Source organism: Bacillus sp. FJAT-49711 (assembly GCF_018343715.1).
Lineage (GTDB): Bacteria > Bacillota > Bacilli > Bacillales > Bacillaceae_C > Lederbergia.
The window spans coordinates 1-57,671 of sequence record NZ_JAGYPL010000004.1; the positions used below are offsets into that span (position 1 = coordinate 1).

The 57,671-nt window shown below is 35.0% G+C and carries 60 protein-coding genes and 1 rRNA gene (1 of these 61 running past the window's edge); 11 read left to right on the forward strand and 50 right to left on the reverse strand.

Annotated features, from left to right (window positions below):
* Positions 1-11: 11 nt before the first annotated feature.
* Both KHA96_RS17655 and KHA96_RS17660 read right to left on the reverse strand, forming a co-directional pair.
* Positions 12-1,560: ribosomal RNA gene (locus KHA96_RS17655) — 16S ribosomal RNA — on the reverse strand.
* Positions 1,561-1,816: 256 nt separating this feature from the next.
* Positions 1,817-2,683: a nucleotidyltransferase-like protein gene (locus KHA96_RS17660; RefSeq protein WP_213131073.1), complete on the reverse strand. Its 867-nt coding sequence runs from the start codon at positions 2,681-2,683 to the stop codon at positions 1,817-1,819.
* A gap of 137 nt (positions 2,684-2,820) precedes the next feature.
* Here KHA96_RS17660 and KHA96_RS17665 point away from each other — a divergent pair, with 137 nt between their 5' ends.
* Together KHA96_RS17665 and KHA96_RS17670 are read left to right on the forward strand one after the other, a co-directional pair.
* Positions 2,821-3,180: a YgzB family protein gene (locus KHA96_RS17665; protein ID WP_213130670.1), complete on the forward strand. Its 360-nt coding sequence runs from the start codon at positions 2,821-2,823 to the stop codon at positions 3,178-3,180.
* Between the two features lie 40 nt (positions 3,181-3,220).
* A complete protein-coding gene (locus tag KHA96_RS17670) occupies positions 3,221-3,844 on the forward strand; it encodes a YesL family protein (RefSeq protein ID WP_213130671.1) in 624 nt (207 codons plus the stop codon).
* A 67-nt stretch (positions 3,845-3,911) separates the two neighbouring features.
* Here KHA96_RS17670 and perR read toward each other — a convergent pair whose 3' ends face one another.
* The 4 genes from perR to KHA96_RS17690 form a co-directional block, all read right to left on the reverse strand.
* Positions 3,912-4,352, reverse strand: a complete 441-nt coding sequence (gene perR, locus KHA96_RS17675) for a peroxide-responsive transcriptional repressor PerR (protein WP_249315721.1) — start codon at positions 4,350-4,352, stop codon at positions 3,912-3,914.
* 91 nt (positions 4,353-4,443) lie between these two features.
* The gene (locus KHA96_RS17680; RefSeq protein WP_213130673.1) at positions 4,444-4,989 is read right to left on the reverse strand and encodes a cob(I)yrinic acid a,c-diamide adenosyltransferase; all 546 of its coding nucleotides are present in this window, start codon (positions 4,987-4,989) and stop codon (positions 4,444-4,446) included.
* Between the two features lie 333 nt (positions 4,990-5,322).
* Positions 5,323-5,796: a thioredoxin-dependent thiol peroxidase gene (bcp, locus tag KHA96_RS17685; RefSeq protein ID WP_213130674.1), complete on the reverse strand. Its 474-nt coding sequence runs from the start codon at positions 5,794-5,796 to the stop codon at positions 5,323-5,325.
* A gap of 53 nt (positions 5,797-5,849) precedes the next feature.
* On the reverse strand, positions 5,850-6,221 hold the full coding sequence (locus KHA96_RS17690; RefSeq protein ID WP_249315722.1) for a potassium channel family protein: 372 nt from the start codon (positions 6,219-6,221) through the stop codon (positions 5,850-5,852).
* 180 nt (positions 6,222-6,401) lie between these two features.
* Between KHA96_RS17690 and KHA96_RS17695 the strand changes: the two genes are divergently transcribed.
* On the forward strand, positions 6,402-7,682 hold the full coding sequence (locus KHA96_RS17695) for a glutamate-1-semialdehyde 2,1-aminomutase (RefSeq protein ID WP_213130675.1): 1,281 nt from the start codon (positions 6,402-6,404) through the stop codon (positions 7,680-7,682).
* Between the two features lie 175 nt (positions 7,683-7,857).
* Complete coding sequence (locus tag KHA96_RS17700; RefSeq protein ID WP_213130676.1) at positions 7,858-8,907, forward strand: FUSC family protein; 1,050 nt, start codon at positions 7,858-7,860, stop codon at positions 8,905-8,907.
* Positions 8,908-8,943: 36 nt separating this feature from the next.
* Here KHA96_RS17700 and KHA96_RS17705 read toward each other — a convergent pair whose 3' ends face one another.
* The 5 genes from KHA96_RS17705 to mutY all read right to left on the reverse strand — a co-directional run bounded on the left by KHA96_RS17705 (position 8,944) and on the right by mutY (position 14,154).
* Positions 8,944-10,692 carry an ABC transporter ATP-binding protein gene (locus KHA96_RS17705; protein ID WP_283248473.1) on the reverse strand — a complete coding sequence of 583 codons (1,749 nt, stop codon included), beginning with the start codon at positions 10,690-10,692 and terminating at the stop codon, positions 8,944-8,946.
* A gap of 246 nt (positions 10,693-10,938) precedes the next feature.
* A complete protein-coding gene (gene ntdP / locus KHA96_RS17710) occupies positions 10,939-11,469 on the reverse strand; it encodes a nucleoside tri-diphosphate phosphatase (protein WP_213130677.1) in 531 nt (176 codons plus the stop codon).
* Positions 11,470-11,851: 382 nt separating this feature from the next.
* Positions 11,852-12,040 (reverse strand): gamma-type small acid-soluble spore protein, encoded by a 189-nt coding sequence (locus KHA96_RS17715; RefSeq protein WP_213130678.1) that lies wholly within the window; start codon positions 12,038-12,040, stop codon positions 11,852-11,854.
* A 198-nt stretch (positions 12,041-12,238) separates the two neighbouring features.
* Positions 12,239-12,988, reverse strand: a complete 750-nt coding sequence (fabL, locus tag KHA96_RS17720) for an enoyl-[acyl-carrier-protein] reductase FabL (protein WP_213130679.1) — start codon at positions 12,986-12,988, stop codon at positions 12,239-12,241.
* Positions 12,989-13,050: 62 nt separating this feature from the next.
* Positions 13,051-14,154, reverse strand: a complete 1,104-nt coding sequence (gene mutY, locus KHA96_RS17725; RefSeq protein ID WP_213130680.1) for an A/G-specific adenine glycosylase — start codon at positions 14,152-14,154, stop codon at positions 13,051-13,053.
* 138 nt (positions 14,155-14,292) lie between these two features.
* Between mutY and KHA96_RS17730 the strand changes: the two genes are divergently transcribed.
* The 3 genes from KHA96_RS17730 (at position 14,293) to KHA96_RS17740 (ending at position 15,754) form a co-directional block, all read left to right on the forward strand.
* Positions 14,293-15,273 (forward strand): metal-dependent hydrolase, encoded by a 981-nt coding sequence (locus KHA96_RS17730; protein WP_213130681.1) that lies wholly within the window; start codon positions 14,293-14,295, stop codon positions 15,271-15,273.
* A 116-nt stretch (positions 15,274-15,389) separates the two neighbouring features.
* Positions 15,390-15,557: a small, acid-soluble spore protein K gene (locus KHA96_RS17735; RefSeq protein WP_213131076.1), complete on the forward strand. Its 168-nt coding sequence runs from the start codon at positions 15,390-15,392 to the stop codon at positions 15,555-15,557.
* Between the two features lie 35 nt (positions 15,558-15,592).
* On the forward strand, positions 15,593-15,754 hold the full coding sequence (locus KHA96_RS17740) for a YpzG family protein (RefSeq protein WP_213130682.1): 162 nt from the start codon (positions 15,593-15,595) through the stop codon (positions 15,752-15,754).
* A gap of 168 nt (positions 15,755-15,922) precedes the next feature.
* Here KHA96_RS17740 and KHA96_RS17745 read toward each other — a convergent pair whose 3' ends face one another.
* Both KHA96_RS17745 and recX read right to left on the reverse strand, forming a co-directional pair.
* On the reverse strand, positions 15,923-16,237 hold the full coding sequence (locus KHA96_RS17745; protein WP_213130683.1) for a YfhH family protein: 315 nt from the start codon (positions 16,235-16,237) through the stop codon (positions 15,923-15,925).
* Between the two features lie 451 nt (positions 16,238-16,688).
* Complete coding sequence (gene recX / locus KHA96_RS17750) at positions 16,689-17,480, reverse strand: recombination regulator RecX (RefSeq protein WP_213130684.1); 792 nt, start codon at positions 17,478-17,480, stop codon at positions 16,689-16,691.
* A 107-nt stretch (positions 17,481-17,587) separates the two neighbouring features.
* Here recX and KHA96_RS17755 point away from each other — a divergent pair, with 107 nt between their 5' ends.
* Together KHA96_RS17755 and KHA96_RS17760 are read left to right on the forward strand one after the other, a co-directional pair.
* Positions 17,588-17,707 carry a YfhE family protein gene (locus KHA96_RS17755; RefSeq protein ID WP_213130685.1) on the forward strand — a complete coding sequence of 40 codons (120 nt, stop codon included), beginning with the start codon at positions 17,588-17,590 and terminating at the stop codon, positions 17,705-17,707.
* Positions 17,708-17,745: 38 nt separating this feature from the next.
* Positions 17,746-17,925 (forward strand): YfhD family protein, encoded by a 180-nt coding sequence (locus tag KHA96_RS17760; protein WP_213130686.1) that lies wholly within the window; start codon positions 17,746-17,748, stop codon positions 17,923-17,925.
* Positions 17,926-17,978: 53 nt separating this feature from the next.
* Here the strand turns inward: KHA96_RS17760 and KHA96_RS17765 are convergent, their stop codons facing one another.
* From KHA96_RS17765 to KHA96_RS17785, 5 genes are all read right to left on the reverse strand, one after another.
* A complete protein-coding gene (locus tag KHA96_RS17765) occupies positions 17,979-18,788 on the reverse strand; it encodes an MBL fold metallo-hydrolase (protein ID WP_213130687.1) in 810 nt (269 codons plus the stop codon).
* 79 nt (positions 18,789-18,867) lie between these two features.
* The gene (locus tag KHA96_RS17770) at positions 18,868-19,485 is read right to left on the reverse strand and encodes an NUDIX hydrolase (RefSeq protein ID WP_213130688.1); all 618 of its coding nucleotides are present in this window, start codon (positions 19,483-19,485) and stop codon (positions 18,868-18,870) included.
* A gap of 119 nt (positions 19,486-19,604) precedes the next feature.
* On the reverse strand, positions 19,605-20,111 hold the full coding sequence (locus KHA96_RS17775) for a DoxX family membrane protein (RefSeq protein WP_249315724.1): 507 nt from the start codon (positions 20,109-20,111) through the stop codon (positions 19,605-19,607).
* A 115-nt stretch (positions 20,112-20,226) separates the two neighbouring features.
* Entirely contained in the window at positions 20,227-20,733 is a 507-nt protein-coding gene (locus tag KHA96_RS17780) for a DoxX family protein (protein ID WP_213130689.1), read from the reverse strand.
* A 214-nt stretch (positions 20,734-20,947) separates the two neighbouring features.
* Positions 20,948-21,829, reverse strand: coding sequence for a GNAT family N-acetyltransferase (locus KHA96_RS17785; protein WP_213130690.1), 882 nt, complete (start codon positions 21,827-21,829; stop codon positions 20,948-20,950).
* A gap of 99 nt (positions 21,830-21,928) precedes the next feature.
* On the opposite strand from KHA96_RS17785, the gene KHA96_RS17790 reads away from it, so the two are divergent.
* The gene (locus KHA96_RS17790; RefSeq protein ID WP_213130691.1) at positions 21,929-22,279 is read left to right on the forward strand and encodes a DoxX family protein; all 351 of its coding nucleotides are present in this window, start codon (positions 21,929-21,931) and stop codon (positions 22,277-22,279) included.
* Position 22,280: 1 nt separating this feature from the next.
* On the opposite strand, the gene KHA96_RS17795 is transcribed toward KHA96_RS17790, so the two are convergent.
* From KHA96_RS17795 to KHA96_RS17820, 6 genes are all read right to left on the reverse strand, one after another.
* Positions 22,281-22,679, reverse strand: coding sequence for a VanZ family protein (locus tag KHA96_RS17795; RefSeq protein WP_249315725.1), 399 nt, complete (start codon positions 22,677-22,679; stop codon positions 22,281-22,283).
* A 50-nt stretch (positions 22,680-22,729) separates the two neighbouring features.
* Positions 22,730-23,446 carry a metallophosphoesterase family protein gene (locus tag KHA96_RS17800; RefSeq protein WP_213130692.1) on the reverse strand — a complete coding sequence of 239 codons (717 nt, stop codon included), beginning with the start codon at positions 23,444-23,446 and terminating at the stop codon, positions 22,730-22,732.
* A 113-nt stretch (positions 23,447-23,559) separates the two neighbouring features.
* The gene (locus KHA96_RS17805) at positions 23,560-24,639 is read right to left on the reverse strand and encodes an acyltransferase family protein (protein WP_213130693.1); all 1,080 of its coding nucleotides are present in this window, start codon (positions 24,637-24,639) and stop codon (positions 23,560-23,562) included.
* A 633-nt stretch (positions 24,640-25,272) separates the two neighbouring features.
* A complete protein-coding gene (locus tag KHA96_RS17810; protein ID WP_213130694.1) occupies positions 25,273-26,241 on the reverse strand; it encodes an ATP-grasp domain-containing protein in 969 nt (322 codons plus the stop codon).
* Between the two features lie 24 nt (positions 26,242-26,265).
* Positions 26,266-27,561: a type III PLP-dependent enzyme domain-containing protein gene (locus tag KHA96_RS17815; RefSeq protein ID WP_249315726.1), complete on the reverse strand. Its 1,296-nt coding sequence runs from the start codon at positions 27,559-27,561 to the stop codon at positions 26,266-26,268.
* Between the two features lie 53 nt (positions 27,562-27,614).
* Positions 27,615-28,556, reverse strand: coding sequence for a beta-1,6-N-acetylglucosaminyltransferase (locus tag KHA96_RS17820; protein WP_213130696.1), 942 nt, complete (start codon positions 28,554-28,556; stop codon positions 27,615-27,617).
* A gap of 349 nt (positions 28,557-28,905) precedes the next feature.
* Here KHA96_RS17820 and KHA96_RS17825 point away from each other — a divergent pair, with 349 nt between their 5' ends.
* The gene (locus KHA96_RS17825; protein ID WP_213127372.1) at positions 28,906-30,045 is read left to right on the forward strand and encodes an IS110 family RNA-guided transposase; all 1,140 of its coding nucleotides are present in this window, start codon (positions 28,906-28,908) and stop codon (positions 30,043-30,045) included.
* A 223-nt stretch (positions 30,046-30,268) separates the two neighbouring features.
* On the opposite strand, the gene KHA96_RS17830 is transcribed toward KHA96_RS17825, so the two are convergent.
* The 26 genes from KHA96_RS17830 to KHA96_RS17955 all read right to left on the reverse strand — a co-directional run.
* Complete coding sequence (locus KHA96_RS17830) at positions 30,269-32,452, reverse strand: right-handed parallel beta-helix repeat-containing protein (protein ID WP_213130697.1); 2,184 nt, start codon at positions 32,450-32,452, stop codon at positions 30,269-30,271.
* 104 nt (positions 32,453-32,556) lie between these two features.
* On the reverse strand, positions 32,557-33,081 hold the full coding sequence (locus tag KHA96_RS17835) for a KdsC family phosphatase (RefSeq protein ID WP_213130698.1): 525 nt from the start codon (positions 33,079-33,081) through the stop codon (positions 32,557-32,559).
* Positions 33,082-33,084: 3 nt separating this feature from the next.
* Positions 33,085-34,065 (reverse strand): KpsF/GutQ family sugar-phosphate isomerase, encoded by a 981-nt coding sequence (locus KHA96_RS17840; RefSeq protein ID WP_349305796.1) that lies wholly within the window; start codon positions 34,063-34,065, stop codon positions 33,085-33,087.
* 4 nt (positions 34,066-34,069) lie between these two features.
* Positions 34,070-34,915: a 3-deoxy-8-phosphooctulonate synthase gene (gene kdsA / locus KHA96_RS17845; protein WP_481748253.1), complete on the reverse strand. Its 846-nt coding sequence runs from the start codon at positions 34,913-34,915 to the stop codon at positions 34,070-34,072.
* Between the two features lie 7 nt (positions 34,916-34,922).
* The gene (locus tag KHA96_RS17850; protein WP_213130699.1) at positions 34,923-35,588 is read right to left on the reverse strand and encodes an acylneuraminate cytidylyltransferase family protein; all 666 of its coding nucleotides are present in this window, start codon (positions 35,586-35,588) and stop codon (positions 34,923-34,925) included.
* Positions 35,589-35,791: 203 nt separating this feature from the next.
* Entirely contained in the window at positions 35,792-37,024 is a 1,233-nt protein-coding gene (locus tag KHA96_RS17855; protein ID WP_213130700.1) for a GNAT family N-acetyltransferase, read from the reverse strand.
* Positions 37,025-37,188: 164 nt separating this feature from the next.
* Complete coding sequence (locus tag KHA96_RS17860; RefSeq protein ID WP_349305809.1) at positions 37,189-38,016, reverse strand: 6-hydroxymethylpterin diphosphokinase MptE-like protein; 828 nt, start codon at positions 38,014-38,016, stop codon at positions 37,189-37,191.
* 103 nt (positions 38,017-38,119) lie between these two features.
* Positions 38,120-39,352: a GNAT family N-acetyltransferase gene (locus tag KHA96_RS17865; protein ID WP_213130702.1), complete on the reverse strand. Its 1,233-nt coding sequence runs from the start codon at positions 39,350-39,352 to the stop codon at positions 38,120-38,122.
* Positions 39,353-39,417: 65 nt separating this feature from the next.
* Positions 39,418-40,614 (reverse strand): GNAT family N-acetyltransferase, encoded by a 1,197-nt coding sequence (locus KHA96_RS17870; protein WP_213130703.1) that lies wholly within the window; start codon positions 40,612-40,614, stop codon positions 39,418-39,420.
* Between the two features lie 167 nt (positions 40,615-40,781).
* A complete protein-coding gene (locus KHA96_RS17875; protein ID WP_213130704.1) occupies positions 40,782-41,981 on the reverse strand; it encodes a phosphotransferase in 1,200 nt (399 codons plus the stop codon).
* 122 nt (positions 41,982-42,103) lie between these two features.
* Positions 42,104-43,045, reverse strand: coding sequence for a PIG-L deacetylase family protein (locus tag KHA96_RS17880; protein WP_213130705.1), 942 nt, complete (start codon positions 43,043-43,045; stop codon positions 42,104-42,106).
* Between the two features lie 163 nt (positions 43,046-43,208).
* Positions 43,209-44,987 carry an ABC transporter ATP-binding protein gene (locus tag KHA96_RS17885; protein ID WP_249315728.1) on the reverse strand — a complete coding sequence of 593 codons (1,779 nt, stop codon included), beginning with the start codon at positions 44,985-44,987 and terminating at the stop codon, positions 43,209-43,211.
* Positions 44,988-45,207: 220 nt separating this feature from the next.
* A complete protein-coding gene (locus KHA96_RS17890) occupies positions 45,208-46,398 on the reverse strand; it encodes a glycosyltransferase (RefSeq protein ID WP_249315730.1) in 1,191 nt (396 codons plus the stop codon).
* Positions 46,399-46,460: 62 nt separating this feature from the next.
* Positions 46,461-47,663 carry a glycosyltransferase gene (locus KHA96_RS17895; protein WP_213130706.1) on the reverse strand — a complete coding sequence of 401 codons (1,203 nt, stop codon included), beginning with the start codon at positions 47,661-47,663 and terminating at the stop codon, positions 46,461-46,463.
* A 17-nt stretch (positions 47,664-47,680) separates the two neighbouring features.
* Positions 47,681-48,871 carry a glycosyltransferase gene (locus tag KHA96_RS17900; protein ID WP_213130707.1) on the reverse strand — a complete coding sequence of 397 codons (1,191 nt, stop codon included), beginning with the start codon at positions 48,869-48,871 and terminating at the stop codon, positions 47,681-47,683.
* 1 nt (position 48,872) lies between these two features.
* The gene (locus tag KHA96_RS17905; RefSeq protein WP_213130708.1) at positions 48,873-49,904 is read right to left on the reverse strand and encodes a glycosyltransferase family 2 protein; all 1,032 of its coding nucleotides are present in this window, start codon (positions 49,902-49,904) and stop codon (positions 48,873-48,875) included.
* A 27-nt stretch (positions 49,905-49,931) separates the two neighbouring features.
* Positions 49,932-50,276, reverse strand: a complete 345-nt coding sequence (locus KHA96_RS17910) for an XRE family transcriptional regulator (protein ID WP_213130709.1) — start codon at positions 50,274-50,276, stop codon at positions 49,932-49,934.
* 11 nt (positions 50,277-50,287) lie between these two features.
* Entirely contained in the window at positions 50,288-51,472 is a 1,185-nt protein-coding gene (locus KHA96_RS17915) for an aminotransferase class I/II-fold pyridoxal phosphate-dependent enzyme (protein ID WP_213130710.1), read from the reverse strand.
* Positions 51,453-52,118, reverse strand: a complete 666-nt coding sequence (locus KHA96_RS17920) for an acetyltransferase (protein WP_213130711.1) — start codon at positions 52,116-52,118, stop codon at positions 51,453-51,455. Before KHA96_RS17920 ends, KHA96_RS17915 begins: the two co-directional genes overlap by 20 nt.
* Positions 52,115-52,729, reverse strand: a complete 615-nt coding sequence (locus KHA96_RS17925; protein ID WP_213130712.1) for a sugar transferase — start codon at positions 52,727-52,729, stop codon at positions 52,115-52,117. The genes KHA96_RS17920 and KHA96_RS17925 overlap by 4 nt, the downstream gene beginning before the upstream one ends.
* A gap of 20 nt (positions 52,730-52,749) precedes the next feature.
* A complete protein-coding gene (locus KHA96_RS17930; RefSeq protein ID WP_213130713.1) occupies positions 52,750-52,902 on the reverse strand; it encodes a YwzD family small protein in 153 nt (50 codons plus the stop codon).
* 33 nt (positions 52,903-52,935) lie between these two features.
* A complete protein-coding gene (galE, locus tag KHA96_RS17935; protein WP_213130714.1) occupies positions 52,936-53,970 on the reverse strand; it encodes a UDP-glucose 4-epimerase GalE in 1,035 nt (344 codons plus the stop codon).
* Between the two features lie 18 nt (positions 53,971-53,988).
* Complete coding sequence (locus tag KHA96_RS17940) at positions 53,989-55,188, reverse strand: glycosyltransferase (RefSeq protein WP_213130715.1); 1,200 nt, start codon at positions 55,186-55,188, stop codon at positions 53,989-53,991.
* 16 nt (positions 55,189-55,204) lie between these two features.
* On the reverse strand, positions 55,205-56,317 hold the full coding sequence (locus KHA96_RS17945; RefSeq protein WP_213130716.1) for a glycosyltransferase family 1 protein: 1,113 nt from the start codon (positions 56,315-56,317) through the stop codon (positions 55,205-55,207).
* A gap of 11 nt (positions 56,318-56,328) precedes the next feature.
* Complete coding sequence (locus KHA96_RS17950) at positions 56,329-57,402, reverse strand: EpsG family protein (protein ID WP_213131082.1); 1,074 nt, start codon at positions 57,400-57,402, stop codon at positions 56,329-56,331.
* A gap of 27 nt (positions 57,403-57,429) precedes the next feature.
* Positions 57,430-57,671: the 3' portion of a glycosyltransferase family 2 protein gene (locus KHA96_RS17955; protein ID WP_213130717.1), read on the reverse strand. 652 nt of this gene lie beyond the right edge of the window; only the last 242 of its 894 coding nucleotides appear in the window; the start codon falls outside the window, past its right edge — the gene reads right to left on this strand; its stop codon occupies positions 57,430-57,432.

Below are 57,671 nucleotides of genomic sequence, written 5' to 3' on the forward strand. Positions count from 1 at the left end.
AGATTCCTTAGAAAGGAGGTGATCCAGCCGCACCTTCCGATACGGCTACCTTGTTACGACTTCACCCCAATCATCTGTCCCACCTTCGGCGGCTGGCTCCCAGAGGGTTACCCCACCGACTTCGGGTGTTACAAACTCTCGTGGTGTGACGGGCGGTGTGTACAAGGCCCGGGAACGTATTCACCGCGGCATGCTGATCCGCGATTACTAGCGATTCCGGCTTCATGCAGGCGAGTTGCAGCCTGCAATCCGAACTGAGAATGGTTTTATGGGATTGGCTAAACCTCGCGGTCTTGCAGCCCTTTGTACCATCCATTGTAGCACGTGTGTAGCCCAGGTCATAAGGGGCATGATGATTTGACGTCATCCCCACCTTCCTCCGGTTTGTCACCGGCAGTCACCTTAGAGTGCCCAACTAAATGCTGGCAACTAAGATCAAGGGTTGCGCTCGTTGCGGGACTTAACCCAACATCTCACGACACGAGCTGACGACAACCATGCACCACCTGTCACCGCTGCCCCCGAAGGGGAAGGCCTATCTCTAGGCCGGTCAGCGGGATGTCAAGACCTGGTAAGGTTCTTCGCGTTGCTTCGAATTAAACCACATGCTCCACCGCTTGTGCGGGCCCCCGTCAATTCCTTTGAGTTTCAGCCTTGCGGCCGTACTCCCCAGGCGGAGTGCTTAATGCGTTTGCTGCAGCACTAAAGGGCGGAAACCCTCTAACACTTAGCACTCATCGTTTACGGCGTGGACTACCAGGGTATCTAATCCTGTTCGCTCCCCACGCTTTCGCGCCTCAGCGTCAGTTACAGACCAAAGAGCCGCCTTCGCCACTGGTGTTCCTCCACATCTCTACGCATTTCACCGCTACACGTGGAATTCCGCTCTTCTCTTCTGCACTCAAGTTTCCCAGTTTCCAATGACCGCTCACGGTTGAGCCGCGAGATTTCACATCAGACTTAAGAAACCGCCTGCGCGCGCTTTACGCCCAATAATTCCGGACAACGCTTGCCACCTACGTATTACCGCGGCTGCTGGCACGTAGTTAGCCGTGGCTTTCTGGTCAGGTACCGTCACGGTACCGTTAGTTACACGGTACTTGTTCTTCCCTGATAACAGAGTTTTACGATCCGAAAACCTTCTTCACTCACGCGGCGTTGCTCCGTCAGACTTTCGTCCATTGCGGAAGATTCCCTACTGCTGCCTCCCGTAGGAGTCTGGGCCGTGTCTCAGTCCCAGTGTGGCCGATCACCCTCTCAGGTCGGCTACGCATCGTTGCCTTGGTGAGCCGTTACCTCACCAACTAGCTAATGCGCCGCGGGCCCATCTGTAAGTGACAGCATAACCGTCTTTCAACCTTTCCCCATGCAGGGAAAGAAGTTATCCGGTATTAGCTCCGGTTTCCCGAAGTTATCCCAGTCTTACAGGCAGGTTGCCCACGTGTTACTCACCCGTCCGCCGCTAATCTTTAGGAGCAAGCTCCTAAAGATCCGCTCGACTTGCATGTATTAGGCACGCCGCCAGCGTTCGTCCTGAGCCAGGATCAAACTCTCATATAAGTAGTTGATTTAGCTCATTAGCTGGTCTTGCAAAAATTACTTTTGACGTTTTGTTTCGTTCAGTTTTCAAAGATCAAACTCGGTCGCTTTCTGACAGCGACCTTTTAATATTATCATCTTACAATTCGAAAGTCAATCATTATTTTTTCGCCGCATTTCGATAAGTTTCTTACGTCTCAGCAGCGACGTTTATTACTATAACAAGATTATTTAATCTCGTCAATAGAAAAATTGATAAAAATTAAAAAGAAAAAAACTATACTCTTATTCGATAACATCTATGAAATAATCCATGACCTTTTGTTTCTACTTCAACTACTTGGATAAAGTCCTTTTCAATTAAATACTCAAGAAGAAGGCCAAAGTCTACTCCATAATGAATGATTTCAGGATGTTTAGATATTTCATCTACGTTCCATAGATCTTGACTTCCCATTACTTCCAGCAAATGAGCAGCTCCATCTGATGTTCTTGAAAATAATAAAAATTCACTAGCAAGAAATAAAAGCTCTAATCTTTTTTCAATTGGCTCCTCGCTTTTGATCAACTCTTCGTACAATTTGAATATCTCCGGTTCAATTTGCTTTACTTGATTCCAAACTGTAAGTTCTGGGTGAAAGCCATTTTCAATAATTGAAAGCCTGCCTAAATGGTGTAAAGAATGGACGATGTGGTTGAAAGCATCTAAATATTGTCCTGTTTCAAAAAAAGCTTTCCCATCCATATATCTCCGTATTAATTTTGCAAATTCTAAACCAATTTTAATTTTTCTTCCATAGAAAGGAAATTCTTCAAGTTCAATTCTTAAATTTTCCATATAATCATTTCTATCGAATAAAATTTTCCCTTCATATAACCATTCAACAATTTTACGATTAGAACCAAGTAGCAGCCACTCATTAAGCTGTTGTTCGGTAACAATATGTAAAGCAGCCTTTTTATCTTCATATTGGTAATGTTTATTGTAGACTGGTTGATCTTGTTCCTTAACAATCATCAATAAAATGACATCAAAAGTATCGGTTAAGGTAGCCGCTTTATGCTTTTTTTCAATTTTTATGATACCTAAAGTGTTATCTTGGCTTGCTCTTTCCTGGTATATCGGTCTAAGGATGTCTTCCATTTTCAATACCTCCAAAACATTTTCCTTTTTCATTTCGACAGTGATTTAGTGATTTCCTGCATGTTCAATTAATCGCCTTAATATTACAAGATGTTTTTAGCCGATTATGATATAGTTTATTTTCAGGAGGGTTATAGATGGGTAAAAAATATTCAAGTAAAATTAATAAAATACGTACATTCGCATTGTCCCTAGTATTTATTGGATTTATCATTATGTATTTAGGGATATTCTTCAAAAATCACGTTGTTATTATGACTATTTTTATGCTTTTAGGACTTTTATCAATAATAGCAAGTACACTTGTTTACTTTTGGATAGGGATGCTATCCACTAAAGCTCTACAAGTCGTTTGTCCAAACTGTGGAAAACCTACAAAAATATTGGGGCGCGTTGATATGTGCATGCATTGCCGCGAACCTTTAACAGTTGATCCTAACCTCGAAGGAAAAGAATTTGATGAAAATTATAATAAAAAAAGAATCGAAAAAGATTAAGTAATTTCAGTTCAAATAATCTATATTATTGGTGAGATAAATGAACATATTAAATAGTAGACTATATAACATACTTGAAGTTTTATCTTTTTTCTTCTTATTAAATATTCTGTGGTTTACGATGTGCCTGCCAATCGTTACAATTTTTCCAGCTACAGCTGCAATGGTAGCAGTCATTAGGCAATGGGTAATGAAAAAAGATACTGCTATCTTAATTCCTTTTTTCCGTTTTTTCAAAGAAAATTTCAAGCAGAGTTTTATTATCGGGATCATTTTCTTTGTTTTTGCCGGTATTTTTTATGTTGATTTTATGCTAGTTAACACTTTCAATCCAAAGTTACATAGTTTTTTATTTGCTTCTTTGTTTTTACTAGGATTAATCGTCACATTCACATTGATTTATGTATTCCCAATGATGGTCCATTATCGACTTTCTTTATGGCATGTTATTAAAAATTCATTTTTCTTTTCAGTTAGGTATATTCTTTCAACTGTTCTATGTGTATTAATTTTATTAACTATGGTCTCGCTGCTATTTCTTATTCCTGTGTTCTTTTTGATTATTTTCAGTTTTACTGCGTATCTTATTTTTACTATTTGCTACAGCAGATTTCGGAAAGAAGAGGATTTGGCTGCAGGGCGAAATAAAGTAGAAACTGAATAAAGCTATACTCTATAAAAAAGCAAGCAACCTTATTTTGGTTGCTTGCTTTTACTAATGATTATGTTTTTTAATGACTTCCTTTATCACATTCAGGGCATATACCATAAATCTCCATACGATGATGGCCGACTTTAAAGCCAGTGACGTGAGAAGCAAGGTGTTCTACCTCATCTAGTCCAGGATAATGGAAATCAACTATTTTACCGCAATTTTCGCAAATAATATGATAATGATCTGAAGTAACAAAATCAAACCGGCTGGAAGCATCCCCATAAGTAAGTTCTTTTACTAATCCGGCTTCGCGAAATACACGCAGGTTATTGTAGACAGTAGCCACGCTCATGTTTGGAAATTTATCTTCAAGCGATTTATATATGTCATCTGCTGTTGGATGCGACATTGACTGAATCAAATATTCCAAAATCGCATGACGTTGAGGTGTAATCCGGACTCCCGTCTCTTTCAATGTATGGATCGCTTCTTTTAATTGAATGTCTGACACCGCCATGCACCTCTTTTCTAAAATAAAATTCATTATCTAATAGTAATTCTTATAAAGAGTGTACTAATAAATTGGTTTCTTTGTCAATGATTTCCCATTATTCATGGAGCTTTAATTCTACCATACCCAACTTATGATTAATAAATCGAGCAGCTACAAACAAGAAATCCGAAAGTCGATTCAAGTATGAAAGTACTAAAGGATTAACATTGTCAATTGAGACAGTAATTCTCTCGGCCCTTCGGGTAATCGTTCTTGCTACATGAAGAACGGCTCCTGCTGGATGTCCACCCGGAAGGATAAAATTGCTTAAAGGAGGTATATCTCCCTCTAATAGATCAATTGTTTTTTCCAATTCTTCAATATCCGTTGCCTGCAGCACCCATTTCACTTTTTTTCCAGCTGGTGTAGATAATTCAGCCCCAACATGAAAAAGAGTTGTTTGGACTTTATGTAAAAATGAATGCATTTCTTTTATATCATCATTTTTAATATCCGTTAAGTGACTTAAAGCTAGTCCTATCATGGAATTTGCCTCATCACATGTTCCATAAGCTTCCACCCGTATATCGTTTTTAGACACCCTCTCCCCATAAACTAATGAAGTTGTTCCCTTATCTCCTGTTTTAGTATATATCTTCAAAGCAGTCCCTCCATAACACTCAAGTTTATGTATATATATTATCATTAACAGAGATTTAATTCTCAATTATGATTCTTACGCAAAAAAAATTGGGCTGTTATGAACAGCCCACAATATTTTTTTCCTATTGAGGAGGTATGCCCTAATATACAATATGCAGGCAGTCACTTTTAGAATGGACAACAGCCAAGAACTGAAAGAAATAGGCATTATTTTTTTATGAAGCCAATTTTGTAAGCCAAGAGCCGAGCCGGCTTATAGGAAGTTTAGCTGTTCTAAATAAACTAGCAGCTTTTTTCCTAGTTTAAATATCAGTTGTGAAGTTAAAAGCCTTTATGACAGCTTCTCTTTCACAAACTGAAGCGCCTCCTCAACATGTCCATTCACTTTTACTTTTCTCCATTCCTTCACAAGAATGCCTTCTTTATTAATAATAAAGGTCGAGCGCTCAATTCCCATATATTCTTTACCAAACATTGATTTTAACTTCCATACTTCATATTTTTCAGCTGCTTCATGATTTTCATCAACAAGCAATAGAAATGGCAAATTATATTTGTCAATAAACTTCCCGTGCTTAGCCTGTGGATCTGGGCTAACCCCTAATATGACGACATCTAATTCAGCAAAGTCTTTATGGAAATCTCTAAAATCACAAGCCTGTGTCGTACATCCTGGCGTCATATCCTTTGGATAGAAATAAAGAACTACATGTTTTTTTTCATAAAAATCTGCAAGTGATATTTGTTTTCCGTTACTTGCAGGCAATGTAAATTCAGGAGCTTTTTTGTTTATATAATTTGTCATGATGATTGCCTCCCATCCATACTTATTATAACTAGCGTATCAGATAGCTGCATTTATTTCCGGCTTCGAGGCTCATATTCAATAAAAGAACGCACAACAAATGCAGCGGGGATTGTATATCCTAGAAGAGCCTCAACCATGACAAGCAAACGTCCTAAACCAACCGGAACAACGTCTCCATATCCAACAGAAAAAAGTGTAATGGCGCTTAAATACAATGAAGTGGCAAGACGCTCATTCCAACTTTTATATGGAATATTAGCTGAATCAATAATGATTGTCATTCCTTTCAGTTCAAGCAATAAAAAAAGGAGCCCGAAGCCAATCATAATAATCGCATACGTGCAGCCAAGGAAGACAAAGTTTTCAAAAGACACTTGTTTGAATTTAAATCGATCAGGCAAAAACAATATTCTTAGTGCCATAAGAATACAAATAATGACTGCAAAAAAGATGATGTACCAAATAAGAAATCACCTCTTTATTTCTTGTCCATTTATTTTACGTAAAGTAGATTGTACATAGACCTAGCTTGCCAATAATTGCACAGAATTCGTTGAACGACTACAATGAATAGAAGCTGATATTATAAGGAGAGACTAGTTTTGAAATTTTCACATTCTGAAGAAATGCATAAAGAAGCATTAGAGCATATTGTCGGAGGAGTTAATAGCCCCTCCAGGTCATATAAAGCCGTTGGCGGTGGTTCTCCAGTAGCGATGGAAAAGGCAAAAGGTGCTTATTTATACGATGTTGACGGAAATCGCTATATTGATTATTTGGCAGCTTATGGCCCAATTATTACCGGACATGCACACCCCCATATTACCGAAGCCATTAAGAAGGCAGCTGAAACAGGTGTATTATACGGTACTCCAACTCCGCATGAAATAAAATTTGCTAAAATGATTAAAGAAGCCATCCCTTCACTTGATAAGGTGCGTTTCGTCAATTCAGGGACGGAAGCCGTCATGACAACCATTCGTGTCGCAAGAGCATATACAGGGAGAGACAAAATATTAAAATTTGCCGGATGTTACCATGGGCATTCAGACTTAGTATTAGTCGCTGCTGGATCCGGTCCATCCCAGCTTGGCATGCCCGATTCTGCCGGTGTCCCTGAGAGCATTGCAAAGGAAGTCATTACGGTTCCTTTTAATGACATCGTCGCATTTGAAGATGCCATGAATAAATGGGGAAGTGAAATTGCAGCAGTTTTAGCTGAGCCGATCGTAGGTAATTTTGGAATTGTTGAACCACTTCCCGGTTATCTTGAAAAAGTAAAGGACATGACTCACGCAAAAGGAGCACTTCTCATATTTGACGAAGTCATTACAGCATTTCGTTTTATGTATGGTGGAGCTCAAAATTTACTTGGAATAACACCTGACTTAACAGTGCTTGGAAAAATTATTGGCGGCGGACTTCCAATAGGTGCGTACGGTGGCCGCAAAGAAATTATGGAAAAGGTAGCCCCTCTCGGCCCCGCATACCAAGCAGGAACAATGGCTGGTAATCCCGCATCTATGCTTTCAGGTATCGCTTGTCTTGAAGTTCTTCAGGAACCGGGAATTTATGAACGTCTTGATAAATTAGGGGCGATGTTGGAAGACGGGATAGTAGAAGCTGCAAAAAAATATAATGCTCCGATTACAATTAACCGCTTAAAAGGAGCATTAACTATATATTTTACGAAAGAAAAAGTGATAAACTACGAACAAGCCGAAGCGACAGACGGAACATTATTTGCATCGTTTTTCAAAAATATGCTGAATCAAGGCATTAACTTAGCACCTTCAAAATACGAAGCTTGGTTTATTACAACTGCTCATTCTGAAGAAGACATTGTTGAAACAATAAAAGCAGTTGAAAATGCTTTTAATTAGAAAAGCGCAGGCGCCTCGCTTATTCGACATACAGACCCACATGATGTGGGTCCGTCGATGTTCCTTCTTCGTCCTTCTACTTATCGTAGGAAAAAAGACAAGAAGTTTGCTAGTCGATAGGCGCCGGGCCCGACATTGATATATGAAATAGAAATAAAGAAAGGAATTTTAAACCATGAAGCTTGGTGCCCGCATGTTAAAAACGGGGATAGCCATAATATTGGCGCTTTATGTTGCAGAGCTTCTCCATATACCGTCGCCTGTATTTGCCGGTATTGCAGCAATTTTCGCTATACAACCGACTATATACCGCTCCTATTTAACCGTATTAGAACAAATACAAGGTAATATTATTGGAGCAATCCTTGCCATTATTTTTGTATTAACGTTTGGAAATCATTTTTTAATTATTGGCTTTGCGGCTATCCTTGCCATCATCATTATGGTGAAACTAAAATTGGAGAATGCGATTCGCCTTGCACTTGTAACTATAATTGCCGTTATGTCAGCTCCTACTGAAGACTTTCTTCAATTTTCTGCGATTCGTTCGTCTACCATTTTACTAGGCATCTTGTCTTCTTTTGCAGTCAATCTTGTTTTTCTACCGCCGAAATATGAAACGAAGCTTTTTCAAGGAATTTCGGATGTTTCAGAGGATATTATAAAATGGATGCGGCTTTCAACAAGATTCGCTTCTGAAGATCAACTGTTAAAAAAAGAGCTTGGTACACTAAAGGAACGTATTGGCGGCAATAATCAATTATATTCAATGTATAAAGAAGAGCGCAGATATTTTAAGAAAAGCGAGTATTCTAATGCTCGCAAGCTCGTTGTCTATAGACAGATGATCCAAGTTAATCAAAAAAGCTTTGATCTCTTGAAGCTTCAACACCGTTATAAAAATATTTTGTATGAACTCCCTAGCGCTTTACAAAATAGCACGCGTGAAAAACTAGATTATTTATTAAGTTATCATGAACAGCTGCTGCAAAAATTCATTGGGCGAGTCCCTCAAGAATTTGAGCTGTTCAATGAGAATATTTTTAATAGAGAACAGTTGATGAATGCATTTTTAAAAGAAATTAAAAATAATGAAGTGGAAGATGAATTTCAACCATTCCATTTAATGCATATTCTTTCTGCAATTGTTGAATATGAGGAACAGCTTGAGCATTTGGATAGAGTAATTCGGATATATCAAAAGAAACATCATAAAAAGCTCTGAGGCAGTTCAAATCCCTCAGAGCTTTCCTATTAATCTTTAATTATCTAATTGTTGAACTTGGAAAAGCTGATGATACTTTCCTTGCTTTTCCATTAATTCTTCATGTGTTCCAACTTCTGCAATTTCACCATGATCAATTAAGACAATCCTATCTGCATGGGTGATTGTTGAGAGTCGATGAGCGATAATTAATGTAGTTCTATCTTTGGCAAGTTTCTCTATTGCCCCTTGGATGAGGTGCTCACTTTCTAGGTCCAGTGCCGATGTAGCTTCGTCTAAGATGAGGATTGGCGGGTTTTTCAAAAAGACCCTTGCGATCGCTACCCGTTGTTTCTGTCCACCAGATAGCTTCACCCCGCGCTCACCTACTTTAGTGTCGTAGCCGTATGGCAAGTCCATAATGAAATCATGGGCATTTGCTGCATCTGCGGCTATACGTACCTCTTCATCCGTTCCATCAGGTTTTCCAAGTAGAATATTTGACTTAACAGAATCACTAAATAAAATATTATCTTGAAGAACCATGCCAATTTTATCGCGGAGACTACGAACTTTAAAATTTCGAATATCGATACCATCTAATAGTACTCGGCCAGCACTTACATCATAAAATCTAGGGATAAGACTAACAAGAGAAGATTTCCCTCCCCCGCTCATACCAACAAATGCGATCGTTTCCCCTGCTTTTACATCAAGGTTGATGTTTCGTAAAACCGGTTCATCTTTTTCGTCATAAGCAAAAGTTACATTTTCTAACTTAATGTTTCCTACTACATTTTTAAGTTCAACGGCGTCCGGAGCATCATCGATATCGTACTTCTCATCTATTAAATCAAATACACGGTCCATAGACGCAATCGATTGTGTAAGAGTTGTCGAAGAATTTACTAGACGTCTCAGTGGATTGTACAACCTTTCCACATACCCCATAAATGCAACTAATGTACCAATGGAAAGATTTCCGTGAATAACTTGGTAGCCTGCATACGTAATGACAATTAGAGGTGCAAGGTCCGTAATTGTATTGACGACAGAGAAAGCCTTCGCGGTCCAGCTCGTATGAGTCAATGCTTTATCAAGGAAATTTGCATTATTTTTATCGAATTGTTTTTGCTCATGATCTTCGATTGCAAAGCTTTTAATGATTGACATTCCTGCAACACGTTCATGTAGATAGCTTTGGACCTCTGCCAGAGCTTGTGAACGAGCGCGTGTAAGTTTTCGCAAGTTGCCGAAAAAATAGCGAACTGAAAACATATATAGCGGAAATACAGCTAATGATACGATCGTGAGTGGTACATCGAGCGTTATCATAATAGCAATCGCTATGATAACAGTCGCGACATCAAGCCATAAATTCATCAAACCAGTGATGACAAAATCCTTCGTTTGCTCTACATCATTAATTATTCTGGATATTACTTCACCAGCACGAGTATTTGAATAAAATCTAAAGCTTAATTTTTGTATATGTGTAAACATCTTATCGCGAATATCATATAAGATTTTACTTGCTGTCCATTGTGCAAAATATTGGCGGTAGTATTCAACTGGCGGTCTTACTACTACAAATAATAAAAGCATGGCACCCATTGTCATCAGTAACTTTGATGTTTTTTCATCCGCCGATAATTCTTTTGCGCCGATCACATCATCAATGACATATTTCATTAATATTGGGATTAAAAGAGGTATGGCAAATTTAATGATCCCGATTATCAACGTTCCTACAATTTTCCATTTATACGGCTTTACAAAATGCATGTATCTTTTGATGATGCCCAAATCAAAATTCCTCCTAACAGAAAAGCGCAAGGCGCCCGTTCAGCGACGTACAAACTTTTTAAGCTTCTGACGAGATAAAGGAAACACGGCGAGGAACAAGCCGATGTTGACTTATCGTAGGAAGAAGCTGAAAGTTTGCTAGTCGTTGGGCGCCTGAAGCTAGATAGACTTCTTTAAATTAAGATGTGTAAAATTTTATACTTTCTTTACTTTAAATAAAACCTGTTGACATGGATCAACAGGCCATTAGCTGCGATACATCAAATAGCGATCGTACCACGTATCAATAAAATCCGGTGAAAACGGACCTTTTCGTTGTCTAATCCACCGTACTAATTTATCTACATTCCGTTTTAAAATATGATCAATTACATCTGGATATCCCATTTGCATTCTATGGTATTCATATTCATCTTCATCAAGAAGAGTAAACGTCATATCGGGGTAAACTTTTACATCTAAATCATAATCTATATATTTTAAAGCTTCATGATCATACACATACGGAGAACCAAGGTTGCAATAGTAATAGATGCCATCTTCCCGAATCATCGCAATGATATTAAACCAGATATCTGTGTGGAAATAACAAATTGCAGGCTCCCTTGTAATCCACGTTCTGCCATCTGATTCCGTCACTAAAGTACGATCATTTGCACCGATAACGAGATGCTTTGTTGCTTTTAAAATTTTCGTTTCATCCCAAATCCGGTGTATATGTCCATTATGCTTATAACTATGGATTTGTATATTATCGCCTTCAATGGGAGTACCCATCTTTTCCCCTACTTTCTTTAGAAAAGCGCAAGCGCCTCAAGGATAAAGAAGGTTTATATCGCAACGTCTCTATTGCGGGCTCTGACAACGACTTACTTTACTTCGCCTGCACTATAACCTTATACGTCGCAACACTTTCCTGAACCTCATCCTGCGGGTCCTCCGACAAACAAATGTTTCGAGTCAAAAGAAGTCACTCTTATCCATTTATTGACGACGGTTCTAAGCGCTGGAGCTAGACACAAACGGTAAACCGAACACCTTTTTATGACTTTGTATTATTATAACGTTCTTTAGTCATTTTTAAAACAAATGAGTTTCGGCACATAAAAAAATAAGGATCTAACCTTCGCCATAAGAAAGTTAGATCCTTATTATTTCATTACTGTTGACCGTAGTTACCTGAGTTTTTAGCTTTATTAGCTTCTGCTTGTTGATTTTGTTTTTTTACTTGTTGAGCATCAGTTTCGCTTCCAAACTCAGTACCAAAATTACCCTGTCCAGTAGCTGATTGTGCATTTTGTTGTCTTACTTTTTGAACATTAGTTCCAGATTGTTGTGCTTTTTTCATTTTTCTCACCTCCACGTTTGTTAATGTAACCAGAGGGAGAGATTGTTATCCAAAAAAATAAATTAATTTTTTGGTTATTGACGAAATGAATATTCGATAAGTTTAATCGGGAATTAGCACAATATTCCCGATTAAACTTGAGCTTCACAAACTTTCATTGAGAATTAATTCTGGATGCGAATTCGAGAATCACCCATTTTAAACTAAAATGGAGCGTCCACCATCTACAATTATTGTCTGACCTCTAATCATGGAAGCATCCTCGGAAACGAGGAACATAATTGATTTTACTATGTCATCAATTTCAACCATTCGTCCAGCAGGCGTATGTTTTCTTGCATCTTCAAGCAATTCTTCACGATTCGGAAAATGCTTAAGCGCGTCTGTATCAATGGCACCACCAGAAACAGCATTCACAACAATATTTTTCGCAGATAATTCTACAGCCAAATAACGGGTTAGAGCTTCAACTGCTGCTTTGGATACACCAACCGTTGTATAATTTTCCAAGTAGCGGATAGAACCGAGAGAGCTTAAACTGACAATTTTCCCTCCGCCATTTCGTTCCATAAGCTTTGCTGCTTCTTGAGCACAAAATAACAATGCCTTGCTGTTAATGTTCATCGTCCAATCCCAATGCGATTCTTCGAGCTCCATTGCGGGTCTTAATACTCCGGAAGCCGCATTATTAATAAGGACATCAAGTCGCCCAAATTCATTCTCAATTTCCGCAAACATGTTCTTTATTTTATCAACATCCCCGACATTAGCACGGGCAAGAAATGCCTTTCTACCAAGCTTCTCAATTTCCTCAACCGTTTCAAGAGCAGCTTTTTTGCTTCGGGCATAATTGACTACAATATCGTATCCTGCCTTTGCCAATGCAATGGCGGCAGCTTTTCCTACTCCCCTGCTGCTTCCCGTTACAAGTGCCACTTTATTACTCATTAAAAATCCACCTTTCAAATTCAATATGTTTATTTTACCTTTATGATGAAGATTGAACAATTTTACAGATTATATTTTTCCTTATATGTTTTCCATATTGTTTGATAGGAAACCGGAAATGCATATTCCTCTAATTCTTCTTGAGTAACGAGAAGATAATTGCCAGCATCCACAATATCATCTGAAATGCTTCCAGCATAAACATTAATTGCCCAAGTTAAATGTGAGAAAACATGATCCACCTTAGTAAATATTCCCGTTTCAAGCTGAGCTTCCAATTTTAATTCATCTTTTATATATGCTGACAATGTTGTCCTCATCGGAGAAAAGTTCCCATCCTCCACAGTTGGAAATTCCCATAAATTCGCGAGCAATCCTTTACCAGGGCGCTTGCGAATTAAATATTTACCATTATTTGTTTTTAAAACAGCTGCAAGCAAATCTACATGTTTCGTTGATTTTTTTCGTGTTTTTACAGGTAGATCTTTTTCGACTCCCGCTGAAAAAGCTTGGCAATGTTCCCGGACTGGGCATAATAAACAAGAGGGAGAAGTTGGGGTGCATATTAGTGCTCCAAGCTCCATCATTGCTTGATTAAAATATGATGGATATTTACGATCAATTATTTCTCTGACTGCTTCTTCGAAAATTTTGCGTGTTGATGGTTTGGCTATATCATTATAAATAAGCAAAATTCTTGATAGGACCCGCATAACATTGCCGTCTACAGCAGGTTCCGGTACACCATATGCTATGCTCAATATCGCTCCAGCCGTATATGGGCCGACACCCTTTAATGTTGATATTTCTTTTAACGTATTAGGAACCTTTCCACCGTATTGAGTGACAACCTCTTTTACAGCTGTATGTAAATTTCGTACGCGTGAATAATATCCGAGTCCTTCCCAAATTTTTAGTACGGATTCATCGTCAGCATTAGCAAATGCCTCAATAGTAGGAAACTTTTTGAGAAATCGTTCATAATAAGGAATAACGGTGTCAACTCTCGTTTGCTGAAGCATGATTTCCGAAACCCAAACCTTGTAGGGATCGGAATCTTTTCTCCACGGGAGATCACGTTGTTCACGAATAAACCAATGTACTAAATCCTTTTGAAATTTATCTATTTCCAATTCTTTTAAATTGTGTTGTATTTGATCATTCATTTCATATCACCTTAATGTTAATCAATAAGAATTTTAGGGAATAACTAATATAATCCCGTTCAATTGCAAATTAAATTTTTATAAAATATGATGGTAAATATACTAATTACAGCCATCCCTTCCCGAGGAGGATTTAGATTGGATACAGCTACTCACGTCGTTATGGGAATCGCGATAGGCGGACTTGCCACGCTTGATCCAGTAGTGGCTGAAAGCACAGTCAATAGTCACAGTGTACTTGTTGCTGCTATTATTGGATCTCAAATACCTGATATCGATACTTTTTTAAAATTACGCAATAATGCGGTTTATTTACGAAATCATAGAGGGGTCACACACTCGATACCTGCTGTTTTACTTTGGCCGATAGTCGTGACCGCATTTGTCAGCCTATTTTTCCCAGAAGCCAATATGCTTCATTTATGGATATGGTCCTTCATTGCTGTTTTCCTGCATGTATTTGTAGACATATTTAATGCCTACGGAACGCAAGCACTGAGACCATTTTCCGCCAAATGGGTGGCGTTCGGCATAATTAATACATTTGATCCGATTATTTTCAGTATTCACGTCCTTGGCATTATCCTTTGGATATTTGGAGCACCTCCAGGATATACCTTTTTAAGCATGTATATCGTGATCATTCTTTATTATCTCCTGCGATTTATCATGCAAAGGACGGTTCGATCGGCATTATTAAAAACAATACCTGACGCAGAGGAAATCATTATTGCACCAACGATGAGCTTCAATCAATGGCGGCTCGCGATCACATCAAAAGACTGCTTTTATGTAGGTCGTGCGTTTAAACGCTCGATTACGATTTTTGATAAATTTAAACGAATACCAGTTCCCGATTCCCCTATCATTCAAGCTGCCAGTAAAGATAAAAATATTTCTGCATTTTTGTCCTTTTCCCCCGTCTATCGTTGGGAAATTGGAGAATTTGACCGCTATTACGAAGTCCGATATATCGATTTACGTTATCGAAGCAATGGGCATTACCCTTTCGTAGCGATCGTTCAGCTTGATCATAATTTAGACATCATTGCTTCATACACCGGTTGGATTTATAGTGAAGAAAAATTAAGGAAAAAATTAAATATCGTGATAGATTAACTCCATGTAAAGCTGCATGGAGTTTTTCATTTTCCCCTAAATAATTTCAGCATATAGAAACCATAATATAAAGGCGGGACAGTTTATCTCGCTTTGTAAAGGAGGCTTCCAATATGGTGCGTAACAAAGCTAAAGATTTCCCTTACAAAAACGATAACAAATTCGAGGGAGAACCACGTGCAAAACCGGAATTTGCTTCCAAACGTGCAAATGGCACAACGAATACAAATCCTCAAGGTAGAATGCGTGCTTCCGGTGCTCGAGAAGATGAAGACCCAAGCTAAATCCCATAATGGGACTACATTGAAGGGGGATAATCATGAATAACAATGAGAATTCTCACTTAAATAGACAACTAAGTCAATTTAATCGTGCCCATTATAATCCAAAAAGAATGTTCAACCAAGTTAATGGACAAACAGAACAATCTCAATCGCAAATTATCCTTGAGAATATGGTTGTCCAGTACCAAAAAAGATAACAGTCATACGTGGCCGGCGGGAGCATTTCTCTCGCTGGCCTTTTTTCTTTTGTGCCCCCATCTTAAATAATAGAAAGGTGAACGCATCTCTTTGGATCCTATATTTTAATAAGGTGAAGGGTATTATGTCGCCTTGCATCCTTTTTTAAACAAGAAGATGCTCACCCGCTATTTTAATAAGGAAATCGGAAGTGCCTCTTCCTTGCCTGTGCCATTTAATCGATAACCCCATGCAAAAACACCTTTTAAGTAATCAATTTTGAAGTATGTACCCGGAGCCCCTTCAACTGCGTATATTTCGCCAGGCTTAAAATTGGCTGGATCCAGTAAATACGCTTGAGCCATAACTGCTTTCCTTTCCATCACAGCAAACTCATTTACAATCCCTAATTGCTCAGCTTTCCGAGCCTTCTCTTTTAAATGGGCAATCTCTTGTTTAAGCTCTGATTCCGTCATTTGACTAAATCTTTTTTCTTTTTCCATTTCCGTAACCACCTTGTATCAATGTTGTAGGCTAGTGTTTAAGCAAATTTAAGTGTTTCACTGGATATATCGGGTACTTTCTCTTATAAGATGGGATTTCGAATCGCTCCATGGATACGACGACCAATTATTTAGTGGCTATAGGCACGTTTAAACTGTATTCATGACTTTTCTGATGACTTTTTCAGGAACAAGGGCACGATTAAGCTGTATTCGTGACCTTTCCGATGACTTTTTCAGGAACAAGGGCACGATTAAGCTGTATTCGTGACCTTTCTGATGACTTTTTCAGGAATAAGGGCACGATTAAGCTGTATTCGTGACCTTTCCGATGACTTTTTCCGGAACAAGGGCACGATTGGGCAGTATGCTTTTTTTCTTTTCCAATGCTTTTTCGTGACCAAATGCCCAATGGAAATGTAAAAATAATTCTCATAATTACATTAGAGTCCTATTCATTGTCATTCAAGTAACGTTCTATTAACTCTATCGCAAAACCCTTACGATATAATGCCTGTTTCATTTTTTGCTTATATTCGAAGCCGGTGAACTTTTTGTATCGCCGATGGGCTTTTTCCCCTTGTATTTGTAAGGCGTTCCACTCATCATCATCGTCTTTTTCATAATCAATTTCATCTATAGCAATAGAAATAATGTTAAATGGGAAACCTTTTGTCAGTAAAAATTGTTCAATCTTTTGTTTAAGAAATGTTTCCGAAAGATTGTTATTTTGTCTAGCAATTTTATCTCCTAACTGGATGGCATGCTCAATTTGTTTCTCACTACTATATTCATCCATTGACTGTTCAATAAAAGAATCTTTTATTCCTTTTTGTCTTAATTCCTGCCTAATGTTTAATGGACCTTTTTTTCCCCCATTTACTTGAGTTCGTACATAGGCAGCAGCAAATTCCAAATCGTCCACATAATTCCGATCGACTAATGTCAGTAATACGGCTTGAATGACGGGATCTTCCCATTCTTTTTTCTTTAGATGCTGACGGATTTCCTCTTCTGATCTCATCCTATATGATAAAAAGTTAATTGCAGCATTCAATGCTTTCCGGATTTCATCTTCATATTGAATTTGAGTTATGTCAAACTCAGATAATTCCTTCCCCTTTGCTAAATGGTAGCGAATCAGGACTTCCTCGTCGACTCCAAATGCAAACTTTTCATCTAAATAAATATTATATCGATCCGGACTATTTTTTTGCGTAGTAATTTTCGTGATGATCGGCATTTTACATCATCCTCTTATAAACACTTATTAATGTCATTTTATCATAATATCTTCTCTGTATGTTTAAGCAGTGAATGGGCAAAACATTAAGGGAGGAGGTGAGTGGCATGAGTAAACGAAAAGAACTGAATACGAAAAGTACATTATCGACAACGCAGGAAGTACTCTATAGTAGAGAGTTTAAGCGAGCGGATAAAGCTGGCGGATACACTAATGAGCGAAAATAAAACAAATCATACATAACCATTATAGGAGGATAAATTACATGGGACGTGACGACAGACGCAGTGCTCGAGATAAAAATAAGCAAAAATTGCCACAAGTTCCACAAAACATGAAGTCTGATGGACTCGACGTGGAATTTTCAGAAGAGCTTGCTGACCACAATGATAAGGTTGCTCAGGAAAGGTCAAAAGCTGCGGATAAGAGAGCAAAACGTAAATAAAAACAACATCGGGAGGGACAGTTTGTTCTGTCTCTCTCCCGATAAAAAACTTATCACACATTTACAATCATCCCGTCATACCCCACATCAATCCCAAATGGCCTTAAAAGACTTATTAGTTCGGCGTGTGATAGCTTTGTATTATGTGAAAAATGCGTGGCAATCACTTTTGATGTGTCATCTATAATCCCCTTCGCACTAAAAATGTCCTTAATTTCTTTCACTGCATCAATATCCAGATGGTTTCTTCTCCCGGGAATTAATCCGTGTGTACAATCCAATAATACAAAGTCCAATTTCTTATCTTCAAGCCATGCCCAAGTCTGCGCTGGGAACCAACCTGTATCATGACCATATAACATGCTCTTATTTCCTTTTTCAATATAAAAAATAAAGCATGTCTCATCTTTATCATGGTCAGCAAGCAATGGTGTCACTTGAAAATTTCCTATTGCAAAAGTGATAAATGGTGCAATTCGACTAAATCTAAAAGCTTCTTTTGAAAATTGGATCACTTCTTTACATTTATAAATGACAACATCATTTCCATAAATATTTAAAGGATAATCAATTTCGTGGGCAAAAACTGGTGATCTCATTGTTAAATCGTAGGGGTCAAAATGATCGTGGTGTGAATGAGTAAAAAGAAGATGTTGAATACTTCCCAAGTCTAAATTGTTTGTAAGGACATGATGAAAAGTATCAGGCGGAAAATCAATCTTTAGTTCATCGTCAATAATGGCAGAGGTCCTGCTACGAATATCCTTTCCTCCCAATTTCCTTGCTCTCATACATGCATCACATTTACAAAAGATTGCAGGGTATCCTTCTGCCGCAGCCGTACCTAAAAGTTGAACCTTCATTTACTCATCTCCTTAAAATTAATAGCAGATAGTTTGTTTCGATTGTAAAAGCCCATAAGCCGGCTTTTATAAAGGCATATTAATCTAAAATAACTTGTTTATGAGGATCTCTTAGAAATTCAAACAACATGTTAATCTGTGATTCTGTATTTCTATTTAATGACAGTGGCGGTAAATCATTCTCTGAAAAAAATTGGACATCATTCGTTTCCATACCAATACTTGCTTCTCCACCTATGATTTCACATTGGATAAATATTTTATAATAATGATATGGTTGTGGCGGATGGGGATGATGATTAGAATCTAACAGAGCAAGTAGCCTTACAACACGGACATCAAAACCGGATTCTTCCTTTATCTCTTTTACGATATTTTCAGTTGGAGAGAAACCGATGTCACAAAAACCGCCTGGCAGTGCCCATTTATCATCATAATTTTCTCTTACCATAAGAATTTTTTCATCTTTAAAAACCGCTCCGCGAATATCAACTTTTGGAGTTTGATAACCTGTTTCATTCGTAAATAATTCTTTGATTTTATCCATTTCTAAATCGGTATGTACGGACATAATTTCGGCACTAATATTACGCAATTCTTCAAAACGTTCGATGTCATATATATCTTTTGAAAATTCTAATCCTGCTTGGGCTAATGCTTGTATTCTTTTAGCCCAGTCGAGCCATTGATTATTCATTAATAACATCCTTTACAGCCAAGTTTATTCATTATATGCATTCATCATAACACAACTAGTAATTCTCCTCGCATAAAAAAACAGGAGAGCTATTTAGCGCCCTCCTGATTTTATTTTACTTAATGTGCAGCTGCCCCGCGAATTTTTTTAAAGAAGTTTGTATTTTTAAACTTAGTATAAGTTTCTTTTGTAAGGAAGTGGTCAATTCCATAAAATTTTGTTCCTTTTATGACGAAGAGAAGAATGACTGCTAATGCTAGTAATATTGGGTTAGTGCTGATCGTACCGGCAAGTAGGAAGTTCAAGTTCATGAATGCTCCTGCGACTAATGCTGGTAATGTTAGTGCTCCAACGATAAGTCCTAAACCAACTAGAATTTCTCCCATAGGAATCAAGACGTTAATAATTTTTACGTTTGGCAATGCTGCATTTTGTAAAAAATCTGCGTACCAACCTTGAACTGCTGGAAATTCTCCACCTGCTTTTGCAATAGCTCCTTGTAAGAATCCACCTGCATCAAACGCTCCTAGCTTATGCCATCCTGCTTCCAACCATTGTACTCCTAACCAAATTCTTAACGCTGCCCAAACGATTGCGACAAAACGATTTTCATACCATCTTTTCATTGTTCTCACTCCTAAAGATTTTGTAAAAGACTTGTGAAATTTTTCACACATTTTATTAAAAAAATTAAGTTTTTGATTAGGAAAGATTTATTATATCCTTCCATTTCTATCCTTCTTAGTGTGCTGCTGCACCTCGAATTTTTTTGAAGAAGTTATTGTCTTTAAATTTATTAATATTTTCTTTTGTTAATAAGTGATCAATTCCATAATATCTTGTGCCTTTGATGACGAAGAGAAGGATAACAGCTAGTGCCAATAATATTGGGTTAGTGCTGATCGTACCTGCGAGTAGGAAGTTCAAGTTCATGAATGCTCCGGCAATTAGTGCTGGCAATGTTAATGCTCCAACGATAAGTCCTAAACCAACTAGAATTTCTCCCCAAGGGATAAGAACGTTGAAAATTTTAACGTTTGGAAGTGCTACATTTTGTAAAAAGTCTGCGTACCAACCTTGAACTGCTGGAAATTCTCCACCTGCTTTTGCAATGGCTCCTTGTAAGAATCCACCTGCATCAAATGCACCTAACTTATGCCATCCTGCTTCTATCCATTGTACCCCTAGCCAAATTCTTAATGCTGCCCAAACGATTGCAACAAAACGATTTTCATACCACTTTTTCATCTTTCTCACTCCTTGAAATTTTTTAGAATTAATGTGAAACCATTCACATACTTTTATAAAAAAATTTAGTTCTTTAATCAGCTGATTGATTATATGTTTTCTTCTTGTGAAGTTTTTCACATTTTCTTTACACTCTTAATATACAACGCATTTTTCATTTACACAATCCCTTTTCTTGCATTGTCACTAAATTGCCATAAAGGGGAAATTAGCTTTATTTCCACTCTATATATCCCATTCTCTGACGGTTAAAAACTACATATCCCATTTTTCCATACCATTCTTCTAGCCATGTATAACCAATATATGAATGAGTATATCCTTGATTTTTTAATTCCTCATTGACTGCATAAACTAATGAAGCGCCTATTCCATGCTGCCTATATTTTTTCATCACTCCCAGGCAGCCCACTCCCCCAACTTTCCCCTTAATCATGTCCCTCCATCTAATGTCTTCTTCAGTTAATACCATTGCACATCCTACAATCATCTGATTAAAACGCGCAACAATAATGTGATTAAAAGCTGAGTCGTCTATCATGTTTGTGTAATATTCGGTCCACCCAGATAACTCGTCTTCACTTTTAAGTAAACTAATAAAGTCATTGCTTTCATGAGGCATAAGTTTTCCTATAATAATGGGAGGTTTTGGTTCAGACTTCTGCCAACCATTCAAGCTCATCGCCATATCAATACTTGTCCACGACCATTGAAAGCCTCTTTTCTCAAGAAATTGATCACCGCATCCTGATGGAACCCCTTGCCACCAATATCCTGAACCATGTCCAGCTACCCACTTATGGCCTACATTTTTAAAGGCCTTGTCAAAAAGCATTCCCCCAATTCCATTATTGCGATATTTCTTCACCGTATGAAATAACCATAATGCACTTGATTCCCCTTCTTCATTAACAAGAACCCCACAACATTCGCCATCTTTATAGGCAATATAAAGCCATAAATGTTCTGCTGCATCTTTTGAAAAAAGTAAAATGCTTTTTTCATCCATTTTCCAATCAGAAATATGATTCGCCCAATATTCAATTAAAATCTTTTCATTCCCAAGAAAAGGATATCGTTTTATACTTACATTCATTTTTTTCATCCTTAAAAATATTTATTTTCAGTCAGGTTTGTCCTAACTCTTGCATACAGTCTTAATGTGGAGATATATAACCTTCAGGAGGGGTAAAAAATGCTAACATCTCACAAATTAATTCGATATGCAGTAGCCTATGTTTTTATCATATCTGGTTTAATGAAACTCGTAAATGAAGATCTTGGAAGTACATTTATTAATTTAGGACTGCCATTTCCACTTTACATAATGTATGCGGTCGCCATTATTGAAATTGTTTGCGGCATCCTTATTTTAGCGAATAAAATGGTTCATCATGCTGTCATTCCTTTGATTGGAATCATGATTGCCGCACTTTTATTAACAAAAGTTCCTTCTTTAAATATGGGATTCATGCCATTTGCTTTTAATGCTAGATTAGATATTGTAATGTTGGTTTTGCTGTGGGTGTTGTATAAATGGAAGTAGGTTAACTTGGTATGTTCTTTAATATAGAAGCGAGTTTTGAGTCTTTCTTTTTAAAGTAAGACACGTGGATGATTAGCAGATCTATGATCGAAAAGGATCTGAATGGAACAAAATGTTGATGGATTTCATCGGCCAGCCCATATAAAACAGCTACGCTAAAACAAATAGCTTCTATTAATGAATTAAGACTTCGAAAAGTAAGGACAGCTAAAATAAGAAATAAATACAAAATGCCGAATTCAATTAAATGGGCGAGTTCAAAACAAATTCCGATAATTAAAATGATATGATAACTAATATAGCTCGAAAGAATATGTACGGATTCAGGATCAAACGAACTTGATTGGATCCAAATAAATATTATGTATAAAACGGGAAGAATTCTTAAAATTATCTTCATTAGGGGCACCTTCACATCAAAAAAGAGAAGGCGAAACTACCTTCTCTTTTTTATATTTTGGCATTTTGTAAAATATTGATCATTGCTTTAGCATTTGGATAGTTATAATCCTCGTACTGTCGTAATACCTTATCTGTATCAAACGGCACCCTTACTATAGAGGCTTGAAATCCATTATCTTTAATTTCTATTAACCCATAAGATGATTTTTTTACACCATCAAAAGGAAGTCCAACGCTTCCAATATTTATTACACATTTACCGTTAATGTAGCGGATGAAAGGTTTATGAATATGAGCATAAATATAAAGATCAGCTTCGTTAACTATCAATTTATTGGTTATCACATCATCATTTTCAAATGGCGGCACAACCTCAAACAAACTATTGGGAGTTGCGTGAAAAGCATGGATTTTCATACCTTCTGCTTCTATTGTTAGATCTGTTGGCAGCTGTTCCAGATAGGCAACAGCTTCTCCATCCATCTGTGAATAAATCCAATCTCTCTCCCTATTCATCATTTCTAAAGCTTGGCCCGGGACCTCTCCTTCCTGGACTCCACGCACAACCCATTCATCCGCATTTCCTTTGATAACATCACAATTTAATGATTGAACTAACTCTAGTGACCGCTTCGGCTCCGGACCACGATAGCAAATATCTCCGAGAACATAAATTTTGTCTACGTTTTTTGATTTGATATCCTGAAGAACGGCATCTAGTGCAATGGCGTTGCCGTGGATATCTGAGAGGAAGGCTAGTTTCAATTTATACACCTCACTAATTTATTTCTTTATAAAGGGTACAGTAATTTGGAGAAATCTTCAATTTTCCTGTTTTAATATTATTGATTTTATCCGAAATACATACCTCGTCAATTTTACCCTTCAATTCTTTTAGTTAGATTTATATTAACAGTGGAAATTTTATCAATCATGGCACTGATGGGATTGAAAAGTATTTTTATCACATATGATGATGCTAGGCATAGAACTATTAGCCAAGCAAAGATAAATATCGGATACCTTGGGGCGAACGTTAATTGGGGGAATATTGTCATATAAAAAAACATATGTGTTAACCATATGTTTGTTGAGTGATCCCCGAAATAGTTTAAAACTTTTTGAACACTTTTTCTTTTAGTCATTACATTAAATAAGCAGATAAATATAATTGCGGTTATAGGAGCAATTACCATGGACTCATATATTGAATGTATAATTATCAGAATTAATATCGCTAAAATAGATATAGTATTTTTATGAGATAATTTATTTATTTTTTGATGAATTTTAGAATAGATTTTTTCTTTTTCGAATATGGCCCCAACTATAAAAGGTAAAAGTGAAGTTCCAACCAATACCGTCGCATTAATACATAAAGCAAAAAATGGATAGTCACTGAAATCAAATACTTGTTTTATTCTTTGAACATAGGTTACCAAGTAAATAATACCCGTCACTAATATAATAAAAAGTGAATTGTATTTCATGATAATCTTAAAAATCCAAGGGGATAATACAACTAAAATAATATAAGTTTGTAAAAACCACCAAGCTCCATTATATGAGTTGGATAAAACAAAAAAGTTAAGAAAAAAATCTTCAATGCTACCAGGATACTTATCTACCTTTCCTGCAAAATATCCAATAGTAACGAATATTAACAATATTATCCAAAAATTAACAAGAAGCTTCAAAATCCTTAATACATTCTTTTTAACATTAACACTATACGTCTTTGTAAAAGTGATGTATAAGCCGTATCCACTAGCGAAGCAATACATCGGAACACAAGCATCTCCGAATAATGCTAAATAGTATAACAAAGGTACTTCTCCAATATAAATAAATGTTTCATATAATCCATTGATTTCTTTTCTACAAAATAAATGAAGGAGCAACATAAATAATATTGCTACTCCCTTGGTCATATTCATGTCTGATTTAGTAAATTCCAAATGAAATACTCCTTTTTATTGAAGGGTATAATTTCGTAATCAATACCGGCCGTTACTGCAATTTGATGATCAAAGGTTCTAATGAAATTGATGAGCTTTACATAATGATCTGCCATGGCTATAAACTTTAGCACTCCAAGAGTAGTATCTCTCGATTCTTCATTTACAAAATCAACTAAAAATTATATTAATTGATAACGTTTTTTACACGCAAGATAGCTGCTTATGAGTCTCTCTTATTAAAAGTTCTTCATTGTAACAAGGAATAATACCAAATAGTCTTTTTGAACAATATTATTCCCCCCTCTGATTGCCAGCTAGTGACGGCATTTTTTCCACGTTAAATAAGCATCAATTGAATAAAAGAGATGCTTAGTAAAAAACAATATGCTTTTCTAAAAAAAGGATCTTTCAAGAGCAAATTCCCCAAGTTAGCGCGCTATCCCGTTTTCACAATTAAATCATAAAGTTTCTATACTATACCCACTATATCCGGAATCCCAGACTAAATTTATCTAGAAATCATCTAAAAGCTGATGAAAACAAGTAAAATACCTAAAAAAATTGAAATTATTTACCTTACCAACGGAAGGTACTAAACTTATAGCAAACTATATCACAGATTCGGTACACTTATAGAATAATAAAATGATCATACCTTACCATTGTTTTGCCTTCTTCATAGTCACCCAAATACTTGTCATAAGATGCATTAGGAATCCCATTCAAATTGTTAATCATGCTTTTTATAAAGTTTTGTCCCATCTCATATGCATATGGATATCCTCCTCCGAATCTAGGATTGATTTCGGAAAGCATATAGCCATCTTTCGTCTGGAAATAGTCGATATCAATCGGTCCACTTGGCTTTAATGCTTCTATTAGTTTATAAGTTGTATCGATTAATATAGGATCTTTTATAGCAATCGATTTATCAGTTTCGCCAGCTCTCATATTAATCTTGCGCTTACTAAAAAGATTTGATGGTTCCTTTGTTAGTATGTCAATATAACATTCTACGCAATATTCGCTCCCATCAATAAAAGGCTGCACAATGAGGTCATCAGTCATCTCCCATAATTCTAGAAGGCCGGTATAGTTTGTCACTTTTTGAACACCAACACTTCCACTACCATACCTAGGCTTTACAATTAGCGGGAATGTCAACTTACCTTCATTTAGGTCTTGTCTAACTACATCTAAATCAATGTATGTTGGCACTGACGGTATATCGTTTTCCTGTAAAAATATATGTGTTAAATATTTGTCGTAACATATGTCGATAGCATTTTTATCGGAAACAAAGATGTGAATACCATCTTTTTCAAACTCCTCCTTAAAACTGGATAATAACGTTAATTCAGGATCTATTAAAGACAAAACACCATTGATTTTATATGCATGGCATAGATTTTTAAGGATAGAAATATATTCTGGATGATCAATGCGTGGAACGATTTCAAATCTATCAGCGTGGTAAAGCGCTGGTGCAGTTGGATCACAGTCTACGGCAATCACCTTACCGTCAACTTTATTAAGTTCTTTTTTAAAATAATTTATTAATTGTACACGTCGACCAACACTACAAATTAAAATGTTCATCCGTTACTCCCCTTTATTTAATACTTAAAAACAATAAAGTTCTTCATTAAAGAATTGTTTAATTGTTTCCTTTTTTCTTACTGCAAATATTTCATTATTATCCTTTGCAATAATAGCCGGTTTTTCTTTAATAAAAGATGGATTAAAAACAATCGTATATGCTCCAACATTTTCAAATATAATATAGTCATTGATTTGAGGTAGGACCTCGTTATAATCACATGCTAAATAATCTTTCTCTAAGCATGTATAACCAACTATATTAAAATTCACCTTAATTTCATCAACATCCTTATTTTTTCTTACAATTCTCATTGGAAGATTTTTTTTATGCATCGTAGGTTTTATGTTATGGACACTTCCATCGACTAACACGAAGTCTGTTCCTTTAATATTTTTTCTTTCAATCACTTTTGCTACAAATTCAATCGTATTAGCAACCATTGAAATTCCAGGTTCTAATATTAAATAGGGTTTATTTTCATAATGCCCGAATTCACGATTCATGATTGTACACACTGCATCTGCATAATCGTCAAAAGTTGGGGCGTGATCTATAAGAGATTTAGGCACCTCACCAAATATTCCTCCACCAATGTCAATATATTCTAAATGAGTTAATCCACTTTCTTTAGCTATATTACATAGTCCTTGAGTAATTTTCCTAAACGATTCCACGCTTCTCCTACTTGTAGAAAAATGTCCGTGTAATCCGACAACCCTTACATTATTAAGGCCTTTCAGCTTGCCTAATACGTGCTTCAAATTTCCGTTCTCTACACATATTCCAAATCTACTAATCTCATGTCCTTCCACTAGTGGACTTACACCGTTTTGCGAAATATCAAAATTTACTCTTAATCCGATTTTGATTTGCTTGTTTGGATTGTTAAAGGAATAATCTTGAATAAAATCTATTTCATACATAGAGTCAATATTAATTTTACTTTCATTATCTAAAGCGTAATAGATATCCTCCCGAGTCTTTAAAGGTCCATTAAATATTATTCTTGTTGGATCAACACCAATCTTTATCGCTAAATCATATTCTAACCTTGAAACAACTTCAGCATATGCGCCTAGTTTCGATAATTCCTTACAAAGATAGGGCAAATAATTCGTTTTATAAGAATAACCAATAATAAAATTGGCATACCTACTTTTAAATGATTTTTCCATTTTTTTATAGTTATCTCTCAATTTATTAACATTCAAAACATAAAAAGAGGATCCGTACTCATTCTCTAGATGGCTAAAAGTTTCATGATCAAATATTGTGTTATCTATTTTTCCAAATTTGCTTTTAGCTAAAGTTTTCAACGTGCCCATACCTCCACTATTTTTGTAGTTAAAATGATATGTTACGAACATATTTAGACTAAAGTTCTTACGTCTTGATCTATCTCAGATAATGTACTGCTACCAAACTTTGCCTTGTTTGCGAAATAATCAACAATTGAATGGTCAATGTCTTCATCGAATTTCCTAGCAAAATAATGACCCGATTCCTCGATTGCTTTAATATCTTCATTCGTTAAATACTGTGGAGAACTTCTCTCACTAAATTTTTCTCCCCATTTCAAAAACGTAAAATTCGCATTAACTACCCTAGTTTTATAATGCGAATTCATAATTAATGTGTGAAAAAACCATTCATCCGGACACAGTGTATGCTCAAAAAATTTATAGTACCATTCATTCCTATCGATAAAGTCTATAATATAACTTGCTACCTCAAGTGGAATACTAAACCATTGTGAACCATTATAAAGTGAGTAATCATCCGGCCATTTGTTTTTGTTAGGAAATATATTCATTCCCTTACGATATAAACTTTGTATGATTCTCCTGTAAATCCTATAAGGGTGAGCAGTAGTATATCGTTTACGCGTCATTTTGGGCCAATTAATCTCCATTAGGCCGAGATTATCCTTATTCACATCCCTTAAAGTCATAAAAACTTTCCCTTTATGATCCAGCAAAAAATCTTTAAAACGATCTCTCACTAATAAATCTTGACCACTTCTTAAGCAGACAAAATCATATTTCTCTTTCGATGCTAATACCTCTCTTAACAACAAAATAGTTGTGTTGACCTGACTTATATCGCCCCACTCACAGTTAATACTATTTTCTAAAATCCTTATATTTGGATTTCCCAAAATTTCCCCACTTAAATTGGGTTTATTCCTTTTGTCGATATGAATAAATACATCCGCATGTCCCTCTGAAATAAGCTGATTAATAAACTTGTTTACTTGATCAGGATTTTTGTGAATTTGTAAAATAAATGCGGTACGTGGAGTAGAAGTCATCCCTATTTCTCCTTTAAATAAAATCTACTTCATTCAAATTTCAAATCTTAAATTCTTAAAAATGAACAACACGAGAAAATAATTACTTTCATAAAAAACTATCATGATCTTTCGCTCTCAACCCAGGAATGAAAATGGGTTTCTCGCTCCATAATGTTGATACCGCAAACAGTGAGTATATAACGTGGTCTTTAATGGTGGCTTGACCCTGTATAAAAAACTGTTGGAATGAATTTGGTGTACAACCCATTGTTAGCTCTCTCTTGTTGAGAGATGACTACGAACAGAAAAATGTTTAATTTCAAATTCATTCCACTGTTTGTGGAATACATTTAGAAGGTGGAGTGAAATGGAAACATTGTACAAACGATGTGCAGGTCTGGATGTCCATTCGGAAACAATTGTGGCCTGCGTGATTCTTGGTGAATCAGAGAACGATACAGTTAAGTTGATTGAAACATTTCCTACTTTGACGAAAGATCTGTTTCGTCTACTTAAATGGCTAGAAGAAAAAGAAGTGACCCATATCGCAATGGAAAGTACCGGAGTGTACTGGAAACCTGTCTATAATATCCTAGAGGACTTCTTTGACATTACTTTGGCAAATGCTCAGCGCATTAAAAATGTTCCTGGCAGAAAAACGGATGTTTCGGATGCAGAGTGGATTGCCAAATTATTGAGGCATGGTTTGATTGAGAAAAGTTTCGTCCCTCCGGAAGACATTCGCAATTTGCGAGATTTAACCCGTTTGAGAAAGAAATGGATTGGACATATGACTTCTGAAAAGAATCGGATCCAAAAAGTATTGGAGACTTCAAACATCAAATTAGGGACAGTCATTTCCGATGTTTTCGGAGTTTCTGGCAGAAAATTGTTGGAACAACTAATGTCCAATGGCTATATAGATCAAGAAGATGTCGAACAAAAGATACATGGGAGTATGGCGCATAAAAAACAATTAATTACAGATTCCCTGTTTGGCACATTGAATGATCACCAACTGTTTCTTATCAAACAGTCATGGATGCACATTGTCTATCTGGAAGAATTAATTTCCGATATTGAAAAAAGGATCGATGGGATACTGATAAACTATAAAGAAGAAGTAGAACTTCTTATCACAATGCCGGGGATTAAGAAAGATACTGCAGCCGTGATCATCGCAGAAATTGGAGTTGATATGACACAATTTCCAACTTCCAAGCACCTTGCGTCATGGGCAGGATTGTCACCTGGAAATCACGAAAGCGCTGGAAAACGAAAGAGTACGCGAACCGTGAAAGGAAACCCGCATATTAAGTCGGCATTGTGTGAAGCCGCTTGGGCGGTATCTAGAAGTCGAAGTAAAATGTTATCAGTGAAATATTGGTCTTTATCTGCAAGAAGAGGAAAGAAAAAAGCACTCGTTGCCATTGGACATCGAATGCTTACCATTGTCTATCATATGCTTCAGAACAAAGAACCCTACCACGAGCCTACTGCAACTTAGCATTATAGACAATAAATAGAAAAGTTATACGAGAAACCGTAAATTATGGTAGCTCTACTTTCCTATTGTAAATTTCAGTTGTTAGTTAGTTTTGACAATTGATATAAATCTTAAACAAGAATTTATTTTCACAGAAAAAAGCCTTACACAAAGCTCACTTCTCAAGAACAAACGATATCTTTTTTTCCTAAATTAGTGCCTAAATACAAACCATTCTATTCCTCTAATTTTGAATAACAGTATTATCAATATTTATATCTTTTTGCTTCATTTCTAATATAGCTTTATACATTGTATTATTCTCAATTCGATAAGCTGGCGCATCAGTTCCAGCATTCAACGTATCTATTCCCGGTATAGGAGTTTTAGTGCGAATCTCATTCCCTTTGATCGTCGCCCCAAACACATTTGTAGGTTCCGGATCTCCATATGGTCCAATTTTAATTAAGGGAACACTGTTTGTATTAGCTTTGGCTAAAACCGTGCTATCTAATAGTTTAAAATTTTCTGCGCCTAGAATAGAAATAGCAGCCCCGTATCCGATGTTTTCCATTACTTCTAGCATTGAATTTTTAATTGTAACATCAGGATTGCCATACGTACTTTCAACGATTAGCAAGTTTTCTTTACTTTTTATTTCACAATCCTCTAGGATGTATTTACCAGTACGATTAATAATAAGTTCCCCTGTTGTAAAGGAACATTGATTATAGGTACCCGCTGGAAGAACAGTATCCTTGTGATCATTATCCTTGACCGATAATCGCTCATAAATATTTTTACTGTTTCCAGGTCCTACAATTAGTTCTTGGTCTTTCGTTTCAGCTTTTATATCCACATCTTGAATATGTACTAGCTTATCAGCAATATACAAGATCCAAGGATGAAGTCCGTTATGCTCAAGTGATACATTTGATATGTTCTGACCTTCTTCGTTTCCTACATTTAGGCTCGTATCAACAAGTGTAGAGTTGCTAAAAGTAATATTCTTCCCGAGTAATGTAACCCCACTGTGCTTAAATTGGTTATCGGAGGCCAATGCAGCTTCTGAATGTAATGTTAGATCTGAACCCTTAAAGATATTATCTTTCACGATAACTTCGCCGATAAATCCTTCATCAGCATGTACTCCAACACCGTCTTTTACATTTTGATCAAAGTGGTTACCTTCAACTAGTGCATTCTCACCGTATGCAAGGACAACTTGGATAAAATTATCAGTGAATTTATTATCTTTGATAATCGTGTTCTTTCCTGGATAAAATCCTGGTTCAACATCAATGCCACTTTGAGGGGCAGTACCATTCGTGTGATGAATATGATTGTTAACAATTTGCACACCATCTGAGCCGACTAAACTAATTCCTTGTCTTCTGTTATATCCGATATCGGAATTCATAATCGTTACATTTTTGGAAATGGCAACGGTCATTCGCTCCACTTGGACTTCTTTAGATGAGGATGCTTCAAATACCGCTCGAAAATAATCAGAATCGTCTGGGATAACAGATTCTCCCGTAAAGAACTCTATTTGTTTATCCATCTTAATGAAACTACCATCTTTTCGATAGTAATACACATCCACCTTACTGCCAGATACTAGTCCGTCAGGGAGCCAAAAGTGGATATTATTGTATGTCTTATATACTGGGTCATCAAAATTAGTGACCGCATGGTTATTCGTTCGTATCTTTCCTTTTGCTGCTATGGGATTTCCCTCTTCATCAATATCTCCAACCTCTAAATCTGCTTCCTTAATAGAAGTGCCTGTTACGGTACTCCCCCCTACAAAGATTCCGTCACCTGTGAACTTTTCTATCTTAACATTGTCAATCACCACATTTTCTGCACCAATTAATGCAATACCATGCCCCCATTCATGGGTTCCTCCTGGCTCTTGATCTTGTTTAGAATAATCGTGATGTTCACGGTCTCCTAGAAAATTTCCACCTTGAATAGTTACATTTCTTACATTTTCCCCGAGATAAAGAACCGAATAAATTTCAAAATCATTTGCTTCTTTTTTCAGAATAGTCTTTTCATCTAAGAGCAAATCCATATCACTTACCATATTTATTCTGGCGGCTGGATCATCTTGTTTTGTTCCCTTAGCAATGAGATATGTTCCCTCAGGAATTATAAAGGTTTTATACTTATTTGCTTTCGCCCATTCCAAAGCTGAGTTGATGCCTTTAGTCGTTTCTATGGGATGGGTTCCATCGTTGTATATTTCCCATCTACTTAACTCAAGTTCATAGAATGGGGTTTTCATTTCGGTTTCTAATTTGGCAAGCGGCTTGGCTACTGGTTTGTCAACTGGATTGACAGGAGTGTCACTATCGGTTAAAAAAATCGCACATGTCATTAATGTCAATACAGCTATAGATGAAACCATCCACTTTTTCACAATATCAATCCTCATCATAATATATAAAAATACAAATGAAATTCACCATAGATAAAATAAATGATTTCGGAACCCTCAGTAATTATATTGAATGAATAGGCTTTTTATTGAATCATACTACTTGTTTCATTTAGGTAGTTTCCAATTAAAATATCTAAATCTATCTGTCTAGATAAAACTAGCTCAATTGCTTCCCTGACAGCCCCTTCACCACCATTAAATTTGCTAACAAAGTTCACCGATTTTTTTACATTTTCAACAGCATCTTTTGGTGCAGCAGAAAGTCCAACTAATTTAATAACTGGTAAATCATTGATATCATCACCCATATAGAAAACTTCTTTAAAACTAATATTGAGTGATCTGATAATTTCAAATATAACTTCTACCTTATTTGTAATTCCTTCATATAAAAAGTCAATATTCAATTCTTTTGCACGAATCGTAACCGATTCAGATTTTCTTCCAGTAATGATTGCAAGCTTGATGCCATGGAATCGTGCTAAACTCATTCCCATTCCATCTTTAACGTGAAAGCTTTTGTATTCAACACCATTAGAACCAATATGCAATTTTCCGTCTGTTAATACGCCATCAACATCTAATACGATTAATTTTATTTGTTTCATCGGTTAAAATCCCAATCTTGTAATATCATGAAGATGAATCATCGCAATTGGTTCATATTCTTCATTAACGACCGGCAACACATTGAATTTTAAGCTTTCCATCATGTTTAATGCTTCGACAGCTAAAGCCCCTTCGGTAATTGTAGTCGGATTTTTGTTATATAACTCTTCTACCGAAAGATTAATAAATCTATCGATTTTTCCTATCGCTCTACGAATATCACCATCTGTTATAATTCCGACTAATCTTCCCTCATCATTGATTACGCTTGCTGCACCTAAGCCAGATTGAGTCATAGAGAAAATCGCATCCTTCACTGTGCTCGTATGAGTTAATGTCGGATTCTTTTTTGTAATTCCAATGATCGTATTTACAGTAAACAATAATTTCTTACCGAGCGATCCCCCTGGGTGATAAACAGCAAAATCTTCCGATGAAAAATTCCGTGCCTTTAATAAGGCAATTGCAATCGCATCACCGAGCGTAAGCATTAAAGTTGTACTTGTTGTTGGTGCTAAACCTAAAGGACAAGCTTCCTTTACATTTCCAATACATAGTAAATAATCTGCTTTATCCGCCAATGTCGACTGCTCATTTCCAACAAAGGCAATTAACTTCGCACCAATCCTTTTAATAGAGGGGATAATTTGAATAACCTCTTCCGTTTCCCCGCTATTCGATAAAGCTAATATCATGTCATCTTTCGTTACCATTCCTAAATCCCCATGCAGCCCTTCGGTGGGGTGAAAAAAGAAGGAAGGTGTTCCGGTACTTGCAAATGTTGCTGTAATTTTCCGGGCAATAATTCCTGATTTTCCAACCCCCGTCACGACCACTCGGCCTTTACAAGAAAGGATCATTTCAATGATGTTTGCGACGTCCAAATTAACCCTATCAATCAAATTCATAATCGCACTTGCTTCTTCCTTTAAAACTTTTTTTACAGTCGCTACATGATCGTTGACGATTAATACCTCTTCCACCGTGCTACCTCCTTGTTTTAACAAGTTGATCAATCCCTACAATCGGTTGAAGAAATGATTCAAGTTCATCAAGTTTAATCATATTTGGTCCATCTGATAATGCTTGATCAGGTTCTGGATGAACTTCTAAAAATAAAGCATCTATACCAACGGCAGCAGCAGCTCTAGCAAGATACGGCACAAACTCTTTTTTCCCGCCTGTACTCTGTCCTAACCCACCAGGAACTTGAACACTATGTGTTGCATCGAAAACAACTGGAACATTAAATTCCCTCATCGTCGGTAAAGAGCGCATATCAACGACTAAATTATTGTATCCAAATGTCGTTCCTCTTTCTGTTAATAAAATTTGATCATTGCCCGATTCTTTTATTTTTACAACGGCATTTTTCATATCCCAAGGAGCTAAAAACTGCCCCTTTTTGATGTTAATGATTTTATTTGTTTTTGCAGCTTGGACTAAAATATCCGTTTGTCTACATAAAAAAGCTGGAATTTGAATAATATCAACAATTCCAGCAACCATTTCCGCTTGATTCGCCTCATGAATATCAGTCGTAACAGGAATATGAAGATCTTCCTTTACCTTTTCCAATATTTTTATTCCCTTTTTAATTCCTGGACCTCTTTCCGAATAAATCGAGGAACGGTTTGCCTTATCAAATGATCCCTTAAATACAAACGGAATATTATGTCTATCTGTAATCTCTTTAATACGTTCAGCAACCTCCATTACTAACTTTTCACTTTCAAGCATACATGGGCCGGCAATTAAAACGAATGGACAGTTTCCTCCGAAAACAATCCCCTCTCGTAATGTAACTTCTTTCCCCATCACGTTCATCTCCATTAAGTGGTTAAATTTTTATAGGCTGCTCTATCGTTTTCATTATTTCTACCGCAAACTCATAATCATCCTTTGTATCAATATCAATTGCTTCAATGTCACTTAATTCTTGAAAATATGGATTAAATCCAACTCTTCTTCGATGTGTAAGAAAATGTTCCTTTTGAAAAATATAAAATCCGCTCGTTTCTACGTATACAGGTTCAATGTCTTGCGTTCTTGGAACATCATTACATTCATAATTCAATGTTTTACCTTTATACCATGCAAAGGTTTGTTTTTTTTGAACACTTAAAGCAGAATCATATGCCCCACTTAAAACATTCACTAGGGCATTTTCAATTGAGGTTTGCCGAATAAATGGTGATGTCGTATGCGCCAATAAGTAGACGTCACTATCAACGATATGAATAAAAGATTCGTATATTTCATTACCTTTGACAAGATTTCCATCAAGATATGAATCACGGCGAATAAACTTCACACCTTTTGGTAGATAATTCATCACCCGCTCTTCGCTGCAATAAACAATCACTTCATCAATCATTTCAACATTCAGCAAACGATCAAACACATACCAGCTTAATGGATATTCCCCTAAAGGAAGAATATTTTTGTGTGGCAATCTTTCGCTGTTTAATTTAATTGGGATAAAAGCAGTTACTTTCCGTTTCATTGTGCACCTCATTTACTTTTTAGTAGGCGTGCTCGTTCATTTTAAAGAACAGATATATAAAAAAATAAGCTTTCTATAAAGCTATGGATTTTCGATGATTTTTCTCAAGCACTTCATCAAATTACCCGGTTCGAATACTTCAAGCACACCTTCGCGGATTATACACGATTTTACCCGTAATTCAAATTCCCTTTTTTAAAAAATTAATGCTGGATGCGTTTTTTATCATACTGTATGCGATCACTTCCACTGACTTTTTGCCATAACTTATCTGCAACACCTAGCAGGAAAGCACAACCCCAAATCATTAGTTTCACGGGAAACCTTATAGAAGGGAAAGTTTGTAAAAACTGTTTTGAGTTATATGTGTTATTAATCAATCTGTACATCGATGATTTTATGGAACTGTTAAAAATTAAGTAATCAATATTAAAGATATTAACGGGCCCCCATTTTTGTTTGTATTCCTCGCTCCCCCCCAAAAGATCCACTACCTCATACCCGTTAGCACAGGATTCTTCTATCATTTTATATGTAATAATATTTCCTACTGAATTTTTTCTAAACTTAGGATTCGTTGATAAAATATATGCTATCCTTGTACTTTGATCGATAATTCCAATTTCAACAGCGGCAATTTCTTCATTATGACTTAAGTAGGTAAGCTGTAAAATACCTCTGCTGAATAATCGACTAACTTTCTTAAGCATCAATTCTCTTTCTTCTAGGGACTCGAATTTACTTGGGGTATCTGTCGACTTCCATCTTTCACGGTGAAAATAGAAAAGTTTATTCATGATCGGTTCAATATCTTGTTCATTTATCACGCTATGATAATATAGATCCCCTTCTTTTTTTAGCCTTCGTTCAGATTTAAGTAATCCCTTTAAATACTTCTTACTGCATCTACTTTTTACTACTTCAAAATCCTTATCTAAAACCACTTTAGGAGAAATCAAGGCTTTTTTTCTTTCTATTCGTTTACTTTTCCGTTCCTTTATAAGGTCAAGTAAAGCAGTATCAAAACTAGAACCTTCTGGTAGATCCGACCACAGTATACAATCCCAATTTTTTTTGTCTTTATATATTTTATTCATCGCTATTTTTATTACCTGTTCAGGTGAATGGTTTTTTGACAAAATTGGTATTAAGTAATTTATATCACCAACACCAATAGGTCTTAACATGCGAAAACGTGTTTTTGCAAAGCTGCTTTCAGAAAGATACAACGGTATAATTCCGATTGTTTCATTTTTCTCCCTTATTTCTACAATGTAAGGGGTAACTTTCTCACTTTTCTTTTTATGTTCCCACCAATCACTCATCCACTCAACATCCTGAAATATTGTGGCTCCACGAAATCTATCCGGCAGATCATCCCATTTGGGCACTAATCTAAAAAGCGATTCTATTCGTTTATGAATAATAACATCCATCTCACAGCACTCCAAATCTTTAAGTGAGTTACTTCCCAACTTGCTCCATTATAACTAAAACTTATTTGCATTGCGTTATTTTTCCCAAGAGATTTTCCTGGCACTTACTTTTAGAAGACAATCTGTTCATTTTAAAGAACAGATATATATAAATAATAAGCTTTCTATAAAGCTATTGATTTTCGTTCAGTTTTCTCAAGCACCTCATCCAAATCAACCCGTTCGAATACTTCAAGCATACCTCCTCGGGTTGCGTTATAAATTTTAATATTGTGCTTATCTGCGTATTTTTTTGCTACTTTGTATGAGGTTGTCATCATATCTTGCGCAAGCGCAAAAGTAGGGTCAACATAATCATAATCCTTGAAATGGTGCTTCATATTCCCTCCATAATGACAATCAGCGCCAAGTAAATATATTTCTTTAAACCCCATATAGATAGCAATTTGTAATAGTGAATAAGTAATTGTAAGCCCACTATATACAGTCGCAAAAATATCTTTGCTAAATTTTGTAGTATAATCCGTGTTGTTCGGCCTAAGGTGATGTAACATGTTTAAGGGAAATATATAATGATTTTTTAAAATTTCAAAGTTATGTCCACGTAAGACATTATCACTAATAAACTTACACTCTACATCTAATTCATCAATATACTTTTTCATTAACCCATACACACCTTCATCCTGAATCCCATAATACGTTGGCCGCCAGTCAGTCTCGTTAAAGGCAAGGCAGATTGAGTTCATACTAATGGTGGTTTCACCGTTTAATTTATTTAAATCTTCAATTTTCAAACTTGGTCCCGTTGCGACGATAAAACACCGCTCACCATTATGCCTACCTTTAATGGTTTTCAGTTTCTCATATGGACTTTTCCGATAAATACCGGATGTTCTTAACATTCTTTTCGTGTTAAAGCTACACCGGCTCTTTGCATAAGGTAAAAAATCAAATTGGAATTTCCTAACCGCTTTAATTATAGAGTACATATGTTTGTTACTTTTCAATATAGCCTTTAACCTCAAATCCCTCACCCTTCACTTAAGCCTAAATTACATTTTAACTACAATCCAAATTCTCTTTTTTCTTTATTTAATACTGCATGCGGTTTTTTTCATACTGTATCCTTTCACTTCCACTTACCTTTTGCCATAACTTGTCTATAACACCTAGCAGGAAAACACTACCCCAAATCATTAGTTTTACAGGAAACCTTAAAAAAGGGAAAGTTTGTAAAAACTGTTTTGAGTTATATGTGTTATTAATCAATCTGTACATCGCTGATTTTATGGAACTGTTAAAAATTAAGTAGTCAATATTAACGACATTAACGGGCCCCCATTTTTGTTTGTATTCCTGGTTCCCTCCCAAAAAGTCCATTATTTCATATCCCTCTGCACAAGCCTCCTCCATCAATTTATATACGATAATATGCCCCACCGGATATTTCTTAAACTTTGGATTTGTCGTCCCAATATATAAAATTCTTGTTTTTTGATCTATAAATCCAAGTTCAACCGCGGCAATCTCCTCATTATGACTCAAGTAGGAAAGGTGTAAAATATCTCTGTTGAATAATCGTCTAACTTTCTTAAGCATCAAATCTCTTTCTTCTGGGACTTCGAATTTACTTGGGGTATCTGTCAACTTCCATCTTTCACAATGAAAATCGAAAAGCTTATTCATGATCGGTTCAATATCTTGTTCATTTATCACGCGATGATAATGTAAATCCCCCTCTCTTTTTAGCTTTCTTTCATAGTAATGTATTCCCTTAAGAAATTTCTTACTGCATCTACTTTTTACTACTTCATAATCCTTATCTAAAACCACTTGTGGCGAAATCAAGGCTTTTTTTCTTTCTATTCGTTTACTTTCCCGTTCCTTGATAAGGTCAAGTAAAGCAGTATCAAAACTAGAACCTTCAGGCAGATCCGACCACAGTATAAAATCCCAATTTTTTTTGTCTTTATATATTTTATTCATCGCTATTTTTATTACTTGCTCAGGTGAATGGTTTTTTGACAAAATTGGTAGCAGATAATTTATAACTCCAACTCCAATAGGTCTTAACATGCGAAACCGTGTTTTTGCGAAGCTAATTTCAGAAAGATACAACGGTATAATTCCGATCGTTTCATTTTTCTTCCTTATTTCTACAATGTAAGGGGTAATTTCCTCACTATTCTTTTTTTGTTCCCACCAATCACTCATCCACTCGACATCCTGAAATATTGTGGCTTCACGAAATCTATCCGGCAGATCCTCCCACTTGGGTACTAATCTATCAAGTGATTCTATTCGTTTATGAATAATAACATCCATCTCACAGCACTCCAAATCTTTAAATGAGTTACCTCTGCAACTTCTCAATTATAACTACATTTGTGCTAACCTAATTTTTGTCTAAGTTTTCTCTTTAACCCTAAAGCAAAAATGCCGCTCCTTATTATACTTTTCATTAATAATTGAATAGCAAGAGGCTTTTTTGAAAATCGTTTTGAATAATAGGTATTATAAATACTATAAATTAACCTAAAGAACACAGATCTTACTGAATAACTGAAGAACAAGTATTTAATATTAAATTTATTTGTCGTCCCCCAATTATATTTATACGGTTCATCCCCCCTTAGAAAATCTACAATATTATATTTCTTTTCAATAGAATCTAGAATTAAGTAATACATAATAAGATGTCCTACTTTATACTTTTTATAATCTGGATCCATTGCATGGATATAATAATAGATATTCGTACCATCTTTCATCCCAAAAAAAACTACCAAAATATTATCGTTATGGGTCAAGTAAACCAAGTACAGTAAGTTACTTTTAAAAAGACCTTTTGCCGCCTGCATAGCAAACTCTCTTTCTTTTTTATCTTCAAACTTGCTAGGCGTGCTTGTATCCTTCCATCTCTTACAATGTAACTCAAAAAAACTACTCATAACTGGTTCAATCTCAGTTTCCTTGTAAACTTTATGAAACTTAAGTTCACCCTCCCTTTTTAATTTTCTATCGTATCTCAGGAGACCTTTCAAAAAACTGCCGTTAAATTTTTCCACCACCATTTCAGTGTTCTTGTTGAGTACCAAGTGTGGGCAAATATTATCTTTTTTTCTTTCCATCAAATTCGATCTCTCTTGCAATTCATTCTTCAGTGCGAGATCAAATGTCGACCCCTCCGGAATATCCCTCCACTCAAAGTAATCCCAATTATCTTTATCTGCATATATTTTTTCCATCGCTTTTTTTACTATATCAGTTGATGAGTACCTCTTAGATAAGATTGGTACCAAGTAATCCGATTGATCGATACCGATTGGTCTTAATACTCGAAAATTAAATCCACAAAATTCATTATCAGAGAGATATAAAGGAATAATTCCAATCGTTTTATTTTCCTTTTTCACTTCTACAATATATGGAGTAATCTTCCATTCTTCTTGTTTATAATCCCACCAACTTTTGAGCCAACTAATGTCTTGGAAAACCGTTATTTCAAGAAAATCCTCTTTTAACTCTGTCCATTGTGGTAAGATTTCTTCAAGAGTATCAATATGCTTGTGTATAATTGCTTCCAAAGTTTTCACCTCTTCTAGTTTGTTAGATTCATTCTCAGATATACTTTTTCACTAAGGAGGTCAAAATAACCTAAAATAATTCTTTATAAAGAACAAATTGAGTATAAAAACCTAGCTGATAGGGCTTCAATTTATTATGTACATAATAATAAAAGATTTCTATTTTACTATATTATATAAGATGAAGCATTTTCTTTATTGTTCACTTCATATAATTTAAAAAAATCTATCCATGTTATTAAAAAATTCAAATCTCTTTTCCCCCTTTTAGGGTATTCTTGCAATCTAAGTAGAACAAACTCTAAGTAAAAAAGATATCTATAAAGATCTAAATGATTTTTTATACCTAACACCGACTTTGAATTGAATTGATCATTCTCTATTAAACGAAATTGAAAATTTTCAAAAGCCATATCTATTTCTTTTATAGTATTTATCCTTTTATCCTCATTTTGTCTAGAAACTTTATGAAACATTATATAAAAAAAATCAAAATATAAACTTCGCATATCGAGTGTATTCCAATCAATGACACCTAACCCTTTATTATTTTTAAGTATGTTCTGTTCCCATAAATCCCCGTGAGAAAAAAACAATTGTATTTCTTTTTTTGACGAAAAAATTGTTAGCTCCTCATTAATAAACGATAAAAATCCCAGTATAATTTTATTTTCGTTATTATCAAGGTTTTGATTTAAATATTTTTTGATAAAAAAGTCTATATTTCCAACTAGTTTTTGTTGATAATTTCTTAATATAATATCTTGAGGGGGTGTGCTTAATACTATATTCTCCAGTATTGGAAAGATTTCAATATTAAATTCATCCGCATTATCAAGCTCAATAAATAATGTCTTTAAATTTAAATAACGCTCCTTTATGAATCGTTTATTTATATCCCAACTAATTATATTTGGCGCTAAATTACACTTTTGAGCTTTTATACATTTATCAATACTTTCTTTTATATCAGCAATTGAGTTATTATTAGGGAAAACCGTTGTCACATCTTTTTTTCTAAAATTGATAACTTTATACTCACCTAACCGCAATAGAATTAAACAATTTCCAAAAAATGATGTAGTTATAATTCTGACTGAATCTTCTGACTTTCTATAAATACGCCTTTTTTTATAAAACAAATATGTGAATTGCAAAACACGTAGCCCCCTAACCAAAGGTAGAAAGCAATTAATCACATTATTCCTTGTTTTTCTTTCAAGAAATTCAAGCGGTTTTCCTTTAAAAAATAAATAATACATGAGAATTAATAAACCCTGATCTAAATTAATATATATTAAATCATCAACAAAAACATAGGTATAATCTTTCTTTTCTTTACATTTCTTAGTTTTGCTAATTATCATTCTTCTCCCCTTATTCCATTTTTAAATCTAAATTATTGATGACTGGTTTATTTTACGCACCATGGCATATCCAACTTTGTCACAGAAGATTTGGTAATGAAATATTGACTTATCCCATAAGGTCAATCAATTAAATATTGTTCATTTGAATTATAATCATTTCTTTTTTTCAAATTCGTTAATGACTTATAAAAAGGTTTTAAAATTTTCATTAACTTTCCTTCAGGGAGTTGACAGTGTTCAAATAATTCCATCTCTAAATTAGAAGTGATAGCTTGGCGTATAGTCTCCCCTTGTAAAAAGAATTGTTCTACATCTTGAGATTGATGGAAGGCTAACATTCTCCTTTTTATAACCCGCTCTTCTTCAGAGATATCAATGTTCATTTCTTTAAACTGATTTGATGAAGAGGACAAAAACTTTACATTATGCGCACCTAGTTGCTGTACTGGATTATACTCAGTCCATTCAAACACATTAGAATAATTAATCTTATTACAAATAGATTTTACAACAAAACTAGTCATATCATGATCGATATGCCCACCCTCAATACAATGAACATAAATACTCTGTGGATTTAATCCTTGTATAAGTTTACTAATATCAATAGTTAAATTTTTTAAATATCTTTGGATGCCCCCATCGGGATATCCCAAACAATAAATATTTTCATCAGGTATATTTATAAGCGATAATGCTTTAACTGCCTCCTTGTATCTCCTTTTCGCTATACTTATTGATTCATTTTTGCGCTTATGCCAACTTTTCCCCTCCCTGCCAGATCCATCAGTAACAAAAATAACTTTTATATTATCATCATTTTTACTATGTCTATATAAAATTGTGCCTAAACCTAAAACATCATCATCGGGATGTGCTGCAAATACCAGAACATCTGTACCATTAGCCCAGTTAGATGGAAACCTTCGCCCAAGCATTTTATCCGGATATCTATATAATCCCCTTACATATTCAACTACTTTAATACGGCTATCGTACTTATGGATATATTCTATTAATTTTATAACTATCCACTTTTTTAATTTTTTTATTATATGCATTAAACACATTCACCTCATATCGAAGCTAAATTATTTTATTCAAATCCCTCTATAGATAAAAAAAGTTTTCATAAGACTGGTCATATATTCTAACTTATTTTATACCCCAAATTACTTAAACAAATAGTCACCATTTTCCCTATGTCGAAGAAAATGGCATTCTTTACATAGCTGACCTTCCAATTCTATTGTCTATTGCGACCAATTTACCTTTATTTATTTTAAAAACAATATCACAATTTTCTATTGTGGTTAATCGATGTGCGATAATAATCAAAGTTTTTTCACCTTTTAAACTATAGATTGAATTCATAATTTCTTTTTCTGTTTCGTTGTCTAACGCTGAAGTTGCTTCATCCATAAATATTATTTCTGGATTATGGTATAACGCCCGAGCTATACCTATTCGTTGACGCTGTCCACCGGACAATCTTACTCCCCGCTCTCCGATAGATGTTTCTAACTTATCAGGTAGTTCTTCTACAAACTCCTTCAATTGGGCCTGTTCCAAGGCTCTTAAAACCTCCTTATCATCAATTAATTCAATATCACTCCCAAAAGCCACATTGGAACGAATTGTATCGTCTGATAAAAATATTGATTGCGGAATATATCCTATTTTTTGTTGCCATAATGTTTGTTGATCATATAAATTTCTGCCATCTATTAACACACTACCTTTTTCTGGTTTAAAAAGTCCTAGGATAATATCGACAAGAGTTGTTTTTCCAGCACCTGATTCACCAATAAACGCAACCGAGCTACCTATGGGTATTGTTAAAGATATATCTTTTACAGAGCATTCACTTTGATTAGGATAACGAAAAGAGACGTCACTCAGCCTAATTGAATCATTAAATGCTTTCTTCGTTTTGTTAGACACTATCGTTATATCAGGATTAGGATTGATATTGGATAATTCTTGTTTATTCTCAAATAAATCATCATAAATAACGGATAGTGCCGGCTGACTATATCTAATCGTAGTTATCATTGCCATAATACGATTTATCGATGGCATAAGTCGGAATGCTGCCATAGCAAATAAGGCCATCGTTGACACAATCTGCGTTGTTGTATTTTTATCTTGAAATATTATAATCAGCATTGTAATTAGGACAATAGCTACTAATAAAGTTTCAATAAACAATCGCGGTGTTTGTTCCAACATCATAATATACCTACTATTGTTAGCACTAATTTGACTTTGTTTTGTATAAGCATTAACAAAGAATTTTTCTTTTCCAGATACCTTTATTTCTTTGCTCGCTCCCAATCCTTGATTTATCCATTTAATCATCATACCACTTGCAATTTGTTGTTCTTTTCCTAATGCAATCATTTTCTTTCGGAAGACCTTGAAAAATAAAAAAACTCCTCCACCTAATAGGATTGAGGATGTTATTGTTGCTGTAGTCGCCGTAACTAATAGTAAGGATAGAATACAAAGGACTACAAGTCCCTCTGTGATTAACTGGAATCCAGACATCATAATTCCCTGCAAAACCTTTGGGATTTCCCTATTTACATTTCTAAGTAATTCAGAGGTATTTCTTTGTAAGTGAAAAGAATATGGTTTTGTTAAGTATTCGTTAAATAATCTTTCAGAAAGCTTTACTTGTTGATTTAATATTAATCTATTCTGTGTATATTGATATAAGAGTATATAAAAATTCTTTAAAACGAATACCAAAAGTAACACAACTACCGAAAATATCATAAACGAAGTTGTAGATTGAAATTTAAATAACTCATATATTTGAGCAATGATTGGTTGTTCTCTGATAATGTCAGGATTTGTTATTATACTTACAAGAGGAACTATTAAACCTATCCCTAACGTTTCAAGCAAGGCTGAGATTACCATCATGAATAATAATATTAACAACTTGTTTTTTTCCCTTTTATTAAATAGCATAAGTAATTTTTTAAAAGTAACCATTATTATACACACCTCCATATATATCAATTTTGTCATTAAAGGGGTGAAGCAATTAAAGACTAAATTATGTACAATCGTAATCCCTCAGGTCCTCTCTTGATTACAGGAAGTTCCATCATCAAAAGGGAAATTTGTATTATGCTCCCTTAACAAAAGAGCTATACAATTATTGATAAATTCTTCCGCCAATTGAATTGAATTTAAAATACCTACTTTTGAATCATTCAAAATAATGGTATACCTTTTGATTTTCATCAATTGTATTTATACTATCATTTAATAAATTTCCGCCTAATCTATCTCTTTCACTTTTATTAACTATTAATTTTTTAATTTTTATATATAGGTCTTCTTCGTGACAATTAACAATGAATCCATTATAACCATCCATAATTTGTTCATATGCACCTGTGAAATTTGTAGTGACAATTGGTTTATTTAAACATTTAGCTTCCGCTAACGTTAGACAATAACCTTCATGTCTCGATGTTTGAACATAAATATCTGACTGTAAAATATATGGATATGGATTTAACTTTGCTCCTAAAAGGAAAAAATCACTTTTTAAGCCGTAATCTTGAATTAATAGTTCATATTCTTTTCTTTCATTTCCTTCTCCGATGCAGTACCATCTAACATTATATCCTTCACTTCGTAATCTTGATAATACCTTTATCGCTAAGTCTTGACCTTTTTCTTTAGCTAACCTACCCACTGTTGTGATCTTTAATCCTTTAAATCCATCATCAAATTCCATTGGTATTTTAGACATTTCTATTATTAAATCTTTTGGAATGATATTAAAAAACACTTCAGTTTTCTTTGATATAGAAGGTATTTTCTCGATAAGAATTTCCTTTGCCTGTTGTGACACTGCAAAAATATTTGTATAATTTCGATATAACCTTTTATATAATTTTTTATTGATTTGGTGCTTATTTACATCAAAATGAACCCAAGATATTTTCTTACTTGCAGTTACTTTGTACGCAATATAATAATCAATAATATCTGTTGGTCCCTGATAAGATATTGCTATATCATATTTTGTAAGATTGTTAGGTACATTTTTTAAAACACTTCGATAATAGTAATGTCTATTATTAAAATACTTTGATATAAAGTATGCATAAATAAAGTACATTAACTTAATAAAACGTTTTTTGGTAAGATATCCTCTGACTGTTTGTTGAGGAGGTTGCATAATTATCGGCTGCACATCATTAAACCAAGGAGCTACTTCAACTTTCACCCACCCCGGGATATTATCTATAAACCCCCCTTTTTTTTCTAATAACATGAGTGTAATATCATATTTGTTTTTTGGAATATCTGCAAATAAAGAAAGTAGTGATTTTTCAACGCCTCCAACATTCATACTACTAACCATAAATAGTATTTTTTTCTTCATATTTCACCTCGAGCAAAGATGACTTTAAAAAGTAAAAAACCTTAACTCCTCTTGCACAAAATTCAAATAATTAATCTGTCCGCTATTCTATATAACTTTTCCATTTCTATCGTATTATCAACTATTTCTTGTTTAAGATTTTGTTTTATCTCTAGTCTTAATGTTTCCTTAGTTAGTAATCGGCTAATAGCATCAAACATCTCATTTTCATCAAAACTGACTATTATGCCGGTTTCACCATGCCTTATTTGTTCACTTACCCCATTTACTTTTGTTGTTATAATTGGCTTTTTTAGACACTTTGCTTCCATAAGAGTAATACAGTAGCCTTCATATCTAGATGGTTGAACATATAAATCGCACTGCTTAAGGTACGTATAGGGATTCGCTTCGGCTCCTAATAAAATAAAATAATCACTTAAATTATATTGTTCTATTAGATCCTCGTATAACTTCCTTGAATTTCCTTCACCAACACAATACCACTTAACCTTATATCCTTCTTTAATTAGCTTTGCTAATACTCGAATAGCTAAGTCTTGCCCCTTTTCAATAGATAATCTTCCCACAGTTAAGATTCGTATGCCATCAAATTTATCGGGAAATCCTTGACCTTCCTTCGATTGTTTTAATATCATTTCTGAAGAAATAATATTAAAAAACACCTCTGTTTGATTTTTTAACATAGGGACTGAATTGAGTAGTTTGCTTTCTGCCTCTTTAGATACTACAAAAATCCGATCAAACTTTTTGTAAATCTTTGCCGCAAAGTAATTATTAAAACCTATTTTAGTTACATCAAAATGAATCCACTGTATTTTCTTTTTAGCCTTTACTTTATGTGCAATAAAATAGCTTATGATGTCCATTGGGCCTGCATAAGCTACTGCGATATCATAATCAATAATTATTTCAGGATAATCTTTTAAAACATATTTATAAAAAAGACTTGTTTCCTTTGTAAACCCGGAAATAAAGTAGAAATAAAGCACGATAAAAGCCCGTATGAATTTCCCTTTTTTCAAGAAATCAATAGCAGTTACATGTAAAGGTCGCTCGAGTAATTCCTTTATATTGCTATATCCTTTGAAGTACTCAACCCTAACTCCACTCGGAATAGAATCCAAAAAACCACCATACTCTTCCAACATGAAAATTGTTATGTCAAATTTATCTCTCGGCATCTCAGATATCATATTAAGCAGTGCTTTTTCAGTCCCACCCACATTCATATTAATAAGCATGAAGAGGATTTTTTTCTTCATAAGCTCCCCTTTCTTCCTTACCTTATTAATTCATAAACCTTTTCTATTTCTTCAACATTTCCCTTTTTCTCGGTTTTCAAGTAGCTAATTATACTTTGTGTTAATTCAGAATTTTTTATCAAGCGCATAATCCCATTACAAACTGCATCTGCATTCATATCAACTACTAGTCCATTCTTCTCATCAATCATTTGGTTATAAACCGAATCAAACCTTGTTGTGACTACTGGTATATTAAGCATACGAGCTTCTGCAATCGCAAGGCCAAACCCCTCAAATCTTGATGTTTGAACATAAATATCACATTTTTTTATTATTGGATATGGATTTGCAGTGATTCCTAGCAAAATAAAATGCTTAGTTAAACCATTTTCTTTAACATATTCTAGTATTTCCTTCTTAAGAGGTCCCTCCCCCAATACATACCACCTGAAATTCACACCTTGTTCTTTTAACTTTTTACATGCGCTAAGTGCGATGTCATATCCTTTGCCGTTAGCAAGTCTTCCGATTGTAAGAATTCTTAATCCATCAAAATCATCATCAAATGTGTTATCAGCATCTGCTAAATTTGAAATTAGCTCATAATTGTTAATATCATAAATAACTTTTGTCTTTTCATTATAATTAGGGAAGGTTTCCAAAAATGCTTCTTTCGCTGAATTTGATACTGTAATTATTTTATTCATCTTATCGTAAAATAACTTTTGATACTCTTTTTCTTTTGGTGCCAATTTATATGTTGTATTTACCCATGCAAATTTTTTGTTTGCTGTAACTTTTTCCGATACAAAAAAGGTTGGAATACCTTGTGAATAACTGATTGCAATATCATAGTTTTTATCAATCTTTTCAATTACTTTCGAATTACATTGCCAAAACAACCTGGCCTTCAGCGTATTCCCACCTTTTTCCGTGCGTATGGCGAAAGAATATTTTACTCTTGAAAAAAGCATTTTAAAATCAAATTTTCTTATAGAATGCGTTATGGCTTCCTTTAAGTTTAAGCCAGTAAATTTGCTATATTCCAATGGTTCTAGAGTTGTTACTTCTTCAGGGACTAGATCTTTAAGTACCCCCCCATGAGCAAACAACATTAAATCCACTTCGTACTTAGAATAATCAAGCAACGATAATAAAGAAACTAGACTTTTTTCCGCTCCAGCACATTCTAGAGAGTCTATTACAAATAGAATCGTTTTCTTCATCTTATATATCCCCACTTCTTAGGTTTACCCTTTCTAATCCTTGTGTACGAGGTAAAATGTGCATCCTTTTTAAGTATTTACTAATAACAAGAAAACAGATATTTATAAAAGGATGTAAAGAAAACAAGTATAGTTGTGTTTTCAAATATATATCGTTATCCACAGCTTTTCTTAAAGAGCGAAAGTTTTCTTTTATATACTTTTTAATTTCCCTTCTATAATTTTTTTCCTTAATTTTATTTATGATTAAAAGGTTATAATGTATTAAAGATGTATTTAAAATTGATTTGTAGGAATCATTAATTAAATTTGCATAAAACTGTTCAATAAAATGATGCCTTTCCATCAAACCACTGATTATATCCAAGTTCCTTGGTGTGTATGTTGCAACTATGCTATCTTTTCGCTGAAAATAGTAGCATAATGGTTGGTTTAATTTTACATATTTATTTACTCTATACAGGACTTGGTACGTCCAATATACATCTTCAAATAAAACCCCCTTTTTAAAAGGTATATCTCTAATGATTTCAGTTTTATAAAGTTTACCCCATGCAAAGTTTTTAACTTTTTCTCCTGCAACTAACTCTGCCATTATCTCTTGATTTCCTAATATAATTGGATATTGATGGTTTTTACACTTATCAAAAAGCAAATGATCTTCATAAGCATAATAAAAAGCCGATTGAACAACATCAGCTTGATGATCTAAACTTAATTTTACTAACACCTCAACCATATTACTTTCTAACCAGTCATCACTATCTACGAAAAGCGTGTAATCACCAGTTACGTAATCCATCCCTTTATTCCTAGCATCCGATAATCCACCATTTTTTTTGTGAACTACTTGGATCCTATTATCTTTCACTGCATATTCCTCTATTATTTTTCCACAATTGTCAGGTGAACCGTCGTTTACCAATATTATTTCCAATTTGGTATATGTTTGTTCTAAAATACTATCAATACATCTATGAATATATTTTTCAACTTTGTAAATTGGGACTACAACACTAACTAATGGAAACATTATATCCCCTACTTTGAATTCTTCAACTTAATGATTTTCCTCATGCTCTTTTTTCCATTTAATAAATTCCAGCAATGTTTTATACTCTTCGAATTGTTCTTTTTCAACTCCTGATTCTTTGAGCTCACGAGCGAAATCAACCCACTCTTCATCTAGTTGTAATGGTTTTTCCTCTATACTTGAATTTAATAAAAGTCTTACATCAATATCCAATACTTTCGCTATTTTTTCTATTACATTAATAGACGGATTTTTATTTATGCTTCTTTCTATATTACTTAAATATGATTTTGCGATACCAGCTCGATCTGCTACTTCTGTTAAAGTAAGACCTTTACGTTTTCTAATTTCATAAATATTTTTCCCAATCATTTTTTTACCTCTTATCCTGATATAGGATGGGTCATCTTAACTCTTTCCATTATTGTCTTTTTAAGACTTTCGATCACCCTCAATTGTTCATGATTTGCCATATTAGATCCAGATGGAAGACAAATACCGGTTGTAAATAATTGTTCAGATATACTTAATTGTTCTTCATGCGGGTAGTATTTCGTTCCTTTAAAAAGTGGTTGTAAATGCAATGGTTTCCAAACGTGACGTGCTTCAATGAGATCATTTGCAAACGATTGAATTAATTCAGTTGCCGAAACCCCTGTCAATTTCTCATCAATTGTTAAAGTCGTTAGCCAGCGATTAGATAAAGTTTCTGCAAGTTCAGGCATAAAATAAATACCAGTTATCTTGGATAATTCTTTGTAATACTTTAAAAAAACTAACCTTTTTGACTTCACCCTTTCCTCTATTACCTCTAATTGAGCCCTGCCTATTCCAGCCAATATATTACTCATGCGATAGTTATATCCCATCTCACTATGCTCGTAATATGGAGCTTGATCTTTTGCTTGTGTTGCTAAAAAGCGCGCCTTCTGTATTGCTTCCACATCATTTGAAACAAGCATTCCGCCACCTGAAGTCGTAACAATCTTATTTCCGTTAAAAGAAAGAATCCCAAATTTTCCAAATGTGCCGCTTTTCTTACCTTTGTATTGTGACCCGAGTGATTCAGCTGCATCTTCAATCATAGGTACTTCATATCGATTACAAATAGCTAGAATCTCTTCCATTTTTGCACTTTGTCCGTATAAGTTCACCACAATTACTGCTTTTGGTAATCTTCCTGAAAGTTGTGCGTCCCTAAATGCTCTTTCCAATGCCTTAGGCGACATATTCCATGTTTCTGGTTCAGAATCAATAAAGATTGGTTCCGCACCTTGATAAAGAATCGGATTTGCACTTGCTACAAAGGTAAGAGTCGAGCAAAAAACCGTATCACCTGTTTTCACACCGCATAAAGATAGAGCTAAATGAATGGCTGCTGTTCCAGAACTGACAGCAACTGCATCTCCCACTCCTAAAAAGCTAGCCATATCCTTTTCAAATGCATCAACATTTGGACCGAGTGGAGCAATCCAATTTGTTTCAATTGCCTCCTGAATATACTTCCACTCATTACCAGTCAAATGTGGTGGCGATAGGAGAATTTTTTTATTCTTGAACTGATTCACAAATAACCTCCTCCATTTTATGTTTTTCTTTTACCTTTGCTGGAACACCGACCGCCGTTGTATTTGGAGGTATAGGATTGATGACAGCTGATCCTGCTCCAATTACGGACCATTGCCCAATTTCTATGTTTGGTATAACTGTTGCCCCAGCTCCAATATGCACTCCTTCCTGAATTTTAACAGCTCCTGTTAAAGTGGCACTTGGAGACAAATGTACAAAGTCACCGACAATATTATCGTGTTCCACTACTGAGCTTGTATTAATAATGACATGATCACCGATGTGGCTATCTGCATCAATAACTGCATGTGCCATAATGACTGATCCATAACCAATCGCAGCACTTGGACTTATAGTGGCCGTTGGATGAATAAGAGTTGCATAATATATATGCGGCAGGTTTAACTTATTAATGATTTTCTTTCTTACCTGGTTATCACCAATGCTAATAACAAACTTCACATCTTGAAACATACTCATAATTGTGTCTGCAAAAGAAATAGGACCAACAATTAGATTGCCTTTCTTACATACTTCTGTATGTTTATCATCTAGGAAAGCAACAAGCTTAATATTTTTATGCAACAAAACTAAGTCTTGAACAACTTTACCATGCCCGCCATCTCCGATTAATACAATATTCATCCATGTCCCTCTTTCAAAACTGACGTTGACCCTTTAAAATCTTCCATTGTGATATGGTCACTTTGATTTATCCCTTCCGAAAATAAAACTTTTTTTATTGTTAAAAATAAAATCTTCATATCTAAAAGAAATGACTGATTGTTCACATACCATAAATCTAATGCAAATTTCTCTTCCCAGCTTATCGCATTGCGTCCATTTACTTGTGCCCATCCGGTAATTCCGGGTTTCACTAAATGGCGATTTGCCTGTTCTTCTGTATATAAAGGCAAGTATTCCATCAATAGTGGACGAGGTCCTACTAAACTTAACTCACCCTTAACGACATTAATAAGTTGAGGGACCTCATCAATACTATATTTTCTAAGAAACTTTCCGAAAGGCGTTAACCTTATTTCATCCGGGTACAGCTCTCCCCATTGATCCCTTTCATCTGTCATCGTACGAAACTTATAAAGATAAAAAGGTTTTCCGTTTAAGCCAGGACGTTGCTGTTTAAAAAAAATAGGACTACCTAGTTTCAATTTGACAAGTAGTCCAACACAGATTATAAGGGGAAAAGAAATTATCAGAATAAATATAGAACAAAAGAAATCTAAGAGTCTCTTCATCTCTTTACAACTCCTAGTTGTTAATTTATTATTTCAAATAACGTCGCCAGTTTCGTTTGAATTTCATTCATCACATCTTCAAGAAGTATAAATTCCGTTTCCTGCCCCTTCATATATATGTCCTCCAACAATTCCTTAAATTGTTTTTGGAACTCCCCTTCATTCAAACTCATCTCTATATCTTCCTCACTTTTTCTATTGAGCAACTATTTTGTTAAAACTTCTCGGTTTAAAATATAGCCATTTGGATTTTCGGATTGCCATCGCCAAGAATCCATACACATTTCCTCAATTTCTTTTTCAGCAGTCCATCCTAGTTCTTGCCTTGCTTTAGATGGATCAGCATAGCATACGGCAATATCGCCTTTACGTGGTTCTACTATTCTATAAGGTATTTTGATATTCGCTGCTTTTTCAAATGCTTCCACGATTTCCAATACACTGTAACCCTTGCCAGTCCCGAGATTATATGCTTCCACACCAGTTGCGCTCGAGACTTTTTCCAAAGCTTTCAAATGGCCTTTTGCCAGATCGACTACATGGATATAATCTCTCACACCCGTACCGTCTTTCGTTGGATAATTATTTCCGAAAATATTGAGCACTTTTAGTTTTCCTATTGCCACTTGAGTGATATAAGGCATCAAATTATTCGGGATTCCGTTAGGGGCTTCCCCAATTAATCCACTTTCGTGAGCTCCGATTGGATTAAAATATCGTAATAAGGCAATACTCCAGTCTTGGTCAGATACGTAAAGATCATGCAATATTTCTTCAATCATTTGTTTCGTGCGACCGTAAGGACTCTGTGCTCTTAAGGCTGCATCTTCAGATATCGGAATACGTTCTGGCACTCCATATACAGTTGCAGAAGAACTGAATACTAGATTTTTAACATTATGTTTTTTCATTACGTTGCATAATTTAATAGTCCCATTAATATTGCATTCATAATACGTAAGTGGAATTTGTACGGATTCACCTACTGCCTTTAAGCCTGCAAAGTGGATGACAGCTTCAATATTATTCTCAATAAATACTTGCTCAATTGTCTTTTCATCCATTAAATCGCCACGATACACTTTGAAATCTCGCCCAGTAATTTGACCGACTCGCTTTATGGATTCAGGATGACTATTTCTATAATTATCAAGGACGATAATTTCATATCCTGCTTGCAATAATTCCACACATGTATGACTCCCAATGTATCCTGCCCCTCCTGTAATCAGTACTGCCATTTCGATCCCCCCTTTACATTAGCTCTCGATTAATTGATACAACTTTTCAATTTCCTTTTCATTCCCATAAAGATTTTTACTAACATTGAAAACGAGCTGCTCCCTTAATTGCTGATCATCTATAACTCTTTGCACCCCTGCTACAATTCCTTCGATATTCATTGGCGTGATTAAAGCATCATATTCGTCTAATGCTTGGCTTCGTGCAGTAGGAAAATTCGTAATCACAACTGGTTTTCTTAAAATTTGCGCCTCGCGGACTGTCACGGCCTTTCCCTCATATCTAGATGGCTGCACATATATGTCGCATGCTTTAATATATGGATATGGATTAATCTTTTTGCCTAATAAAAAAAATCTCCCTTTCAAATTTAATTCATTAATTAAGTTTTGGAGATCATGTTCGAGCGGCCCATATCCAATAACGTACCATTCTATGTCATATCCCTTTTTTAACAATTCCCTACAGGCTTTAATGGCCTGATCCATCCCCTTAGCATGTGATAGTCGACCTACCGTCACTAAAATTGTTTTCCCTGAGGATTTCTTTATTTCTGCCGGTTCTTCACGAAACGCTTGTTCATAAATGATTTCAGGTGAAAGAATATTTTCTATGACAGTTGTTTTTTCTTTAAATTTGGGGAAAAATCTCAAAAAGGTTTTGGAGCAATCCTCCGACACTGCCACAATCTGATCCACTTTATTCCACATTCGAGTTTCTAATTTTCTATTTACAAAAATATTAGAGTAATCTGTATGGATCCACCCAATTCTTTTCTTAGCATTAACTTTCCCTCCTATAAAATGATGTGGCCATAGGAATCCTATGGCCACATCATATTCTTTATGTAATTTTGGGAGAAAAGGATGGGACATTTCCCAACCGTATTGGATGTTCAAATAACCAGGTTCGTCAATCTTCTTTATTTGTCCTTGAAAAGAGCTCAACGTTTTAGCCAGTAATCTGGAAATCCCTATTTGATAGTGTCCTTCCTTAATAATTTGTTTGATCGATTTTCTGAATGTAGAATAATGAGGATTTTCAGCTAATAAATTTGGGCCAGAAGGCAATAGCGAAAAAAATTCTCCTTCGTGCTTAAAAAGCATTAAATCCACGTCATACTTATCATAGTCAATTGTTTGTAATAAGCCGATTAGACTTCTTTCTACCCCTCCTACTGCCAAGTCAAAGGAAGAAATAAGAATTTTCTTCTTCATATAGAACCTCTCACCTTTATAACCCATATAATTTTATCCAATCATGCACATTGTCATGAATGTTAAACCCTAGTTTTGAAACACTTTTAAAAATTGAATGTTGATTTGGCTGATCAATTTTTAAAGAGCTCTCCAAACTTTGGCACCATTTATCTACCCTTGTTCCAAGTGGTAAGTATGTGACAAGTCCTAATCCCATATCGGTGCTTTTTGGAACCGTGTCTGCTGCGATACATGGGGTACCGGCACATTGCGCTTCTAAAAGCACTATCCCAAAGCCTTCAAATTTAGATGGAAAAAGAAAAGTATCAAATGCTTTCATAAGAGCTGGTATATCCGATCTAACTCCTAAAAATTTAACATGATGTTCTAAACCTAATTTTTCTACTTCCAATTCAATAGATTCCCTTAAAGGTCCATCACCAACTAAAAGTGCAACATAACGAGGATCTTTCTTAACCAATTGTTTTAATACTTTTATTAAAAATAGATGATTTTTGGATTCGGAAAATCTCCCGATATGACCGATGATTTTTGAATTAGGTAATAAGTGAAGTTCTTCAAAAATTTGCTGTCTACTTTTTGTATCAGCTGTTAAAAATTCATCGATGTTAATACCATTTTTAAGAATATGAACTTGGGTTTTTCCACCGAATAAAAACTGTGCAGCCTCTTCACTGCAGCTGCACAGTTTTGTCGCGGAAATTTTTATTAAAAATTGTAGAAGCTTTAACATTAACAGCCCTTTGAATCCATTCTGCAGCCAGTTATTACTATGCGAATGACAGATTCTATGTTTGATTTTGCATAATTTTGCAGCTAGTGCAGGGAAGCCGCTTTGGAAATCGGTATGTGCGTGGACCGCGACATAATTATTTGTAGACATTACTTCGACCAAAGCTTTTACATAACGAAATGGCCCAGTAGTTCCAAGACTTGGAATCCGGTAAATTTGACCGCCCAACGCTTGAATTTCATGGTCAAAGTCACCAGGCTTTTCACTATGGGTAATAAAGTCAAATTGGATTCTTTCTCGATCTATCTGTCTATAAATATTCATGATAAGTGTTTCTGCACCACCTCTTTCCATTGAACTAACAACATGCAGCACCCTTTTTGCACTAACCATTTTTCTTTCTCCTAACTCCCAAAGTAATCACTTCTATACACTATATTTAAACTTATAACACTCTCAAAAAAGTAATATAAAAAATAACAGATTAACAATGCATAGTAAATGAGTCTTTGATCTTTTTGGTTAAATAGCTTTACAATCCATGAAATGAGAATTAATTGGTATAAAGTGAAGTAAATTCCAAATCTTGCAAAGATCCAATTTTGGGTTGAGATTATCATAAACATGAAACCAACAATAGCCATATTGACGATGTAGTCACTGCTTGGGAAAATACTTCTAAGTTTTTCTCTGCCGAGATAGGCGATGAATAAAGGAGTAGCATCCACTACAACACGAAGGATATTAGCCCCACCTTCGTCAAAATTGGAATAATGTCCATATTGACTATCTTCAATTGCTGCAAATAATAAAGATGAAAACTGGTGATAGCCAACTACAATCAATAAGGAAAATGCCAACAGAACTAAGGTCGCTTTTGACCATGCTTTATATCTTACGAAAAAGTAAATAGGAATTAAGATCAATGCACTTTGATGAAAGGTTGATGCCAAAAGAACAATAAAAAAATATTTAATCCAATTGCCATCGATTAAATATTTTGTCGCAGCAAATATAATAGCTGCCGCTAGTACTTGCCTAATCCCATTCATGGAAACTAAAAATAAGCCACCCGTAATGTATACATAAACGCTTAGTTCAATCATTCGTGAATATTTTAGAAATACAGCAATAATTAATACATTAGTTATCACAGCTGTTGTAAAAATCATAATCTGCGGGTCATCTGAAATCTCTTTTAATAGCATTTGGAGAATTCCAAAGCCTATATCCTTTTGTGAAAGAATAAATTCCCACGTAAAATCATTGATTTCATATATATGTTTATAAAAGAATGTATCTCCTATATTCGTCCTAAGTCCCGAGATGATTGTCAAAGAGGCCAGGACACCCGTCATTAATATTTTGTTCGGTTTAATGGGTACTGATGATTCTCCAGCAAATACAGGTTCACTAAAATATCTTGCAAAAAAAGATAATATAAAAACAATAACAAGGTTCAAATATAAAAATGTCATCATTCCGTTCCCTTCACAGAATTTCGACTAAGTCAGTGCCGTTTTTGTCTTGGACACTATATACAAATATAAAAGGGCTCCAAAGGGAATAGCGGTAATCGTTAAACCTCTATATGGCGCTTCACTTATAAATCTTTTATTCTTAATAAATAAACTGCTTGAAACATAATGGATTGCCTGCCTAAATTTAAAAGAAAGACTTGCAAATGGCAGTTTCATTAACTCTTTACGGTAAAAGGCAAACCCTTTAGGATTTTTTCGATATTGAT

Bases quoted from the DNA above. Each gene is read 5' to 3' on its own strand.
- KHA96_RS17660 (WP_213131073.1), bottom strand. From the start codon at position 2,683: ATGGAAGACATCCTTAGACCGATATACCAGGAAAGAGCAAGCCAAGAT.
- KHA96_RS17665 (WP_213130670.1), top strand. From the start codon at position 2,821: ATGGGTAAAAAATATTCAAGTAAAATTAATAAAATACGTACATTCGCA.
- KHA96_RS17670 (WP_213130671.1), top strand. From the start codon at position 3,221: ATGAACATATTAAATAGTAGACTATATAACATACTTGAAGTTTTATCT.
- perR (WP_249315721.1), bottom strand. From the start codon at position 4,352: ATGGCGGTGTCAGACATTCAATTAAAAGAAGCGATCCATACATTGAAA.
- bcp (WP_213130674.1), bottom strand. From the start codon at position 5,796: ATGACAAATTATATAAACAAAAAAGCTCCTGAATTTACATTGCCTGCA.
- KHA96_RS17690 (WP_249315722.1), bottom strand. From the start codon at position 6,221: ATGGCACTAAGAATATTGTTTTTGCCTGATCGATTTAAATTCAAACAA.
- KHA96_RS17700 (WP_213130676.1), top strand. From the start codon at position 7,858: ATGAAGCTTGGTGCCCGCATGTTAAAAACGGGGATAGCCATAATATTG.
- ntdP (WP_213130677.1), bottom strand. From the start codon at position 11,469: ATGGGTACTCCCATTGAAGGCGATAATATACAAATCCATAGTTATAAG.
- KHA96_RS17715 (WP_213130678.1), bottom strand. From the start codon at position 12,040: ATGAAAAAAGCACAACAATCTGGAACTAATGTTCAAAAAGTAAGACAA.
- fabL (WP_213130679.1), bottom strand. From the start codon at position 12,988: ATGAGTAATAAAGTGGCACTTGTAACGGGAAGCAGCAGGGGAGTAGGA.
- mutY (WP_213130680.1), bottom strand. From the start codon at position 14,154: ATGAATGATCAAATACAACACAATTTAAAAGAATTGGAAATAGATAAA.
- KHA96_RS17740 (WP_213130682.1), top strand. From the start codon at position 15,593: ATGAATAACAATGAGAATTCTCACTTAAATAGACAACTAAGTCAATTT.
- KHA96_RS17745 (WP_213130683.1), bottom strand. From the start codon at position 16,237: ATGGAAAAAGAAAAAAGATTTAGTCAAATGACGGAATCAGAGCTTAAA.
- recX (WP_213130684.1), bottom strand. From the start codon at position 17,480: ATGCCGATCATCACGAAAATTACTACGCAAAAAAATAGTCCGGATCGA.
- KHA96_RS17755 (WP_213130685.1), top strand. From the start codon at position 17,588: ATGAGTAAACGAAAAGAACTGAATACGAAAAGTACATTATCGACAACG.
- KHA96_RS17760 (WP_213130686.1), top strand. From the start codon at position 17,746: ATGGGACGTGACGACAGACGCAGTGCTCGAGATAAAAATAAGCAAAAA.
- KHA96_RS17765 (WP_213130687.1), bottom strand. From the start codon at position 18,788: ATGAAGGTTCAACTTTTAGGTACGGCTGCGGCAGAAGGATACCCTGCA.
- KHA96_RS17770 (WP_213130688.1), bottom strand. From the start codon at position 19,485: ATGAATAATCAATGGCTCGACTGGGCTAAAAGAATACAAGCATTAGCC.
- KHA96_RS17775 (WP_249315724.1), bottom strand. From the start codon at position 20,111: ATGAAAAGATGGTATGAAAATCGTTTTGTCGCAATCGTTTGGGCAGCG.
- KHA96_RS17780 (WP_213130689.1), bottom strand. From the start codon at position 20,733: ATGAAAAAGTGGTATGAAAATCGTTTTGTTGCAATCGTTTGGGCAGCA.
- KHA96_RS17785 (WP_213130690.1), bottom strand. From the start codon at position 21,829: ATGAATGTAAGTATAAAACGATATCCTTTTCTTGGGAATGAAAAGATT.
- KHA96_RS17790 (WP_213130691.1), top strand. From the start codon at position 21,929: ATGCTAACATCTCACAAATTAATTCGATATGCAGTAGCCTATGTTTTT.
- KHA96_RS17795 (WP_249315725.1), bottom strand. From the start codon at position 22,679: ATGAAGATAATTTTAAGAATTCTTCCCGTTTTATACATAATATTTATT.
- KHA96_RS17810 (WP_213130694.1), bottom strand. From the start codon at position 26,241: ATGAACATTTTAATTTGTAGTGTTGGTCGACGTGTACAATTAATAAAT.
- KHA96_RS17820 (WP_213130696.1), bottom strand. From the start codon at position 28,556: ATGACTTCTACTCCACGTACCGCATTTATTTTACAAATTCACAAAAAT.
- KHA96_RS17825 (WP_213127372.1), top strand. From the start codon at position 28,906: ATGGAAACATTGTACAAACGATGTGCAGGTCTGGATGTCCATTCGGAA.
- KHA96_RS17835 (WP_213130698.1), bottom strand. From the start codon at position 33,081: ATGAAACAAATAAAATTAATCGTATTAGATGTTGATGGCGTATTAACA.
- kdsA (WP_481748253.1), bottom strand. From the start codon at position 34,915: ATGGAGATGAACGTGATGGGGAAAGAAGTTACATTACGAGAGGGGATT.
- KHA96_RS17850 (WP_213130699.1), bottom strand. From the start codon at position 35,588: ATGAAACGGAAAGTAACTGCTTTTATCCCAATTAAATTAAACAGCGAA.
- KHA96_RS17855 (WP_213130700.1), bottom strand. From the start codon at position 37,024: ATGGATGTTATTATTCATAAACGAATAGAATCGCTTTTTAGATTAGTG.
- KHA96_RS17860 (WP_349305809.1), bottom strand. From the start codon at position 38,016: ATGTACTCTATAATTAAAGCGGTTAGGAAATTCCAATTTGATTTTTTA.
- KHA96_RS17865 (WP_213130702.1), bottom strand. From the start codon at position 39,352: ATGGATGTTATTATTCATAAACGAATAGAATCACTTGATAGATTAGTA.
- KHA96_RS17875 (WP_213130704.1), bottom strand. From the start codon at position 41,981: ATGATAATTAGCAAAACTAAGAAATGTAAAGAAAAGAAAGATTATACC.
- KHA96_RS17880 (WP_213130705.1), bottom strand. From the start codon at position 43,045: ATGCATATAATAAAAAAATTAAAAAAGTGGATAGTTATAAAATTAATA.
- KHA96_RS17885 (WP_249315728.1), bottom strand. From the start codon at position 44,987: ATGGTTACTTTTAAAAAATTACTTATGCTATTTAATAAAAGGGAAAAA.
- KHA96_RS17890 (WP_249315730.1), bottom strand. From the start codon at position 46,398: ATGAAGAAAAAAATACTATTTATGGTTAGTAGTATGAATGTTGGAGGC.
- KHA96_RS17895 (WP_213130706.1), bottom strand. From the start codon at position 47,663: ATGAAGAAAAAAATCCTCTTCATGCTTATTAATATGAATGTGGGTGGG.
- KHA96_RS17900 (WP_213130707.1), bottom strand. From the start codon at position 48,871: ATGAAGAAAACGATTCTATTTGTAATAGACTCTCTAGAATGTGCTGGA.
- KHA96_RS17905 (WP_213130708.1), bottom strand. From the start codon at position 49,904: ATGTTTCCATTAGTTAGTGTTGTAGTCCCAATTTACAAAGTTGAAAAA.
- KHA96_RS17910 (WP_213130709.1), bottom strand. From the start codon at position 50,276: ATGATTGGGAAAAATATTTATGAAATTAGAAAACGTAAAGGTCTTACT.
- KHA96_RS17920 (WP_213130711.1), bottom strand. From the start codon at position 52,118: ATGAATATTGTATTAATCGGAGATGGCGGGCATGGTAAAGTTGTTCAA.
- KHA96_RS17925 (WP_213130712.1), bottom strand. From the start codon at position 52,729: ATGAAGAGACTCTTAGATTTCTTTTGTTCTATATTTATTCTGATAATT.
- KHA96_RS17930 (WP_213130713.1), bottom strand. From the start codon at position 52,902: ATGAGTTTGAATGAAGGGGAGTTCCAAAAACAATTTAAGGAATTGTTG.
- galE (WP_213130714.1), bottom strand. From the start codon at position 53,970: ATGGCAGTACTGATTACAGGAGGGGCAGGATACATTGGGAGTCATACA.
- KHA96_RS17940 (WP_213130715.1), bottom strand. From the start codon at position 55,188: ATGAAGAAGAAAATTCTTATTTCTTCCTTTGACTTGGCAGTAGGAGGG.
- KHA96_RS17945 (WP_213130716.1), bottom strand. From the start codon at position 56,317: ATGGTTAGTGCAAAAAGGGTGCTGCATGTTGTTAGTTCAATGGAAAGA.
- KHA96_RS17950 (WP_213131082.1), bottom strand. From the start codon at position 57,402: ATGACATTTTTATATTTGAACCTTGTTATTGTTTTTATATTATCTTTT.